At 50.8% G+C, this 44,660-nt stretch carries 37 protein-coding genes, 1 pseudogene and 1 riboswitch; of the genes and pseudogenes, 28 read left to right on the top strand and 10 right to left on the bottom strand.

Features of this window, described 5'->3' with window-relative positions:
* The 12 genes from QW71_RS40235 to QW71_RS33780 all read left to right on the top strand — a co-directional run.
* On the top strand, positions 1 to 1,173 hold a 1,173-nt coding region (locus tag QW71_RS40235; protein ID WP_152679919.1), incomplete at its 5' end, for an LPXTG cell wall anchor domain-containing protein.
* A gap of 504 nt (positions 1,174 to 1,677) precedes the next feature.
* A riboswitch (cyclic di-GMP riboswitch) is annotated at positions 1,678 to 1,767 on the top strand.
* Positions 1,768 to 1,849: 82 nt separating this feature from the next.
* On the top strand, positions 1,850 to 3,742 hold the full coding sequence (locus QW71_RS39440) for a choice-of-anchor A family protein (RefSeq protein WP_083442838.1): 1,893 nt from the start codon (positions 1,850 to 1,852) through the stop codon (positions 3,740 to 3,742).
* A 243-nt stretch (positions 3,743 to 3,985) separates the two neighbouring features.
* A complete protein-coding gene (locus QW71_RS33825) occupies positions 3,986 to 4,951 on the top strand; it encodes an alpha/beta hydrolase (protein WP_039309814.1) in 966 nt (321 codons plus the stop codon).
* Between the two features lie 542 nt (positions 4,952 to 5,493).
* The gene (locus tag QW71_RS33820; RefSeq protein WP_306766083.1) at positions 5,494 to 7,008 is read left to right on the top strand and encodes an HD domain-containing phosphohydrolase; all 1,515 of its coding nucleotides are present in this window, start codon (positions 5,494 to 5,496) and stop codon (positions 7,006 to 7,008) included.
* Between the two features lie 206 nt (positions 7,009 to 7,214).
* On the top strand, positions 7,215 to 7,604 hold the full coding sequence (locus tag QW71_RS33815; RefSeq protein ID WP_039309813.1) for a NusG domain II-containing protein: 390 nt from the start codon (positions 7,215 to 7,217) through the stop codon (positions 7,602 to 7,604).
* A complete protein-coding gene (locus tag QW71_RS33810; RefSeq protein ID WP_039309812.1) occupies positions 7,588 to 8,151 on the top strand; it encodes a Gx transporter family protein in 564 nt (187 codons plus the stop codon). Before QW71_RS33815 ends, QW71_RS33810 begins: the two co-directional genes overlap by 17 nt.
* Before the next feature lie 19 nt (positions 8,152 to 8,170).
* A complete protein-coding gene (locus QW71_RS33805; RefSeq protein WP_039309811.1) occupies positions 8,171 to 9,037 on the top strand; it encodes an ATP-binding cassette domain-containing protein in 867 nt (288 codons plus the stop codon).
* Positions 9,013 to 9,870: an energy-coupling factor transporter ATPase gene (locus QW71_RS37485; RefSeq protein ID WP_235441622.1), complete on the top strand. Its 858-nt coding sequence runs from the start codon at positions 9,013 to 9,015 to the stop codon at positions 9,868 to 9,870. The genes QW71_RS33805 and QW71_RS37485 overlap by 25 nt, the downstream gene beginning before the upstream one ends.
* Before the next feature lie 92 nt (positions 9,871 to 9,962).
* Complete coding sequence (locus QW71_RS33795) at positions 9,963 to 10,760, top strand: energy-coupling factor transporter transmembrane protein EcfT (protein WP_306766082.1); 798 nt, start codon at positions 9,963 to 9,965, stop codon at positions 10,758 to 10,760.
* Between the two features lie 21 nt (positions 10,761 to 10,781).
* On the top strand, positions 10,782 to 12,707 hold the full coding sequence (locus QW71_RS33790) for a peptidase U32 family protein (RefSeq protein ID WP_039309810.1): 1,926 nt from the start codon (positions 10,782 to 10,784) through the stop codon (positions 12,705 to 12,707).
* A 162-nt stretch (positions 12,708 to 12,869) separates the two neighbouring features.
* Positions 12,870 to 14,165 (top strand): aspartate aminotransferase family protein, encoded by a 1,296-nt coding sequence (locus tag QW71_RS33785; protein WP_039309808.1) that lies wholly within the window; start codon positions 12,870 to 12,872, stop codon positions 14,163 to 14,165.
* A gap of 18 nt (positions 14,166 to 14,183) precedes the next feature.
* Positions 14,184 to 15,068 (top strand): UbiA-like polyprenyltransferase, encoded by an 885-nt coding sequence (locus QW71_RS33780; RefSeq protein WP_042133181.1) that lies wholly within the window; start codon positions 14,184 to 14,186, stop codon positions 15,066 to 15,068.
* A gap of 965 nt (positions 15,069 to 16,033) precedes the next feature.
* On the opposite strand, the gene QW71_RS33775 is transcribed toward QW71_RS33780, so the two are convergent.
* From QW71_RS33775 to QW71_RS33760, 4 genes are all read right to left on the bottom strand, one after another.
* Positions 16,034 to 17,014 carry a polyprenyl synthetase family protein gene (locus tag QW71_RS33775; RefSeq protein ID WP_039309807.1) on the bottom strand — a complete coding sequence of 327 codons (981 nt, stop codon included), beginning with the start codon at positions 17,012 to 17,014 and terminating at the stop codon, positions 16,034 to 16,036.
* 18 nt (positions 17,015 to 17,032) lie between these two features.
* A complete protein-coding gene (locus QW71_RS33770; RefSeq protein ID WP_039309806.1) occupies positions 17,033 to 17,482 on the bottom strand; it encodes a hypothetical protein in 450 nt (149 codons plus the stop codon).
* A 233-nt stretch (positions 17,483 to 17,715) separates the two neighbouring features.
* On the bottom strand, positions 17,716 to 19,593 hold the full coding sequence (locus QW71_RS33765) for an FAD-dependent oxidoreductase (protein WP_039309805.1): 1,878 nt from the start codon (positions 19,591 to 19,593) through the stop codon (positions 17,716 to 17,718).
* A gap of 49 nt (positions 19,594 to 19,642) precedes the next feature.
* Positions 19,643 to 20,560, bottom strand: coding sequence for a hypothetical protein (locus QW71_RS33760; protein WP_039309804.1), 918 nt, complete (start codon positions 20,558 to 20,560; stop codon positions 19,643 to 19,645).
* A 482-nt stretch (positions 20,561 to 21,042) separates the two neighbouring features.
* Here QW71_RS33760 and QW71_RS33755 point away from each other — a divergent pair, with 482 nt between their 5' ends.
* The 6 genes from QW71_RS33755 (at position 21,043) to QW71_RS33730 (ending at position 25,727) form a co-directional block, all read left to right on the top strand.
* Entirely contained in the window at positions 21,043 to 21,246 is a 204-nt protein-coding gene (locus tag QW71_RS33755) for a CsbD family protein (RefSeq protein ID WP_039309803.1), read from the top strand.
* A 50-nt stretch (positions 21,247 to 21,296) separates the two neighbouring features.
* Positions 21,297 to 21,569, top strand: coding sequence for a hypothetical protein (locus QW71_RS33750; RefSeq protein ID WP_152679917.1), 273 nt, complete (start codon positions 21,297 to 21,299; stop codon positions 21,567 to 21,569).
* A 186-nt stretch (positions 21,570 to 21,755) separates the two neighbouring features.
* Positions 21,756 to 23,153, top strand: a complete 1,398-nt coding sequence (locus tag QW71_RS33745) for an ATP-binding protein (protein ID WP_039309795.1) — start codon at positions 21,756 to 21,758, stop codon at positions 23,151 to 23,153.
* 117 nt (positions 23,154 to 23,270) lie between these two features.
* Positions 23,271 to 24,545: an MFS transporter gene (locus tag QW71_RS33740; protein WP_039309793.1), complete on the top strand. Its 1,275-nt coding sequence runs from the start codon at positions 23,271 to 23,273 to the stop codon at positions 24,543 to 24,545.
* Between the two features lie 30 nt (positions 24,546 to 24,575).
* Positions 24,576 to 25,238 carry an NAD(P)H-binding protein gene (locus QW71_RS33735; RefSeq protein WP_039309791.1) on the top strand — a complete coding sequence of 221 codons (663 nt, stop codon included), beginning with the start codon at positions 24,576 to 24,578 and terminating at the stop codon, positions 25,236 to 25,238.
* Positions 25,239 to 25,346: 108 nt separating this feature from the next.
* Positions 25,347 to 25,727, top strand: a complete 381-nt coding sequence (locus QW71_RS33730; protein WP_039309789.1) for a RidA family protein — start codon at positions 25,347 to 25,349, stop codon at positions 25,725 to 25,727.
* A gap of 181 nt (positions 25,728 to 25,908) precedes the next feature.
* Here QW71_RS33730 and QW71_RS33725 read toward each other — a convergent pair whose 3' ends face one another.
* Complete coding sequence (locus QW71_RS33725; RefSeq protein ID WP_039309787.1) at positions 25,909 to 26,673, bottom strand: tryptophan-rich sensory protein; 765 nt, start codon at positions 26,671 to 26,673, stop codon at positions 25,909 to 25,911.
* A gap of 226 nt (positions 26,674 to 26,899) precedes the next feature.
* Here QW71_RS33725 and QW71_RS33720 point away from each other — a divergent pair, with 226 nt between their 5' ends.
* Positions 26,900 to 29,347, top strand: coding sequence for a TIM-barrel domain-containing protein (locus QW71_RS33720; RefSeq protein ID WP_039309784.1), 2,448 nt, complete (start codon positions 26,900 to 26,902; stop codon positions 29,345 to 29,347).
* 1,676 nt (positions 29,348 to 31,023) lie between these two features.
* Here the strand turns inward: QW71_RS33720 and QW71_RS42320 are convergent.
* Complete coding sequence (locus QW71_RS42320; RefSeq protein ID WP_373604802.1) at positions 31,024 to 31,080, bottom strand: hypothetical protein; 57 nt, start codon at positions 31,078 to 31,080, stop codon at positions 31,024 to 31,026.
* Here QW71_RS42320 and QW71_RS33715 point away from each other — a divergent pair.
* The 3 genes from QW71_RS33715 to QW71_RS33705 all read left to right on the top strand — a co-directional run bounded on the left by QW71_RS33715 (position 31,067) and on the right by QW71_RS33705 (position 34,918).
* Positions 31,067 to 33,514, top strand: a complete 2,448-nt coding sequence (locus tag QW71_RS33715) for a DEAD/DEAH box helicase (RefSeq protein WP_373604801.1) — start codon at positions 31,067 to 31,069, stop codon at positions 33,512 to 33,514. The two genes, QW71_RS42320 and QW71_RS33715, sit on opposite strands and share 14 nt — an antisense overlap.
* 34 nt (positions 33,515 to 33,548) lie before the next feature.
* Complete coding sequence (locus QW71_RS38405; protein WP_052770518.1) at positions 33,549 to 34,337, top strand: hypothetical protein; 789 nt, start codon at positions 33,549 to 33,551, stop codon at positions 34,335 to 34,337.
* A gap of 176 nt (positions 34,338 to 34,513) precedes the next feature.
* Positions 34,514 to 34,918 carry a hypothetical protein gene (locus QW71_RS33705; protein ID WP_039309781.1) on the top strand — a complete coding sequence of 135 codons (405 nt, stop codon included), beginning with the start codon at positions 34,514 to 34,516 and terminating at the stop codon, positions 34,916 to 34,918.
* 453 nt (positions 34,919 to 35,371) lie between these two features.
* Here the strand turns inward: QW71_RS33705 and QW71_RS33695 are convergent, their stop codons facing one another.
* Together QW71_RS33695 and QW71_RS33690 are read right to left on the bottom strand one after the other, a co-directional pair.
* Positions 35,372 to 35,833: a hypothetical protein gene (locus QW71_RS33695; RefSeq protein ID WP_039309779.1), complete on the bottom strand. Its 462-nt coding sequence runs from the start codon at positions 35,831 to 35,833 to the stop codon at positions 35,372 to 35,374.
* Positions 35,834 to 35,880: 47 nt separating this feature from the next.
* Positions 35,881 to 36,990: an amidase domain-containing protein gene (locus QW71_RS33690; protein WP_039309777.1), complete on the bottom strand. Its 1,110-nt coding sequence runs from the start codon at positions 36,988 to 36,990 to the stop codon at positions 35,881 to 35,883.
* Between the two features lie 498 nt (positions 36,991 to 37,488).
* On the opposite strand from QW71_RS33690, the gene QW71_RS33685 reads away from it, so the two are divergent.
* The gene (locus QW71_RS33685) at positions 37,489 to 38,256 is read left to right on the top strand and encodes a hypothetical protein (RefSeq protein WP_152679916.1); all 768 of its coding nucleotides are present in this window, start codon (positions 37,489 to 37,491) and stop codon (positions 38,254 to 38,256) included.
* Positions 38,257 to 38,459: 203 nt separating this feature from the next.
* Positions 38,460 to 39,425 carry a hypothetical protein gene (locus tag QW71_RS33680; RefSeq protein ID WP_039309773.1) on the top strand — a complete coding sequence of 322 codons (966 nt, stop codon included), beginning with the start codon at positions 38,460 to 38,462 and terminating at the stop codon, positions 39,423 to 39,425.
* Positions 39,426 to 39,548: 123 nt separating this feature from the next.
* Here QW71_RS33680 and QW71_RS42315 read toward each other — a convergent pair.
* A pseudogene (locus QW71_RS42315) lies at positions 39,549 to 40,341 on the bottom strand (GTP pyrophosphokinase family protein).
* A 304-nt stretch (positions 40,342 to 40,645) separates the two neighbouring features.
* Complete coding sequence (locus QW71_RS33665) at positions 40,646 to 41,020, bottom strand: hypothetical protein (RefSeq protein WP_039309768.1); 375 nt, start codon at positions 41,018 to 41,020, stop codon at positions 40,646 to 40,648.
* Positions 41,021 to 41,210: 190 nt separating this feature from the next.
* Between QW71_RS33665 and QW71_RS33660 the strand changes: the two genes are divergently transcribed.
* Genes QW71_RS33660 through QW71_RS33645 form a run of 4 tightly spaced genes read left to right on the top strand, consistent with a single transcriptional unit; the run spans position 41,211 to position 43,832 of the window.
* Entirely contained in the window at positions 41,211 to 42,011 is an 801-nt protein-coding gene (locus tag QW71_RS33660) for a zinc ribbon domain-containing protein (protein ID WP_039309765.1), read from the top strand.
* Between the two features lie 36 nt (positions 42,012 to 42,047).
* Entirely contained in the window at positions 42,048 to 42,866 is an 819-nt protein-coding gene (locus tag QW71_RS33655) for a TrmB family transcriptional regulator (protein ID WP_039309760.1), read from the top strand.
* Between the two features lie 42 nt (positions 42,867 to 42,908).
* Positions 42,909 to 43,214 (top strand): hypothetical protein, encoded by a 306-nt coding sequence (locus QW71_RS33650; protein ID WP_039309757.1) that lies wholly within the window; start codon positions 42,909 to 42,911, stop codon positions 43,212 to 43,214.
* Between the two features lie 42 nt (positions 43,215 to 43,256).
* On the top strand, positions 43,257 to 43,832 hold the full coding sequence (locus QW71_RS33645; protein WP_039309754.1) for a xanthine phosphoribosyltransferase: 576 nt from the start codon (positions 43,257 to 43,259) through the stop codon (positions 43,830 to 43,832).
* Positions 43,833 to 44,660: the final 828 nt, after the last annotated feature.

The raw sequence follows: 44,660 nt of genomic DNA, 5'->3' as shown, positions 1-44,660 counted from the left end.
CCAACACCAACGGCAGAACCGACACCAACGCCAACGGCAGATCCAACACCAACGCCAACGGCTGCACCGACACCAACAGCAGCACCAACACCAACGCCAACAGCAGCACCAACACCAACACCAATACCAACAGCAGCACCAACGCCAACACCAACACCTACAGCAGAACCGACAGCAACGCCAACGGCAGAGCCAACACCGACACCAACGGCAGCGCCAACGCCAACGACAGAACCGACACCAGCACCAACACCAACAGTAGAACCAACGCCAACGCCAACAGCAGCACCGACGCCAACGCCAACCGCAGAGCCAACACCAACACCAACGGCAGAACCGACACCAACGCCAACGGCAGATCCAACACCGACACCAACGGCAGCGCCAACACCAACGCCAACAGCAGAACCAACACCAACACCAACAACAGAGCCTACACCAACGCCAACAGCGGCACCGACACCAACGCCAACGGCTGCACCAACGCCAACGCCAACGGCAGCACCGACACCAACGCCAACAACTGCACCAACACCAACGCCAACGGCTGCACCGACACCAACAGCAGCACCAACACCAACAGCAACACCAACACCAACGCCAACAGCAACACCAACACCAACACCAACACCAACACCAACACCAACACCAACACCAACACCAACACCAACACCAACACCAACACCAACACCAACACCAACACCAACGCCAACACCAACACCAACACCAACATCAACACCAACACCAACACCAACACCAACGGCAACACCAGCACCGACATTACCACCGGCACCAGTGCCATCGTCTGCACCGCCCGTCTTTATTAATGTAGTGCCAACGCCGACTCCAATAATCGGCTATATTGTAAATCCAGATACCATAATTATTGATGATCCGCTGCCTTTGGGCCCTGTGGCAACAGCAACACCTCAGCCGTTAGTAGTAACACCAAGTCCAACCCTAACGCCAACACCAAGCCCAAGCGCAACACCGAGTCCAACGCCGATTGTGACAATCATTGATGAAGAGATTCCGTTAGGTAATGTACCTGCAGATGCCGCGCTCCCGAAGACTGGTGAATCCAGTCCGGCTCCTTATTACTTAGTCGGTTTAGCTCTTGCAGGACTGGGAATATTCCTCGGCAGAAGATCCAGAACAGATAAACGTAAATAAATGCAATCCGTAAGAGCCTTTCCGAAAGGCTGGCGATATCACCGCTAAATTGCGAAAAGGCTGCTTTGGGAGAAGACGTTCTCCTGAAAGCAGCCTTTTTTATATGGGATATACATTTGTTGTTATATTTCCTTGTAAAAGAAAATGTGCTAAGGAGAAAGAGGTGCGTCTTTACGATCATTGGGCCTCGTGTTTATATTAAAATTTGCGATATTAAAATTAGTTCTTTATACATGGTTTCAAAATATCCTTATAGGTGCCATCGAGAGCGATGAGAGGATCAGGATTTAGGTGGAAAAGCAAAAGTTTCTTTAAAAAACCCTTTTATAACAGTGCTTTGGAATGAATCAGCAGATATAATCTATTACCAGATGTTTCAAAGGATTTCATTGACAATCAGCCTTGATAGCGGATAAACTAAAAATAGTTCCAAAGTAACGAATGTCATAGACATTAGTATAAAAGTTTGATTTAGTACATAATTTCACAACCTAATCTTTCACTGACGTATAAACGCAAACCGTTCGAAAGGACGGGACGCAAAGTCCAGGAGTCTAAAGCGCGATGGAGCGCAACGATCGTCCGACTGCCGTAAAGAGAGCAATCCTCTTTCCGGCGGTCTTTTTTTGTTATATAAATGTGGCCTATATCTATATTAACTGTGAGGTGAGCCTGTATGTTCCAATTAAAAAAATTCAAACGTCTTACGGTGTTCGGACTTATAGCAGTTCTGATTGTGGGAAGCGGCGGAATTATTTCACTGGGGAGCATCTCAGTTAAAGCCGAGGGCAACTCTTTGCCGGGCAATGCATCCAAGTATAATGTGTTCATATTGGGAGATGTTGATGTTAAGCATAGTGATATTGAAGGCCGATTAGCTGCCGGCGGAAACGTGAATTTAAATGTTAATTACTCTGTGGGACATAGTCTTACTAGTGAGGAAACGAAGGAAGCCTACTCTCTCATCGCCGGTGGTAATCTGTATTATTCACAGGGAGAAACCGTGGGTGATGTAGTCTATGGGGGGAGTTATAGCGGCAGCGGAGGCCCGCGCGGGGGGACAGGAAGCTTACAACAAAAAATAAATGTTGTGGACTTTTCAGCCGAGTTTAGTGTGCTCCGTGAGAAATCTCAGCAGCTTGCTTCTCAGCCTGTTAACGGGGTTACCACTGCCAATTCCGGTAATTTCTTTTTGGAAGGTACAAATTCGGGTGTTAACATATTTACTGTGGACGGGAGTAAGCTGTCTAGTGCAAATGAGTTGAGAATTAAGATTCCTGATGGCTCAACAGCTATAGTTAATATCTCCGGTACTTCAATAACTATGAAGAATATGGGGACTGGAATTAATGGTAACGGAAATAAGGATAACGCTATGAACGGTAAAGTGTTATATAACTTCAGTCAAGCGACCAGTCTTCATATCGAAGGTATCGGAGTTTTGGGATCTGTGCTGGCTCCATATGCCTCTATTCAATTTAATAATGGTCAAATCAACGGGAATCTGATCGGAGCTTCGCTCTCAGGATCGGGGGAATCCCACCATATTCCTTATAAGGGGCAAGATCCGCCGACGCCAACAGCGACACCGGCAGTGACGCCAATGCCAACGGCAACACCGGCAGCGACGCCGACGCCAACGGCGACACCAGCAGTGACGCCGACACCAACGGCGACACCAGTAGCGACGCCAACGCCAACACCAACGGCAACACCGACAGCGACACCAGCAGCGACGCCAACGGCAACGCCAACAACAACGCCAACAGCGGCACCAACGGCGACGCCGACAACAGCGCCTACGGCAACACCAACAACAGCGCCAACGCCAACAACGGCAACGCCGACAACAGCGCCAACGGCAACGCCGACGCCAACAGCGACACCGACAGTGACGCCGACGCCAACAGCGGCACCAACGGCAACGCCGACGCCAACAGCGACGCCAACGGCAACACCGACAGCGGCACCAACGGAAACGCCAACAACAACACCGACAGTAACGCCGACAGCGACGCCAACAACAGCGCCAACAGCGGCACCAACGGCGACGCCGACAACAGCGCCAACTGCGACACCGGCAGTGACGCCAACAACAGCGCCTACGGCTACACCGACAGCGACGCCAACAACAGTGCCGACCGCGGCACCGACAACAGCGCCTACAGCGGCACCAACAGCAACCAGCACGAGCGTCTTTGTCCCAAGCTTCGTATTTCCGACATCAACGGCTCCGACAGTGATTGGGACTATTGTGACTGATACCGACACTACTATTAATGATGACCCGGTTCCTCTCGGGCCGGCAGCATCACCGGTTGTGACGTTGTTGACAACAGCGCCACAGCCAGTTGTGGAGGTTCCTGCACCTGCACCATCACCTGTAGCAGGACCGGCACCTGAAGAAATCATTATCGATGACGAGATTCCTCTGGGCAGTGTGACTGCAGAGCAAACCCTGCCGCAGACGGGTGAATCAAGTCCTGCACCGTACTATATTACGGGTGTTGCTCTTGCCGGTCTGGGCCTGCTTCTTAGAAGAACCGCCAGAGCGAACAAGCGCAAATAATTATTATTATGCCGCTGTGTTTGGATGAGGGCTGCTGCCGGAGAGAGATTCTCCGGGAAGCAGCCTTTTTGTATACGGGGGCGCATTCTATTCGCAGCTTACACTTGGTTGAAGCAGGCAGCGCCGGACTGACGGCAGTGTTTTTAGTTGAATGGATACCATGCTATACTAGGCTCAAATTATTCATAAGCAAGAATACACATTTCCTCAAAGGGATGGTTACTTACTGAAAGGGTGAACGTTATGTGGAGTATATACCTGCTAGTGGTGATGGTTGTTGTCGCGGGGAGTTTGGCTTATGCCGGATTTTACTTTTATGGAGTGGCTATTAAGCGGGCACCCAAGGAATTCCTGGGCAAGACGCCGGATCTGAAGGTGGACCCGCCGGTAGCCGGGGCTTCGTGGGGGGAAGGGGCGGAATGGGTAGCACGGCAGAACTTCCGGGAAGTGGAGCTGGTCTCGGAAGATGGACTGAAGCTGCGAGGCTATTATCTGGCTTCGGAACGTGCTGCGGGCCGTACCGTAATTATTGCCCACGGATATTCCGGCAAGGCTAAGGATATGGGGGCAACCGCCAAAAACTATTATGACAACCTGGGATATAATGTACTGCTGCCTGACGCCAGAGGTCACGGGAAGAGCGAAGGGGACTACATTGGCTTCGGTTGGCCGGAGCGCCGTGATTATCTGCAGTGGATCGGATTTATTCTGCAGGAGACCGGGCCGGAGGCGCAAATTGTGCTGCATGGCGTATCTATGGGCGGATCGACAGTGCTAATGACCGCCGGTGAACAGCTTCCTCCGCAGGTCAAAGCCATTGTCGCCGATTGCGGCTACACCTCAGTCAAAGCGCAGCTGACTTACCAGCTGTGGCGGATGTATCATCTGCCGGGCTTTCCCTTTGTGCAGATTGCCAGCCTGGTAACGCGGATGAAGGCCGGCTATTATTTCGGTGAAGCGTCAGCGCTGAATCAGGTGCGTAAAGCCCGGGTGCCGATTCTGTTTATCCATGGAGATGCGGATAAGTTTGTGCCTTTTGCGATGATGGATGAGCTGTATGGTGCCTGCAAGAGTCCGAAGGAGAAGCTGGTGGTGCATGGAGCGGGGCATGGTCTTGCCTATGATACGGATAAAAGGGAGTATATCCGCACAGTAGGCGATTTCGTGGAACGTTATATACACAGCCCGGCAGCGGCTGATTGGGTCTAAAAAAAGTCCCCGGAACGTAGACGCGCCCGATATCCGCAAACAGCGGGTATCGCCGATATCCGCAAACAGCGGGTATCGGGCGCTTATTATGTTCCACACATGGGGCCTTTCCCTGCGTCAGGGAAGCAGCACAGCCATGTCTTATCGGTATATGAATCCCCCGCCGTTTGTGAGCGAAACGGGTGTCGTTGTTCCTTGTTATTTCCAGCAGCCGTGTGGCGAGAGAAATCCTTCCAATACGACAAAAGCCCTACCTCTCTTTTGTCCTTGCGGCTCCGTGGCCGCGCCAGTGCGAATCGGAATGCTATGTTCGAATTTAATCTCATAAAAAGGAAAAGTACTGCAAGAAAACGTAAGATTTTGTGTCCAAACTGCCGATAATAAAGACAAGTAATTCACCGGCCTGACATCTTCTTGATGGGGATAATCATACACGAAAACAAATATTATACTATTATAACATGTGATGTATAGAAAAGCAAGCCGATATTGGGCTGAGGCCGGGACGGATGATGGGACAGATGAGATTATACAGAAGATTTTTGAAAAATCAGATCCGGAATTATATGTTCGGCTCAGCTGTAGCGGTGCTGGCAGTAGGAAGTTTGATTCTGCTCTCCTCTCTGGAGATTAGCAGCATTGAATACTTCAGGCTCTTGCTTGTGCTCGTCCTGTCATTCGTGATTATGGCGGTCATGGAGATCGGTGTTTTTATCAATCAGATCAGACCGATACGCACTGCGCTGTATGAAGAGAACCTTACTTTGTCTATGCTGGAAGAGGCGTATCTGCATACACATCAATTGCCGAAGCGCGCGGTTCAGCGGATTATGGGGCCTCACCTTCTGGGCTTGTCCCTCCCGGCTGTCCTGATGACATTCTGGATGATCTACAACGGCTGGATCACTATCCCGTATTTTTATCTGATTCTGGCTATGTGCGGCGCTGTTCTTGTGGCGTGTATGCATGCGCTGATTGAATTTTTTCTGACCTGTACGGCCATTATTCCGCTGATCAAAGAATTCAGGAACCGGGCGCTGGAGCAGTACGGTGTCGACTTTTCTCTGGAAGGTCATGTATTTGTACCTATCCGTCCCAAATTTCTGGTGAGCTGTATGTTGATCGGCACCTTTCCGCTGTTCCTGTTTATCATGGCTACCCATATTCGCCTGAATGGTCATGAGGGTCCTGTAGTTGTGGTGGGGCTTCAAAGTTACTGGGCCTGGGCGAGTATGGTGCTGTTGATCGGCACGCTCTTCTCCTCTATTGCGGCATGGCTGCTGACCAACAGTGTGCAGCACCCTATTAATGAGCTGTATCAGGCAATGAATCATGTGAAAGACGGCAATATGATTCAGGTTCAGGATGAATACTCCGATGAATTCTCTAAGCTTGTAGCGGGGTTTAATATGATGGTCCGGGGGCTGCAGGCCCGGGAGCAACAGAGCCGGCAGCTGCTCGACAGCTACTTCACTACACTGGCTGTGGCGCTGGATGCCCGTGATCCTTACACGGCAGGGCATTCCCTGCGTGTCGCGGAATACTCTGTCATTATCGGCCAGCTGGCCGGACTCACCGGGCAGCAGCTGGACGATCTGCGCAAGACGGCCCTGCTGCATGATATTGGCAAGATTGGGGTGAGGGACAGCATCCTGTTCAAGGAAGAAGCCCTGACCGATGAGGAGTTTGACCAGATCAAGAGCCATTCGGTGCTTGGAGAGAATATTCTGCGGCAGATTGAACCGGTAGAAAAGATGGCACCCTATCTGGGCGGCGTCCGTTCCCATCATGAACGTTATGACGGTAAAGGATATCCGGATGGCCTTGCCGGTACGAATATTCCTTTACATGGCCGGATTATCGCTGTGGCGGATGCCTATGATGCTATGACCTCTAACCGCCCTTACCGCAAAGGGATGGACCACGACCGGGCGCTGGATATTCTGGAGCAGGGAAGGGGCACTCAATGGGACCCGGAATTCGCCGGCTTGTTTCTGTCTTACTTTGAACGGAAGCCGGAACCTATTCAAACAGGCTATCCCGTCAAAACAGGATAAGGATGCGCGTTCTTCCGGTTATCCTTATATTTCTTGCAGAAGCGGATGCCATCCAGTTTATGGAGGGTTCCGCTTCTGCTTTGCGTGCCTATTTTGTGAACTGCCATTGAAATGCGACAATTAACGACTACATTCATTGAAGGATTGCGGGCGGACCGTTATAATTATTAAGTCTGGATTTTAATTAAAAAATAAGGGAGATTTCTATGAAACGCGCAGATGTGCTGCTGATTTCTATCGTTTTGATTGCTGCGCTCGCTTTCCTCGTGCCGAGATGGCTGTCAAATGATGCTGATAAAGGTGGGCCGGGCAAGGAACTTACGGCCAATATAACGGTAGACGGCAAGCTGTTCAAAACAGTAACGCTTACCAAAGAAGAGCAAACCATTGATATCCGTACAGATCGGGGCTATAACATTTTGAAGGTGCATGATTACGGGATTGAGATGTACGATGCGGATTGTCCCGATCAGGTATGTCTCGGCTTTGGATTTATCACGCTGCCCAAGCAGACCATAGTATGCCTTCCGCACCGGGTATTAGTTGAAATTGCAAGTGGTTCGGGGGAGGATGAAGTAGATGCCTATGTCCAGTAGTGAATCGGCTACAGCGCTGAAGCGGACGGTCATTATTGCGATTTTCGCGGCCGTTGCCGTAGTGCTGAGTATTGTCGAGGCTCAGATTCCGCTTGCGGGAATGGGGCTGATGCCCGGAGCCAAGCTGGGGTTCGCCAATATTATGATTTTGACCTGTATTTACTTTTTGCGCGGACGAGATGTATTCGTGCTGGTCATTCTGAAGACGCTGCTGACCGCGTTTCTGCTCGGCACACTGTCCAGTCTGCTCTTCAGCCTGTTCGGCTCGCTGTTCAGCTTTGTGGTCATGTTCGCACTGGTGAAGCTCGGCGGCAAGAGGTTCAGTGTCATCGGAATCAGTATTGCAGGGGGCCTGGCTCATAATACCGGCCAGTTACTTGCGGCCTCGTTTGTATTCAATTCAACGAGTATTTTCTACTACTTGCCGATTCTGCTGATTACCGGGATTGTGACGGGGATTGCTGTCGGCTTCGCCGTGCGGTATGTCGTAGACTCGCTATCCAAAATATCCTTGTTTGAAGAGTTCCTGAACGGACCGGGCCACTAGCTGCGGAAGGATGACTAACATGAATCAATCGTACAAAGATACAGAGGCCGGTGAGGAACCGGCCGTTATTACGCTTGCGGGAGTCTCGTTCGGATATGATCCGGAGCATCCGATTCTCCATGACATAAACGTGTCTATCCCGCAGGGCCAATGGGTAAGCATTGTAGGACCCAACGGCTGCGGGAAATCTACGCTCGTCAAGCTTCTGAATGCACTGCTGCCCAAGAGTGCCGGGGAGATTACTGTCTGCGGACATACGCTGCAGGAAGAGACAATTGGAGACATCCGGCAATGCATCGGGATGGTGTTCCAGAATCCGGATAACCAGTTCATCGGACAGACGGTAGAGGAAGATATCCTCTTCGGCCTGGAAGGCCTGTGTCTGCCCTACGAAGAGATGAAGCAGCGGCTTGATCTCTATACCGTGAAGCTGGGCATTGATCATCTGCTGTCCAAGCATCCCGGAGAGCTGTCGGGCGGACAGAAGCAGCGTGTCGCGCTTGCTTCGATTCTCGCCATGAAGCCAGGCATCGTCATCCTCGACGAGGCCTCTTCTATGTTGGACGAAGGCAGCCGTGATGAGCTTATGGGCATTCTGCGGGACATGCAGGCAGAAGGGGCGTACACGATACTGCTGATTACACATGATCCGGATGAAATCCTGGCTTCGGACCGTGTGCTTGCACTGCATGGCGGAAGCATAGCGGCGGATGTGCTGCCTGCGGAGCTGTTCCGTAATGAAGAGCTGCTGGAGAAATGCCATTTGCGGGAACCCTACCCTTGGCGTCTTGCCCGTGAACTGCAGAGCCGGGGGATTACGGTGGATGTACCCGCCAGCGAAAAGGAGCTTATAGACACACTATGGCCATACAACTTCAGCAAGTAAGCTATACGTATGCTGACCGCAGTATGTGGAAGCAGACGGCGCTGCATGGGATTAATCTGAATATTGCCCAGGGGTCGCTGACCGGGATTGCCGGGGCAACGGGCTCCGGTAAGTCCACGCTGCTCCAGCTGTTCAACGGGATTCTGAAACCGACGGAAGGTACGGTGCAGGTGTTTGATATAACCATCACTGCAGGAGAGAAGTCGCCGAAGCTGCTTCCGCTGCGCCGGCGGGTCGGACTGGTCTTTCAATTCCCGGAGCAGCAGATGTTCGAAGATACGGTGGAGAAGGACCTCTGCTTCGGGCCGCTTAACTTCGGCGTGAGTCTGGAGGAAGCCAAGGAGCGGGCACGCAAAGCGATGACGGACATGGGCCTGGACCTTGCCCTGCTGGAGCGCAATCCGTTCCGCCTGAGCGGCGGACAAATGCGCAAAGCCGCCATCGCTTCGGTGCTGGCGATGGACCCGGACATTGTCGTGCTGGATGAGCCGACAGCGACGCTGGACCCGGTAAGCCGCGCTGAGCTGATCGCGCTGCTGGAGCGGCTGTGCCGCGAGCAGGGCCGGACGATCATCATCGTGACGCACCGGATGGATGAGCTGCTGCCGTATGCCGACAGCTGGGCCCTGCTTAAGGACGGCGGGCTCGCCTTCCAGGGCAGCGGCCAGGAGCTGGCCGCTGATCCGGCGATTCTGGAGCGCTGCGGACTGACGGTTCCGCAGTCGCTCCGGTACTGGCAGGGGGGGGGGGGGGGGGGGGGGGGGGGGGGGGGGGGGGGGGGGGGGGGGGGGGTACTGGCAGGCCGTCGCCGAACGCTTCGGCCTGGCCGGTGAGAAGCCGCTCCTTACGGCAGAGGCCCTCGCGGAACGGATTGCCGCCCTGCTCGAAGAGCGCAAGAACGCCGCCGGGACAGAAGAAATGGGGAATGACCATGAATGAACGCCTGCTGCTGGGACGCAGCATTGATACGGGCTCATGGGTCCATAAGCTGGATGCCCGGTCCAAAATTACGGGCATGCTGCTCTACGTAGTGATTATCTTGCTGTCCAATTCGTGGATGGCGATTGGGCTCATAGCCGTGTTCTCCATCATTGTTATGGCAACCACCCGCATCCCGCTAAAATATTTCATTAAGGCTGCGAAGCCTTTGCGTTATCTGATGTTATTCATCTTCATTGTGCAGTCCCTGTCCGTGAAGGAAGGGGATGTCCTGTGGTCACTCGGCTCTTTCTCGCTGCATGAGGGAGGCCTGCGGCTGGGGGCGTTCTCAGTCATCCGCATGCTGTTCCTGCTGACCTTCACGGCACTGCTGACCTTTACGACAACGCCCGGCAAGCTGAACCAGGGCCTTGAAGGTGTGCTTGCTCCGTTTAAGAAGCTCGGCCTGTCACCGGACCGGATTACGCTGATGATCAGCATCGCGCTGCGCTTTATCCCGACGATCCTGGATGAAGCGCAGATTATTCTGAAGGCGCAGGCCTCGCGCGGCGCCGATCTGAAGGAGCTGCCCTTGAAGGAGAAGGCGAGGATGCTCGTCTCCCTGCTGGTTCCGGTCATCGCCAGTGCCTTCCGGCGTGCCCAGGACCTGGTGTATTCCATGGAAGCCCGGGGCTTCCGCATGGATGCGCCGCGCAGCCGGTATCACCGCCTCAGGTGGGGCACTGCTGATACGCTGTTTGTTGCTATGTTCGTTGTCTTAGGAATTGCAGTAGCATTATTGTAGGAAGTTTAGGAGGAAACAAGAATGGCACGTTATTTTAATGGTAAAGAGATTGAATTATTGGCACCTGCCGGAACGTTCGAGATTTTCAAGGCTGTGATTGAATCGAAGTGTGATGCCGTGTATTTCGGCGGCCCGGTGCTGAATATGAGAATGATGCGCAAGGGCTATAACTTAAGTCACGAGGAAATAATTGAAGCCGTGTCGATCGCCCACAAGCTGGATAAAAAAGTATACGTCACTGTAAACAATCTGTTTAGCGAAGAAGATGTGGAAGAAGCCAGAGAGTACCTGCGGTTTCTTGACGGCGCCCGTCCGGATGCGCTGATCGTGCAGGATATGGCTGTGCTGGAGCTGATCCGTGAGATGGAGCTTACCGTTCCGGTTCACGCTTCGGTCATGATGAATGTGCATAATCTGGAGATGATTCACGCACTGAAGGAGCTTGGCGTCAGCCGGGTCGTTACCTCGCGTGAGATGGATCTGCAGACAGCGAAGCTGCTGGGAAGCAGAAGCGGTGTAGAACTGGAATATTTCATCCATGGCGATATGTGTTCCGTGCACGGAGCGAACTGCTATTTCAGTTCCCAGGTGTTCGGGATGAGCAGCAACCGGGGCAAATGCATGAAGCCTTGCCGCTGGGATTACCGGATCAAACGTGACGGCTATGTCTTCCCTGCGGAATACCCGCTGGCCGTGAAGGATATGTTCATGTATGAGCATCTTCCGGAGCTGATTGAGTCCGGCATTACTTCCTTCAAAATTGAAGGACGCATGCGCGACCAGGAATTTATGGTGAGTCTGGCCAACAGCTATGGCGATGCGATTGACCGTTATATCGATGATCCGCTGGGCTTTGACCGTACGGTAGATTCCAAAGAGCTGTACAAGAACCGCAAACGTGATTTTTCCACCGCGTACGCTTTTGGCAAACCGGGACTAACGAATATCAACCGCCGCTATGAAGGTACAGGCAAGTTCTATAGCACTGGCAAAGTATTCAGTACACCGACTGCAGAGCGCGAGCTGTCCGAAGCACGGGTAATGCAGCTGCGCGAACGGATGGCCGAAGACAAACGCAGTAAGCAGACGAAGCCGGAGCTGGCTGTGCGGGTGAACAATATGGAACAGGCGCGCGTCGTGCTGGAGATGGGTGTAGAGAGCTTATATATTCCGGGTGATGTGTTTGAGCCGGACCGTCCGTTCACGAAGCAGGATATTAAGGAGCTTGGAGCCATCAAAGGCCGGACTAAGCTGTACCTCGGAATGCCTCGGATGATGACGGAGCTGCATTTTGATCAATATGACCACTTGCTGAACGGGGAGAAGCTGCCGATTGACGGCTTGATGATTACGAACCTTGGAGCGATCCGCCGCTACCGCGGGACCGGCTACCCGATGATTGGCGATGCCAACCTGAACGTTTACAACCACCTGTCTGCAGGACTGTATACCGGACTCGGCCTTACGAAGCTTACAGTTTCACCCGAAATGACTTTAGAGCATTTTGCCTCCTTTATCTCCCGCAGCGATTTGCCGCTGGAAGTTGTGGTTCACGGAACGCCGGCGCTGATGTATATGGAGCATGATCTGTTCGAGAATACGGAAGTGATGGAGCCGATTGGTGAGGAAGACAACCAGTTTGTCAGCAATGATGTGCTGGTGCTCAAAACCGACAAGGGTGAGAATCCGGTCTACCGCGACCAATATGGCCGCTGCCACCTGCTGTTCGCCAAAGAGCTGTGTTATCTGCCGATGCTGGATGAGATGAACGGACTTGGGATTGCGAGCTTCCGGATTGAAGGGGCTACTTACAGCACAGATGAACTGCGCACGATTATTGCTGCTTACCAGGCTGCGCTTAACGGACCGAAGCTGGGCGATGATCTGCTGGGCGGACTTAAGCCGGTATACGCGGGCTACACACTGGGCTCCCTGCAATTTAATTAATAATAATTCAATTTTAAAATAACGTTAGGGCGAGTATAATAACGGTAAGCGGCGCATTTATAAGTTATTTTTTTCACAATCTAATAAGCCTGAATCATATCTTCTTATTCACATCATGGACATCATCTTGGATTATCAGCAGCTGAAAGCGAGGGAACCTTCATGGAACAGAGCAACATCATTGGAAGAGATGCGGTAGCCGCCAAAAGAAAGCAATATTTCTACCCGTGCACCGCACATTTTTACCGGGATGCACCGCAACTGGTACGCGGAAGCATGCAGTACGTGTACGATGAGAACGGCAAAGAATATACGGATTTCTTCGCCGGGGTGTCGGTTGTCGCCTGCGGCCACTGCAATCCGGCGATTACCTCCCGCACGATAGCACAGCTGCAGCAGCTGCAGCATACCTCGACCGTCTATCTGACTCAGCCGAATGTAGATTTGGCCGAGCGTCTGGAGGGCCTGCTGCCGGGCGCGTTGCGCCGGACCTTCTTCGTTAACAGCGGCTCGGAAGCGAATGAAGGGGCACTCCTGCTGGCCCGGATGCATACCGGCCGCAAAGGCTTCATTGCCCTGGAAGCCGGCCTGCATGGCCGGACCAATCTTACAATGAGCGTGACCGGCCTGCAAATGTGGCGGACAGACGCTTACCTGGATGAAGATGTGACGTTCATTGAGCGTCCGTATCATCCGGAGATGACGCTGGAAGAAGCTGCTGCGCGGTCGATTCAGAGCCTGAAGCGTGTACTCGCCGAGAAAGGGGATACTATCGCCGCCATGATCGTTGAACCGATTCAGGGGAACGGCGGCATGATTATGCCAGCCCTGTCTTATTTCCGTGAGGTGAAGGCGCTGCTGGAGCAGTACGGCGTCCTGCTGATCGACGATGAGATTCAGACCGGCTATGGCCGTACGGGAGCTATGTTTGCCATGGAGCATTTCGGCGTAGTTCCGGACATCATCAGCATGGCTAAGGCACTGGGCAACGGAGTACCTGTCGCCGCATTTTCGACTACAGATGAGATTGCCGCATCCCTGAACAAGCCTTCGGCCTCGACGTTCGGGGGCAACCCTGTATCCGCGGCTACGGCGTTGGCTGTGCTGGATTATATCCAGAGTGAACGGCTGCCGGAACGTGCGGCTGAGCTGGGCGGACGTTTGAAGGAAGGCCTGCTCCGGCTTCAGGAGCGTTATCCTGCGCTGATCACCGATGTGCGGGGGACCGGATTCATGCTGGGGGCCGAGCTTGCCGGCTCCGACGCTGAGGGGGCGGCTGAGCGGACAGACCATGTCCTCGAAGAGATGAAGGACCGCGGCTATCTGATCGGCAAAAACGGCATAGGCCGCAATGTTCTCGCCTTCCAGCCGCCGCTGGTCGTCACCGCAGAGAATATTGATGCTATGCTTGCTGCCTTGGATGAAGTGCTGTCCCTGGTCAAGCAAGCGATTCATTGAAGAAAGAGGCACAACATTATGGTTATCATTAATGCTTTTAAGCATACGGCACTTAAATTGAAAATGTTCAGCGAGCTGGTTATGTTCTCCCATACGCTCTTCTCCCTGCCTTTTGCCATCATCTCGATGGTATGGGCGGCGGGAGGCTGGCCTTCCGGCCATATGATGCTGTGGGGGCTGATCGCTCTGATCGGCGCGCGTAACGGGGCCAATGCGTTCAACCGCCTGGTGGACCGTACCTTTGACGGCAATAATCCGCGTACCGCACACCGGCATCTGCCGCAGCGTCTGATCGCTGAGAAGGAAGTCATCCTGTTCATCATCATCAACTATGCGCTTTTTATTGTCGCATCCGGGATGCTGAATCTGCTCTGCCTGCTGCTGTCTCCGGTGGCCATCGTGCTGATCTCGAGCTATTCGTACACGAAGCGTTTTACCTTCCTGAGCCATCTGTATCTGGGCTTCGTGATTGCCTCGGCGCCGATCGGTGCCTGGTTTGCTGTAACTGGGAATATTGCCTTCACTCCATTCGTTATCGGAACGGTGGTCATGCTCTGGATAGCCGGCTTTGACATCATCTACGGGACCCAGGACATCGATTTCGACCGAAAAAATGGCTTATGGTCCATTCCGAGCTTCTTCGGACTGGAGAACGCCCTGCGGATCTCCAAGGGTCTGCATTTCATTATGATTATGCTGCTGCTGTTCCTGTACCTCTGGCGTGATCTCGGCTGGATGTATCTGGTCGGCATCGGGATTGCTACACTGCTGCTCATGACAGAGCATAAGATCATCAAGCCTTCGAACCGCAAAATGATGAAGGTGGCTTCTTATAATTTGAACCAGGTGATCAGTATGGTGATATTGCTGTGTACGTTGATTGATTATTTTTACGTTAATTAGTTTGCGGGGGGCGCGGTAGGCGCGGTAGGCGCTGGCGAGAGTGAGGTTGGGATGCTGCACTGCGCGGAATATTTGGACTTACGATCGCTGTTAACTTCGGATTCCCTGGTTTGAACCGCTGTTTGCGGTAGGAATCCGAAGTTAAAGGCGAACGCTGACGCTTCTCCAGTTCCAAAATTCCTCTCCGTTCCGTCCTAACCTCTCCCCAGGCAAGATTAACTTCAAAAAGACAACAAGCCTACCCAGCGGGGGCGGGCGGCAAAGAGCGCGACAAGCTTAGGCTTCGCGCTTTTCTTTTTGCCTCCGTGAGACAAGCCCCAAGGGACAACCTAAAAGAGACGACCCCAAGAGACAACCGCAAGAGACAACCCCCAAAGGACAACCCACAAGGATAAACCCCAAGATAAATCCCCAAGTATAACCCCCAAGGTACAACCCACAAGAGCAAACCTAAAAAGCAAACCACTAAGCTAAACACGCTCACGTTCGCGTTGCTGCGTTCGCTTGATTAGCAACATCAAACGGGTAGAATTAACGTCCGGCCTAACTATTTCTATTGCACGCCGTACAGTAGAATCCAAACACGAATGAATCCTACCTATTAGGTTCTTGTATAGTTTAGGTCTCCATAAAAAGTACCTGAGTAACTCTGTGCGGGCATAATGTTGTACGTATTACAACTCTGATTCATTAATAGTAGGGTGTTCGGACGGATTGTTGTATGAAATACAACAATTATTCCGTTAAGCGGCTCTGAAGAGGAGAAATGTTGCATTTTGTACAACAATTTTGGTTTAGGAGCGAGTTTATGAGGGAAATGTTGTATTCTGTGCAGGATTTTCAAAAAATCACTGGGATAAAGGCGGTGTTTCGCATAAAGCAAAAAAACGAGCCGCAAGGGCCCGTTTACATAGAAATTTATGTGGTGTGAGAGGTGAACGGGCTGCACGGACAGCAGCTCCGGCTCACCGGTCCCGTCCGGCGAAATATTGCAGCAGGATCTCCAGATCGGCATGCGCCGGGAAGCTGGAGAGCTGCTGCACAATCGCTGCGGCCTTGGACAGGTAGTCCTGGCTGACAGCTTCTGTGCGGGCCAGAGCGTCGCTGTTCTTAACCAGCTCCAAGACATGCGCAACCTCTTCGGAAGAAGAAGAGGGGCCAATCCGGCGGATGACAGGCGCAAGCTCAGGGTCCTGCAGGGCGAAGAGTACTGGTAAGGTAACTTGACCATGGCGTAGGTCGCTGCCTGCGGGCTTGCCGAGCACATCCGCCGACTGCGTGAAGTCAAGGATATCATCCTGAATCTGGAATGACATGCCGAGCGATTCGCCGAAATTGTATAGAAGATCGGCGACTTCTTCGGTGCTTTCTGTGGATAGTGCACCTACCCGCAGGCAGGTAGCCATCAGCAGCGCTGTTTTGTTACGGGACTTTTCCAGGTATTGCTCCAGCGTCAGATTGTAATCAAAAGCATGCTCCATTTGCTGGTATTCCCCCAGACATAACTGGGCAGTGGCCACAGAAGACAGATCGTGAACGTAACTGTTCTTATCACCCGAATACTTGCTTAGCAGCTCAATGACGCGGGCGGACATATAATTGCCGATATGCACAGCCGATAAGATGCCGGTCTTGGTATGCAGCGCAGGCTCGCCCCGCCGCAGTTCGGCGTCGTCAATAATATCATCATGAATCAATGAGGCGGCGTGGATGAATTCAGCGGCTGCGGATAATTGCAGAGTTCTGCGTCCGGCCGGCGTGCGTCCGAACCGGCTGCCGACTATGACCATCAGCGGGCGTAGCCGTTTGCCGCCGGAGCCGGTCAGTTCGAGAATACTCTGCGCCAGCAGCGACTTTTTGGGTACATCCTTATCGCGGGTCACCAAATTCTTAATTTCACGGTTAATTTCATTCAGATCAATATGCAAGGCTTCGTGCAGCTTCATCTTTTGTGTTCCCACCTGTCAAATGGCTTTGCTTGTGCGGCTTCGCTGTCTGCGCTCCTGAATGAGGAATTCATCAAACCCCTGGGCCGGATCCTGTTCCGTGAAATCTCCATTTGACCGTCCAATTTGCATTTTTTTGATTGAGGGAGCCAAATATGCAACCAGATCCAGCTCTCGGCATTTCACTGCAAACTGCAGGTAAAAGCTGTATAGGTAATCTCCATCCAAAATGCTGCGGGTCAGGTCAGGATGATGTGGGACACATTCCATATGGCGCTGTGCAGCCACGGTAAGAATGGTATAAATACCTAGCAAATGGACTTTGCGGTCATATTCCAGATCATGGCGTTCCAGTACCGAGAGCAACTGCTCGCATTCTGCCGGAGAGAGATACAACTGAATTCCGGCGATCGGGGACATTTCAGCCTGAAGCATCCGGAATGTATCTTCAATGAGTTTTTTGTTCACAAGATTCTCTCCTTCTTGTCGGTTTTGCCGGAAGAAACCACAGCCCTGATTATCCCTACAAAACCATTCTGTACATCTTTATGCAGATATGTGCTTTCACCTTGTTAAACAAGGAGAGTAATGTGTCCTAGGGACACATTACTCTTAAGAACATCATATTCATGCAGCCACATAGAATGCACATAAGTCGGTGCTATAATTAAGCGGTGCTCAGAAAAAACTTACCCAAAGCGTCAGTCGGTAAACAGATACCAGCGCCGGACGAGTGGAATCCTCTTCCACTGCTTCTTGAGCCAAGGAAGAACATAGTAATCCAGACCGAACACGCTGCCGGATCCGCCGATGCAGGCAATAGCCGCCGCAACGTACCAGAGCATTTCTGTAGCTGCCATCTTGGTGGTCCAGATCATGACCGCCATACCTATAGTAGCCAGGGAAGAAATAGCTGTGAACAAACCAACGATAAGCATAACACCGAAGACGATTTCGGCACAAACCATGCCGATTTGGAACCATTTAGCCAGGAAGGTGTAAGAACCGTCCGGGTTGTAGAACATAAGATCCATGAACCAGTTAGAAATATCGTAGATGAAACCTGGAACCGGCAAAGCCGATACTGCTTCTTTGGCAGTGGATACTGCTGAAGCTGCAGATTGGGCATCTACGGTGTCTTTAACGGCATCCACAGCTACGCTGGCTGCAGAAGTAGCATCTGCATAAGGAGCTGCAGGAATCAGGAAAATCTTATTGGGATCAACCCAGATTTTTCTGATCTTCTCTATGCCTTCGTATAGCCACATACCACCCAAAAGCATACGGAGCGGAACGAGCCAGAAGTTCGGCGAGCGCTTGGAGAAGTATCCGCCGACAAAGCTCTTGCGGTTCTCAACATGGAAGAACTCGTGCATCATGTAAGTCCAAACTTTGTTGAAACCTACAACCTGGGACAGGTAGAACATATTGATGAAATGTTTGGACAGCATAGCCATGAAGCCGGTCAGCATGAAGAATTTGCCCGGAAGACCAACGTTCGCTACACCGTAGCGGCTGCCGATCGAAACCATGGTGCCATGGAATCCTGGTTTGTAAGCTTTTTTAGGCGTGCCCTTGATATCGGCAGTAATATTGCCCGCGATAACAGGTGCAGCTTGTTCAGCATTCTCAACCATTTGTGGAACTGGACGTTCTTCGCCTTCAGGGATGAAGAAGATGTTATCCCCTACAACGTATACGTTCTTATGGTCAACACTTTCAAGGTGTTCATTCGTAACAATACGTTTGCGGCCTTGTTGCTGAACATCAAGACTGCCAACGATTTCGGAGCCTTCAACACCGGCCGTCCAGACGATAGTCTGAGCATCCACGATGTTCTTTTCGCCGAGGGCTACAGAACCTGTGCCTACCTCGGTGATTTTGGCGCCGGTAACAATTTCTACATTCATCTTACGCAGGCGGGCTTCGGCTTTCTGAATCAGCTTCTCTGGAAGGATAGGCAGAATCTTCGGAGCCATATCAGCTACAATCAATCTTACTTCGGAAGGATCAATGAAGAATTCCTTACACAGTTCTTCACGTTGCTCAGCCATTTCACCAACCAGCTCGACGCCAGTGAAGCCGGCACCGATGATTACGAAGGTCAGCATGGAACGGCGTACTGCCGCATTCTTTTCCTTCGCAGCTTTGGTGTACATGTCGCGGATTTGACGCTTCAGGGCAACTGCATCGTCATAAGACCAGAAGGAGAAGGTATTCTCTTCAGCTCCGGGAATTCCGAAGAAGGTTGGTTTGCTTCCTGTGCCGATTACCAGGTAATCATAAGCATAGGTAGCTTTGTCGGACTTCAGCTTCTTGTTCTTGAAATCAATGTTGCTGATTTCGTCGAGAACAACATCCACTTTCAGGCCGGCAAAGATTTTCTTCAAGTCAATTTTGATCGAATCCTCAGGTGCGCGATTCGCAGAAACCTCATGCAGCTCAGTCAAGAGAGTGTGGTATGGATTTCGGTCGATCAGTTTGATTTCTACATCTTTGTCGTTCTTAAATTTCTTTGCCAGTTTCTTAGCCGTGAGTACGCCGCCGTAGCCGCCGCCCAAAATGACTATTTTCTTCAAGAGAAACTCACCTCATTCGTCTGATTAGCTGCAAAAGGATAGCGAATAATTATTTCGCGCCTTCAAGTGCTTTTTGTGCCAGTGTGAAATATTCACCAACGTGGATAGATACGCCGGAAATTGCATCTGTTTTGCCTTCAGCATCCAGGGTAGGAGCTGCGCCTTTATTTTCAAGGAAGTATTTCTCAGCAAGAGCGATTTCTTCGTGCCATTCAGCAGAAGCGCCGCCAGCTTTCATTCCATACTTACCGTCTACAGAATATTGTTTCTTATCATCGCCTGCAGCATTCACGCCGCTGAAATTAACAGCTACAACGTTACCGCCGGCAACGGATACAGCTACAGTGGATTTCCAGCCGGATTCAGCATCCATTTCGCCTTCAGCTTTGTAACCGCCGTCTTTGTAAGGACCAACTTGTACTGGACCAGCAGCAAGAGCAGCTTGAGCAGCGCCTACGAAGTCACTAACATGTACGGATACGCCGGATACAGCGTCAGTATGTCCTTCAGCATCGAAAGCAAGTGCTGCAGGATCTTGTTTTTCAATCAGGAAAGCTTCAGCTTTAGCTGCTTGTTCATGCCATTCGGATTGAGCACCGCCAATTTTAACCAAACCGTAGTTGCCGTCTTCAGATACTTTTTTCTTCAGATCGCCGGCTGTTTTGGTATTGAAAGCATTCCAGTCAGCTTTGGTGATTTTGCCGCCTTCTACAGTAAGCAGAACGAAAGTCTGCCAGCCAGTTTCTGCATCAACATCAACTGTTCCGTAGTAGGTGCCGTCTTGGTACTTGCCTGTTTCTGTTCCAGCGTTAGCTGCAGGAGCAGTTGTTGCGTCAGCAGGTGCAGTAGTCGCAGCAGCAGGTGCAGTAGTTGCAGCAGCGTTGCCCGCATTGTTGTTGTTGCCACAACCTGCGAGTAAAGTGCCAAGTACCAGAGCGCTCGACAAGATTACAGAAGCTTTTTTCATTTTGATATGACCCCCAAGAAAATAGTTTAAAATATATATATTAAAATGTAAAACATTTTAATAATAATTGGAAGTGATAAAAATCACTTTATAAATGACATTTGTCACTTTGAAATCGGTCTAAGGTCCCTTTTTGTAGCAGTCATACGACATATATCGGCAGGTAATAAGAAAAAATTTAATTATCTCGTTTCTTGTTCGATGGCATTCTAGCACAAGCTGGGAAATACTCATGTGAAAATAATCACTTAAATGATAAATAAATTTACTTCTGAAGTATATCAAATTTTAAAATATATGAACAGCTTTTTAAAAGACTTTTATGTGACAAACTATGACTTTCTTTGCGGTTTGGGCTGCAGCTCCATTATGGGGGCCTGTCCCGGGGTTTTGGATTCACACAAAGGGCCAACGGGTAATAATTCACTAAGAATTATTAGCTTATGCCAACAAAAACCGACAGCTAAGGAGATGAGCTTGTAATGGACAATAATGTGCTAAAAGGTAAATGGCTGCAGATCAAAGGTGAAGCCAAGAAGCAATGGGGCCAACTGACAGATGATGACCTCGATGTAATAGACGGCGAAAAGGATAAACTGGTAGGTAAGCTGCAGGAGCGTTACGGCCATTCCAAGGATGATGCAGAGGCGGAATACCGCAACTGGGAGCAGTCGATCCGCAGATAAAAGAAGAATATGGCCTCAGATCAGATCATCACAAATGCAGGGAGAGGCGGATGTCTATGAATAATTCCCTCGTCGTTACAGGCCGGATTATTGAGATACATGCTAACCGGGTGCTGACACAGCAAGGAGATACCATCAGCACCTATCACCCCCGGTACTATATACTGCCGGAAGCAGAGACGTGGACACCGGCCGAAGTTGATCTGAATGAGGCACCTGTTATACAGCTTGGCGGCAAAGGCGGAGCTTCCGTACCCAAAAGGCGCTGGAAGGCAATGATGCCCTGGTTCACACCGCAGAAGAAGAGCGCAAATCGTATCTGATTTGCGCTCTAGCGCAAATCGTATCTGATTTGCGCTCTTCTTCTGCGGATAGGCACAAGGGAGACTGCGTAAAAAAGACTACCTCTTATACATATGCAATAGCACTGTGGCTTCATGATTTCATTCCTCTATGATAGTATAAATAATAATCGTTGTTATATCATTTTTTGCTGCAGGAGTGAGGCTATGGAATATGTGAAAATATTTTTTGTGAATACCGCTTTGCTGATTACATTGTCTTATCTGGCAAACTTAATATACAAACATACTGTGACCTATGCTTCTGAACCTGTGAAAAAAGTAAGCTGGGTCCTGCTCGCGATCTTCGCCGGGTGGGTAAGTACAATTTTCGGATACAGACTGGACGAGCATGTGATCTTTGACCTGCGGTTTGTGCCGCTTATTATTTCTACGCTGGCTTATCCCCAGCCTCTGGTCCTGATCATTATTGGGGTCGGAATTGGGCTTACGCGGTTGACCTTCGGGGTTACCGAAGCAGCTGTGGTAGGCGTGCTGAATTTATCTCTCCTGGGCTTCGTCTGCGCCGGCCTGAGCCTCTGGATACAGCGTTCTTCTGCCTCTGTGATCCAAAAGGGACTGATTGCTGTCCTGGTGGTAAATGTAGTGAATGCGTTGAATATTGCGGTATTTGGGGTCATCCCGGCGCAGGAATACATAACGGATATTCTGCCGGTCACGTTCCCGGCAGGCTTTGCTCTCAGTGTGCTGTTTGCGCTGATTATCCGCGACTTCCAGCTGGATCTGATGCGCACCGGACAGATCGTAAGAGCCAATGAGCTTTTGTCTGAGCAGACGGAGGAGCTTCATAAGAATAAAATCGTGCTGGAGGAGAAGGCCAAGCAGCTGATGCTTGCTTCGCAGTTCAAGTCGGAGTTCCTGGCCAATATGTCCCATGAGCTGAGAACACCGCTTAACAGTATCATTAACCTGTCCCAGCTAATTGAAGAAAGCGAAGATGAACTGAGTGTAGAAGAGCTGGCAGAATACGGCGGGATCATTCACCGCTCGGGTGAAGATCTTCTCTCACTTATTAATGATATTCTGGACTTGTCCAAGGTAGAAGCCGGAAAACTGGATATTATTAATGAAGATTTCAATGTCAGTGAGATCCCTGATCTGCTCCTTCAGCAGTTCAGTGTAGTAGCCAAACAGAAACAGCTGGCCTTCGATATTTCACTGGATGCAGACATGCCGGGGGTTATCTATACGGATCCCCAGCGGGTGCAGCAAATTCTCCGCAATCTGCTCTCAAATGCCTTCAAGTTCACTATGACAGGCGGTGTATCGGTGAATGTCCGCGTAGTGGAACGGCAAGAGGGGCTCTCCTCGCGGAAATGGGTCGCCTTTGAGGTGCAGGATACCGGGATAGGTATTCCGCCGGAGAAGCATGATCTGATCTTCGAGGCATTTGAGCAGGCGGATACAAACATCAGCCGCAAGTACGGCGGAACAGGGCTGGGCTTGTCGATCAGCAATGATCTGGCCAGACTGCTTGGCGGGTTCATTACTTTGCACAGCCGCGAGGGACAGGGAAGCTTATTCTCCCTGTATTTGCCGCTTTAACCCCAGAGAATGGGTAGATTCCGGGCTCCAACTTTATTTGTGATTTCGGTGTATTGACAGGAGATTGATGCGGAGTAGAATGAAGCAAAAGCCGCATCAAAGGAGTGTTATCACCCCATGAACATCATGAGAAACCGGCCGCTGCGGAACCGCTCCAAGGAAGTCCGCAAGGCCTCGATACATCGTAAGAATCTGCAGATCGCTACCTTTGAGGGGATACCAGCCACAATATTTCAGGTGCTGCTGCAAGGGCAGTTCCTGACAGGCTTTCTGTTATATTTAGGGGCGAGCTCCAGCCAGATCGGATTCGTCCTGGCGCTTACCACCCTGGTGAATGTGGTACAGATTGGTGTAGCTTTCCTGATCCAGAAGCTGCCGAGCCGGAAATGGGCTATGGTTACTTTTATCGGCCTGCACAGACTGCTCTGGGGATCTACCGGTCTTGTGCCGTTTATTTTTCCGCAAGAGTATTGGGTTACCGCTTTCATAGTTATGTATACAATCGCTTTCATTGCCAATACGGCAGGCGGCGTGCTGTGGAGCTCCGTCATTAGTGATCTGGTTCCAGCGCGGGTCAGAGGCCGGTATTTCGGCATCCGTAATACATTGCTTAATGCGCTTGGAAGCCTGGTGATGTACGGCGGCGGCATTATTCTGGACCGTTATCCGGGAGGACACGGGTTCCTTATCCTGTATATTATCGTGTGGATTTTCTCGCTTTCCAATGTTATTGTGTTCTTCTTCTACCCTGATGTCCCGTTTGAGAAATCAGAAGAGACAGAATTTCTGCCGATGTTTAAGAAGCCGCTTCACGATAAGCTGTTTATGAAGTCCACGCTGTTCCTGGCCGCATGGCTGCTGCTGCAGAATCTGACCGTGCCGCTGTATTCCTATGTGATGCTGCAGCTACTTCATATCAATTATGAGAAGCTGTCGCTGCTGAATGTATCGCAGACGATCTTCATGATGGGCAGCTTCTATGTATGGGGGAATCTGAACGCCAAGTACAGCAACAAACGGCTGCTGCTCTGGACGCTGCCGATTATCGCAGTCTCCTCGCTGATGTGGGGCCTGCTGTCCGTATTGCCGATGCTGCCGGTCCTGTTTGCCGCGCATATTGTGTTTGGCATGGGCGTTGGAGGCTTCAACCAGCTGGCCTTCAACTTCATTATCGGGGATACGCCGAAGAAGGAACGGCCGATGTATATGGCTATGTATGCGGCACTCACGGGTCTGGCAGCCTTTTTCGGTCCGCTGCTGGGCGGCCGGATCTACGAATGGATTAAGAATTGGCCCGAATGGACGCAGGTGTACGGCATGCAGCTTGTGGTAGGGACGCTGATGATCACTTTGGCGCTGCTGCTGGGCCGGCGTATTTTGCGGGATGAATAGAAGAATATTCTGAATAAAGGAGGCAGCGAGGTGACAAGAATTGCGGTAGTATTGGGAGCTACGGGCCTTGTGGGCAGGGCGCTGACGGAGGATTTGCTGAACGGGGATTGGGACGAGGTCCGCGTGCTGGTCCGCCGGCCGCTGCAATTGGAGCATAAGAAGCTCAAGCAGATTCAGACCGACTGGGAACAGCTGGAGCAATATAAGGAGCAGTTCGCCGGAGTATACGCGGTATTCTGCTGTCTGGGAACCACGATTAAGCAGGCGGGTTCACAGGAGCAATTCGAGAAGGTGGATATGGACTATCCGCTTGCTGCTGCGGCTCTGGCCAAGGCCTATGGTGTGAAGCAGTTCCTGGCAGTGTCCTCTATGGGAGCGAACGCGAAATCGCGCAACTTCTATAGCCGGACCAAAGGACGGGCAGAGGACGGGCTGATTGCTGCCGGATTCCACGGCTTACATCTGTTCCGGCCTTCGCTGCTGCTCGGTGACCGCGAAGAATTCAGGCTGGGAGAACGTGCCGCTTCCGTAATCATGAAGGCGCTGGATTTCGCTATGGTCGGCAAAGCTGCGAAGTACCGGGCAATCCCCGCTGCCAAGGTGGCGCGGGCGATGAGGAATATTGCCCTTGCCGATACAGGCGGTGTGCATATTTATACCAATGAAGTAATTCATGTGATCGGCAAGTACTAGAACTTCAGAGGGTTTGCAATAAGCAGACCTCAGGACTTACAATGAGACATAAAATGATGTGTACATAACGGCCCGCAGGCCGCGTACAGCAAGCAGGAGGAGCGAGACATGAGTAAAAAGCAGGTAGCAACAAGCAAAGCCCCGGGGGCCATCGGACCGTACAGCCAGGCAATCACCGCCGGCAACTGGGTGTACACCTCCGGCCAGCTTGGCATGGACCCGGAAACGGCCGCATTGGCGGACAATGTGCAGGAGCAGGCGCGCCAGTCGCTTAGCAATGTGAAGGCCATTCTTGAAGAGGCCGGCGCATCCATGGAGCATGTAGTCAAAACAACGGTATATCTGAAGGATATGAATGATTTCGCAGCCGTTAATGAAGTATACGCAACTTTCTTTACTGAGCCTTATCCGGCCCGCAGCGCAGTCGAAGTGGCGCGTCTGCCGAAGGATGCACTTGTTGAGATCGAAGCGGTAGCACGCAAGAAATAAGCTTTACTGAAGAAAGAACCCGAAATGCCGGGCCGAATCCCATGTACCTCTATGCAGGTGCGTGGGATTTTTGCTGCGGATTGGTGTGGAATAATGAAATCGGCCGGTAGGCCGGTAATGATAAAGGCTGTCACGTCCCTTTGCAGGAGCGGGGCAGCCTTATGTCTTTTCACAGATATCGTTAATATCTGCTGCGGGTACGCGGCGGGGTGAGCAGCAGCCAGATGCTGTAGAGCAGCAGAAGTCCTGCGGCAATCAGCCCGGTGAAGAAAATATTATCTGTATCCTTCTGTTCGATAGCAATGGCAATGAAGGCCCAGACGAAGACGAGCGGATAAATGCTGTCCCGGTGAGGGAAGCTCACAATAACAGCCAGCACTGCACCCACACAGAGCATGATCAAAGCCCAGAGCGAATCGCTTAACCCGAAGCCGTCCCAGTTGTTCTTCTCCAGTACGATGCTGACATTAACGATGGTAGCTACAGAGATCCAGCCGAGATAAATGCTGAAGGGCAGTCTAACCAGCCATTTCTCGCCGGAGGTGGGGTCCGGGATGCTGCGGGTACGGCGGTAGATTACGATCAGTGAAACCAGCATAAGCAACATGACAACCAGCGACAGCTCAATGTACAAATAATGCCAGAGGAACAGCCAGCCCATATTAAATATACAGCTGAGCATGAACCAGATGCCTATACGCTGCACGGAATCTCTGCCTCCGGTATCACTGCGGAACTGATAAATAATGAATCCGGCGAGCAGCAGGTAGATCAGAGACCAGATGGAGAATGCGTAGCCGGCCGGTGTAATGTAAGTATGATATCTGTCTGAAATTTCTCCGGTACTGTTCCCGCCAAGCGGCAGCGTCACCGACAGCGTATTGACGGCAAGCACGCCGAGGTACAGCAGCAGATTCCACCACTTATAAGGGTTGCTTCTTCTCATGTTCTTGTCACTCCCTAAGTTAGGTTATTAGTACGTGCCTATCCTTGGCCTACATAGAATATACCCGCTTTAACAGCAATTAAGACTATCTCCGGCACAAAAATGACCAACAGGTCATGAAATTAACGGATAGCATTCCGTAAGCTCGGGGTAATATGTAGAGAAGAAGAGCTAATACGGGAACGATTAAGATCAAGCAGGCAATAGCCGAAGGGGGACAAAAGGCATGGAGAGCAGCGAGGCGATACGCCCCGAGAAGATGGGACCACTCGTAATGAAGGAGACCTGGAACACTCCGGGAAGCGTGGTTTCCTGGGAGCGGTCGGAGAATGTCTATATCTGCCGCGGGGAATGCGCGGGGGTTGTCTTTATCTTTTTGAGCGATGATATGTTCCGGATGAAAGTCTTCCATGGCGAGGTTCCTGACCTGACCACATCGGAGGCGGTGATGAATGAGAGCTGTATCCCGCATCTGTTTCCTGTGGATGAGACGGAGGAGCAGCTGATCTTCACGACAAGTGCCATCCGGCTGATTATCGAGAAATCATCGTTTCTTCTCCGTGTGGAGAATACCTCGGGCAAAGTGATTATGCAGCAGAATCTGACCAGCTGGAACCCGCGCGGCGCAAGCCATGCGGAGTATGATATGCAGCCGGATTCGCATTTTTACGGACTGGGTGAGAAGTCGAGCTTCCTAGATAAACGCGGGGAGCGTTATACGAACTGGAATACCGATGTTTTTGCCCCGCATCTGCCGGAAATTGAAGCGCTCTATGAGTCTATTCCGCTGCTCATTCACATGCACGGCGATCTCTCCTACGGATTATTTCTGGACAATACGGGCCGGAGTGATTTCGACATGCGTTCGCATGGCGTTGCTTTTACCATTGGCTGCTCCACGGGGGAATACGACATTTATTTCATTAACGGGCCTGAGATGAAGGATGTTGTCAAAAGATACACCTCGCTCACCGGCCGGATTGCGCTTCCTCCCAAATGGGCGATCGGCTACCACCAGTCGCGCTACAGCTATATGAACCAGCAGGAGGTGCTGCAGCTGGCCCGTACCTTCCGTGAGAAGAATATTCCGTGCGACGTCATTTATCTGGATATCCATTATATGGACGAGTACCGCGTATTCACCTTTGACCCCGTCAACTTCCCTGATCCGCAGAAAATGATCTCGGAGCTCGGGGAGCTGGGTGTGCGGATCGTGCCCATTGTGGACCCAGGTGTCAAAAAAGACCCCAAATACGAGGTGTATAAGCAAGGTGTGCTGGAGAAGTATTTCTGCCGCCGTCTGGAGGGCGATATCTTCTTCGGCGAGGTCTGGCCGGGGATCAGCGCATTTCCCGATTTCAGCGACAGCCGGACCGCCGAGTGGTGGGGCGACCTGCACAAGTATTACACGGACCTGGGCATCCAGGGGATCTGGAATGATATGAACGAGCCGGCGGTCTTCAATGAGACCAAGACGATGGATCTCGATGTGATGCATTTCAACAACGGCCGCCCGGTTACCCATGAGGAATACCACAATCTGTACGGGATGATGATGTCCAAAGCCACGTATGAGGGACTGGCCGAGCATATGGGGGGCGAGCGGCCTTTTGTGCTGACTAGGGCCGGGTATGCGGGCATTCAGCGGTATGCAGCCGTATGGACCGGGGATAACCGCAGCTTCTGGGAGCATATGGCGATGGCGATGCCGATGGTGCTCAATATGGGACTGTCGGGACTGGCGTTCTCCGGGCCGGATATCGGCGGGTTCGCCCATCATACGTCGGCACAGCTGCTGGTGCGCTGGACGCAAATGGGCGTGTTTTTCCCATACTGCCGCAATCATTCCTCCATCGGAACGCTGCGTCAGGAGCCCTGGTCCTTCGGGGAAGAAGTGGAGGGGATTCTGCGTGAATTCATCGGCCTGAGGTACCGCTGGATGCCGCATTTGTACAATCTGTTTCATGAGGCGGAAATGTGCGGGCTGCCTGTGATCCGTCCGCTTATCCTTGAATATCCGCGTGACCCGCATGTGACAAATCTGTGCGATCAGTTCCTGCTTGGCGAGAATGTGCTGATTGCTCCCGTCTACCGCCCGGATACAGATCACCGCTCGGTCTACCTGCCCGAAGGCTGCTGGATTGACTATTGGGATGGGGAGATTCACGAAGGCGGCCGTCATATTCTTGCTGCTGCGCCGCTGCATATTATGCCGATGTATGTGAAGGCGGGCAGCTTCACGGCCGAAGGTCCGCTGAAGCAGTATGCGCTGGAGGAGACGGAAGAGACAGTCATCTTCCATCTGTACGGAGCGGAAGCTGCCAAAGGATTCTCGGCATCCTTCAAGCTGTATGAGGACGACGGGCACAGCTTCGGATACCGTAAAGGGCAATATACAGAGCTTGCTGTGCAGGCTACGGGTACTGAAGGCGGTCTGGTGCTGCAATGGGTATATGGCGTGCATGATTATAAGCCGCGCCGGGAGATGCTGCGGTTTGCGCTCTGTTATCCGTTCTTCACCGTGGCGGCGGTGGACGGACTTGAGGAGATCACCCTGGACCAGCTGGAGGAAGGCAAAGCGGGCTGGGTTTATAACGGCAGGAAGGGTGCAATTATTGTACAGGTAGCGGATGCTGCAGACGGCGGGGAGCTGCGGATTCAGGCGGACAGGTAACCCTTTTAGTTTATAAAGAGCCGGCTTCGTCTTGCATAGAGGGAAGGACGGTTCTTTGTGCTGCCTGAAAAAAATCAGTTTTGCCGGGCACGGATGATGCATAGGACAGGATTAGTTGGATTTTCTCCACCTGCTGGCAGATGAGGGGCCCTCTGATAAACAACAGTTGGAAAAAGAACACTTAAATTTCTGCATATGGGCCAAGCCAGAAGTAATGGACGAAATTAAGTAGCGTTTATCCACCTATTTGATGAAAATCACTTAAAATAGCCGAATTAAGTTACATTATTCCACTTAATATTCTATTGATGTCCTTTGTAGGGACTGAAAATGAGTTTGCACCTTGGCTGTTACCTTTGCGTGTGGGGGTTATCGGGCGAAGGATCAAATTTGAACAAGTTGCTGAAACAATGTTCAAAATTGATTGAAAATTTAAATCCTGCACAAAATACAACATTCCTATCACGAAATCTAGCGGAATCGGAAGTTGTTGTATGAAATGCAGCATTTTCTCTTATTTAAGCGGTGTGGGGAGATAATTCTTGCATTCTATACAACATTCCTTTCGGAAGCCTTCGTATTATGGGATCAAAGTTGTAATACATACAACATCCCCGAAGACATGCTTATTGCACAATAATCCTATTGGCGTTATGCCCGATGCTTGCGGCTGCCGGTTTTGCTGTGCCGATGGTGTGGGATATCTGACAATTGGGTTAATGATTATCGTAGGCGGTATCAAGGGTTTAGTCCAATGGCGAGGCGGGTCAACTGACTTCAAGCAGCCCCGATTGGGTCTGAGGGCCCCTCCGGAATGCTGACGGAACTGCGAATGGGGCAGATTTGCAAAAGAATCTGCAGATTTTCTGCAGAAAACGTGCAGAAAAGTTTTTAAATATAGACTTTTTCGTATAAGATGAAGGGATGAAGAAAAAAGTTGCAGTGATAACCACAATGGGATGGCTGTACAGTTACTGCTGCTAGTACAGCTTCATAATATATTTCTCGCAGAGAAGGAAACAGTCTTCCCGCTGGGACGGACTGGCTCTTTCTGTTTGCTTAAAAGAATGGAGATCATCAATGATTAAGCATCTGTATGCAATATGGTTAGGGGACGTATTATTTTGCTTCTCGGGTGAAACTTCTGAGCCGAAGGTGGACGCGTGGACACGTGTGATTAAACGGCTGGAATTCCGGAGCGGCTGGCGTCCTTTTGCGGGTGCTGCGCTGCGGCTGGCGGAAGTGAAGTATCCTGCCGCCGCCGTGGAAGGGAAGACGGCGCGGCGCGGAATGCCGGGGCGCACCCTCGAAGGGCTGGCCCTGTCGCCCAAGGACGCTTTTGAGCTGCTCCTTGCCTGGGATGAGCAGGCAAGCCGCGCCCAGGGCATAGAGCCGGGCGGAGAACTGCGCTACTGGTCGGCTGCTGCCCGGTTTGCGCTGGAGCTGATGGGCAAGGGCGGGATTGTCCCCGGCGCTCAGCCGCCGCGCAAGGTGGGCTCACGCCGCCGCGGAGGCGAGCAGGCGGCAGCGGTATGCTGGTCGCCGGCTTTCCGGGAAGAGGCGGATAAGGAATTCTTCCTGCAGATGGCGGCTTCCATGCCGGTGCTTGCGCTCGGCACTCACGTAGCCGAGGAGGGGGATCTGTCCTCGCGTGAGGAAGCAGGCGGGTACGTGCTCTATTCGTTCCTGCAGGCTGTGATGACAGCGGAGATTAAGAATGTGGTCGCGGCCAACGAGAGTGCGCTGAGTCCATTCAAAGCGAACTACCGCCGCGGCTACTCGCCGCTTACTGAGCTGTGGTGGAACAGTCTGCTGACCGGCAGCCGGGATATCCCTGTTCAGGGGACTCCGGCTGAAGTGACCGAGCTACTGGCTGCCGTGAGTGAGACGGCAGGCAACGAGGTGCCGCATTTCGAGACTGAGGAGGCACGCAGCGGACAGCTCAGCCTGGGCCTGCGGCTGGAGCCGCCTGCTGACGACAGTGAGCTGTGGCGGCTGACGTTCTGGGCGGAGAGCCGGGAGGAAGGTGAATTCTGGATTCCGGCCGAAGCGGTCTGGAGCAGCCGGGAACGGGAATTCACGCTGTGGGGCAAGCGCTACCGCAACATTCAGCAGCAGCTGCTTGCTGCGCTTGGGCGGGCAGCCAAGATCTCGCCGGACATTCAGCGTGCGCTGGCCGAACCGGCGCCGCGCGGAGTGGAGCTGCTTCCGGAGCGGCTGTATTTCTTCCTGAAGGAGAGTGTACAGCAGCTGCGTGAACGGGGAATTACGGTGCAGATGCCTTCACGCTGGAGCCGCGAAGGACGGCGGCGGATCGGGATGAGAATGAAGATGCAGCCGCCGCCGGGCGGAGTGGATGGCCCTGTACAAGCAGCGCTGGGCATGGAGGAGCTGATCTCCTTCCGCATCGAGGCCTCCCTGGGCGATTCGGAGATCAGCGAGGACGAACTGAATGCTCTGGTGGAAGCCGGAGTGCCTTTTGTACGTTTCCGGGGTGAATGGATCGAAGTGGACCCGAAGGAGGTCCGTCAGGTCCTGAGATATATGAAGCGCAACGAGAGCGGAGAGATGACGGCAGCAGACTGGATGCGCCTTGAAGCCGAGGATGGCGAAGAACGGCTATGGAAGGGCATGTCTGTCACGGGCATGGAGACCTCCGGTTTGCTGGCCTCCCTTATGCATGGCGATGTGCTGCGCGGGCTGCCCATGCGTCCGGTGCCGGATGACCTGAACGGTACCCTGCGGCCTTATCAGGAGCGGGGGTATCAATGGCTTACGGCGCTTAGCGGTCTTGGCTTCGGGGTCTGTCTGGCCGATGATATGGGGCTTGGCAAAACCGTGCAGGTGATCACCTGCCTGCTGGACCGTGCCCTGAATGCGCCGCCGGGAGAGAAGCAGGAGCCTGTGCTTATCCTCTGCCCGACCTCACTGCTGGGGAACTGGCAGCGGGAATTGCAGCGGTTTGCACCTTCGCTTAGTGTGCATATCCATCATGGCGGCCGTCGGGTACGCGGAGAAGGATTCACCGAGCTTGCCGCCAGCCATGAGATTGTACTGACTACGTATCATCTGGCAGGCCGGGACAGTGAGGATCTGGCCGGGGTACGCTGGTCAACCGTTGTGCTGGATGAGGCGCAGTATATTAAGAACCACCGCACCAAACAGGCGCAGAGTGTCATGAAGCTGAACGCGCCGCACCGGATTGCGATGACCGGTACCCCGGTAGAGAACCGGCTAGGCGAGCTGTGGTCGATCTTTCATTTCTTGAATCCGGGGTATCTCGGAACCTATCATTCCTTCCGCCAGCGGTATGTATCCGGCGAAGGCGGGGAACGGCTGCGTGAGCTTCACCGCCTCGTATCGCCATTCCTGCTGCGGCGCCTGAAGAGTGATCCCGATATTTCGAAGGATCTTCCCGAGAAGATCGAGCTGAAGTCGTATTGTCCGCTAACAGAAACGCAGGCAGCCCTGTATCAGGGCGTTGTGGATGAGATGCTCGGCGTAATCGGTGAGCGGTCGGGCATGGCCCGGCGGGGGCTGGTGCTGTCCTCCCTGACCAAGCTGAAGCAGATCTGTGATCATCCGCAGCTGTTCCGCAAGGATGACGGCCGGAGCCTGCGCAGTGAGCCCTCCGGCAAAATGGATGTGATGTTCGAGGTGCTGGACAGCATCTCCGAGCTTGGGGAGTCCGCGCTGATCTTCACGCAGTATGTGGCGATGGGCGAGCTGCTCGTCAGCCGGCTGGCCAGAAGGTACGGGCAGACACCACTCTTCCTGCATGGCGGTATTCCGAAGCGTGAGCGCGACGAGATGGTGCATGCTTTTCAGGAGGGGGAAGGTCCTGCATTCTTCGTCCTGTCCCTCAAAGCCGGGGGCGTAGGCCTCAATCTGACGAGGGCCAATCATGTGCTGCATTATGACCGCTGGTGGAACCCGGCAGTTGAGAACCAGGCTACGGACCGGGCATTCCGGATCGGACAGCACAAGAATGTTCAGGTGCATAAGCTGATCTGCCAGGGAACGCTGGAGGAACGGATCGATGAACTGATTGAACGTAAAAAAAGTCTGTCCGAGCAGGTTGTCGGCTCCGGCGAGAATTGGTTGACCGAAATGTCCAACCATGAGCTGAAGGAGCTTATCGAACTGCAAGGACAGGACTGGATGTAAATGATTGTTGTATTGCAGAAAGAGGGGAACATTCATGAGTGAACTGCTGGAGTTGAAGCTGGAGGTGCTGCCGGGAAAGATCAAAGCCACCGGGAGCCTGGGAACCGCTGCTGCGGAAGGTGTAGGCAGACGGAACGGCAAATCCGGCGCAGTTGCAGAGGAACAAGCGCAGCGCGCGGTATTCACTTTGCACATTCCGGAGTGGCCGGCCGCCCGGAAGAACGAAGTGCTGCTACAGCTCTCTGCGCATCCGGGTGAATTGTATGAGCTGCTCCAGGGCAGCCTGGAAGGCGGACTTGCTGCCCTTGAGGTGCTGCCTGCTGATGCCGAGCTGGAACAGGCGGCCAATGAACAGGGCACAGGCTTGCTGCCCGCTGGGGAGCTGCGGCTTCGGGTTAAGCAGCAGCTGGCGAAGGAGCCGCTGCTGGCTTTTGCCCTGCGCGGCCTGTCCAAGGAGGAGCTGCTCTCCGGGGTGTTTGCTCTCTGGGCTGAGCAGGAGAATGAGCGGGTTATCGAAGAAGGGACGCCTGCGCCTGTAACGCTTGCGTCCGAGCTGGCCCGGCTGGAACGTAAAGGTCCGGCGGTGTCCTCGGGAGAATGGCTGGCCGAGGCGGCCGCGGAGGGCTCGCTCCATCAGCCGGGGCCGCTGTTTCATGAGATCTCTGCCCGGCCATTTCCGGCTATGCCTGATGTCATTGAACCGGAAGAGGACTGGAGCGCGCTGCTGCCGCAGACGCCCAAGGCCCGGGAAGGACTTGCCCTGCTGATGCGCCGGGTATCAGAAGCCGCCGCCAAACGTGCGGCTGGCTTAAACAAACTGTAAGCTGGCGGCGTTACGCTTAAGCGTAACGGGCCGCCAAGGCAATCCTGGCAGGCTGCGCGTCTTCCCGTGAAGGCGGGCTGGGAGCAGGGATACGGCCAGGGATTCTTTGACTTCCCTTCTAAGAATAGCGGATATCTTTTGCTGAATTCCGAACCGGCTGCAGGCCAGATGGAGAAATGCTCTACCGTACGGCAGATGGCGGCAAGAGCTGGAGCCGTGTAGGAGATCTAACGGCGGCGATCAGTTCCTATCCAACAGGAATGGTTTTCCGGAATAGCCAAAGCGGCTGGATTACCTGCAGTAATCACGGACAGGAATTCATTCTCACCTTCAGAACCAGGGATGGCGGAAAGAGCTGGGCGCCGGAAAAGCTGGTCTGGCCGCCCGAGCTGACCGGGTATGCGTACAGCAACAGCTACCCGCCGGTTTTCTCCGGCAAGGACCTCCTGCTCGGAGTGCTTCCGCTGAAAATCGTCCGGGACGGACGCTCAAGCATGGTCTATTATACGATAGAAGACGGCGGAGACAACTGGAAGTACGGTCCGCAGATGACGGGAGTTCAAGAAAGAGATCAAAAGTAATTGAGAAAATGAAGGAAATCAAAAAGAAATTAAAATTGGGATTAACAAAATAAGAGGTACAAGCATTATTTAATGGAAAATTTGAGAAAGCGCTATAATAGCGATTCGGAAAATGGAAGTGACTCTTATTGGAAATATGAATATTTTCCTGTTAATGATGATCAGTCTATTGATTACGACGGTCTGATGAATAGAAAACTCGGGGCTTTTTTATATATGGAATGGAAAAATAATAAATTATATATGTATTCGATATCCTATGTGAATCGAACTGATAATAAAGTTTACTTATATCTTATGAAGAATGACGGAACGAGTTCGGATATACCCGTTAATGATTAGATAAGTGACAGAAGGCTATCTGTCTGTAATCTGAGTGCGGTTGACTGTTGTTAATACGAAGAGACTGCCGGCAATTTCCACCAGCAGTCTCTTCGTATTTATCTTGGCGCCTCAATTAACAAATATTTCTTTGATCGAAATTACTTTTTCTCCCTGTGTCTCAACCTCAAACGGACTTTTCAACGGTTCCTCATCATCTCCGTACAGAAAAGTCTTAAATTCCTGCTTGCTCTTCGTAGTATAGATTCTATCACCATTCTTATCTTGTACAAACAGAGTCCCTGTATCATAAAATGTATATTCTGTATTGTCATCAACAGCGAAGGTCTTTGTATCCCCGGATATATTGTGAATGTAGTAGCCATCAGGCATGTCTTCAATTGTTAACCCTAATTCTTTCACCCTATCTTCGTCTTCAGAGTCAATAAACTCGAAATCATCTATTGTGAGCACATTTCCATCCAAGGCAATATACCCTGTATAGTTTTGTTTTTCAGCTGACGACTCATTACTGCAAGAAACTAAAGGTACATTAAGAATAACAGCTAGAAAAATTAATAATATTTGTTTCATTCCTATCTCCTCTTCTAAGCTGATATAAACATTACATTATCTTGATCCTACAGTATGCTGCTAGAAGGTGTGTAAAAAGAAGCACTTTCTGTTCTGTATACTGTATCTTTAGTCTGCGAAGCACCATGTTGAGTATACTTAATTGTAGATCCGTCACCATAAGTCACCAAAGCGACGTGACTTGTGGTGTTCCAATACATTATACTTCCTGCCCCCACTTGACTTTCATTCGATTGTTTAACAAAGTACCCCTTATTTACCATGTAAATGACAACGCCAGTTGAGCCATTGTAACCTGTTCTAAACCAATGATCCCCGGGCCAGCCGCCCCAAGTGGATGCCTGATACCATTTTCCAGTTTTATCTTGAGGGATACCGCCATTATTTAAAGCTTTGGATACAAAGTTTGCACAATCCGTTCCGTCTACAGTAGAAGAAGGGAATTCCGGAGTTGCATTCCAGTTAGCATATGCCCATTCTCTTGCTGCAATTTTATTAAATGTGAATGACGCAAGCGATTTGTAATGACTATCAGCAGCCGGAACACTTTCAATCACATGATTGTAACCATTTTCGAATGATTCCGCAGCATTCTCAACTGCTGCAAGTTTTTCGCTCTCAGTCAGTACGACTTCATTATCAGCATCTGTTCTGTAGTAGATTTGATATTGTGGAAGTGAATCTCTGGAAGCCAAACTAGTAGTGTTGTTGAGGAGAACCGTGTAGGTAAACGTTGAACGGTTTGGAATATTATAATACAATGCCTCAACCTCACCTACGTAAGTATCAATTTCGTTTTGAATTGTTTCAGCTTCAACCTTATCGGTGCTTTCATACAAGGCTTTTTCCATGCCCTTTACATACGGACTATCAGAGGGATGTCTCGTTAGGGTCATATCTACATATATGTTAATGTCGTAATATTTATTTTCGGGCTCAACTCGTGCATCATATTCATATGTGAAATTGTCCATCTTATAAAGAGACTGATAGTCCTTTACAATTTGTCCCTTGATCTCATTATATGCTTGCTCAATACTCTTTATTTCTAATACATTTGAATTTTCAGAAGAATTCTGTTCATTTGCAAATACACTAGTGCTCATACCAAATATCATAGCAAATACAAACATTAAAGGAATTACCCGTTTAAACATGATTTTATCCCTCTTTCAATTGTATTTTTAAAGCAATGTACTTTACTAGAAATTATTTGTGAAATAAATCACTTTGTATTATACAGATATCACCTCGATTCTCGGTTTGTTTCTCCCATAATTACGTTGAGCAATTGTGAGGGACCTACGTACTGCAAATAAAAAGCTTATTGGTGAGAAGTTGCGCAACCAACAACTTGCACTAATCATATACTTATATTGAATAATTTACCATGGTATATAAATGAGAAAAAATGTCTATATTGTGTATTTTTCTTTTTTTGTAATTCGAGGATTTTCATAATGTTTTTATGTTGAGATAATATAATTTTTTTAGTTAACCCAATAATAGAAAGTAATGCCGAAGCGGATCGTAAAGTACTAGACACATATAGTACATATATATACCAAAAAATACTACAAACAATTTGATTCTTCAAGGAAAGTAATTTATCCTAAAATTAGTAAATAAAAAACATAAAAAGGAAGGTGCGAGTTATGAAGCTACGAAAAGTAATTTCATGTGGTTTACTTGCAACATCGCTATTAAGTCCAAGTTTAGCTTTAGCTTCAACAAATGTAGAACCGGGAGTCATACCCTCACAAATGCCAGCCGGTACGGTGATTACTTTTGATCAAGAGAATAATCCTGTTATTACAAAGCAAGGATTACCTACCTTGAAGATTAAAGATGCTGGTGAAGTTGATTTGAGCAAGGAGAATCCGGCCGTACCCAAGAGTTCGATTTCATTAGAGGAATATAACAAAGTTTTGGAGGGGATTAAAAAGGAAGCCTTAAGTTTGCCATTTTTCATCATTGAAAATGAAAAACCTCAACCCGGAACAGTAGTTTCCTATGGTTCTGACGGACAAATCAATACTATTGAAAATGCAGTCCCGGCAATGACTACTTATGCAACGGCCGCTAACGGAACATACGTATATGGGGCAAGTAATAATACAATTACTATTACTAGTAGTAAAGTTTCAGGTGTAGGAAGATTTACAGTATTTAACGATACAAAGGGCGATAATGATAATGATTTGGTAGTAGGGGATGTAGCTACTAAAGGGCAATATGATAACCCTAAATCAGGAACGAAGATTACAGCAACAGCCAATGGCATTTCAAAAATTGTAACAAAAAATGATAACGGAGCACTGGATAACGCAGTTTTAGATATTTGGAAATGGTCTGGTGTAATGTTTGGCTATACTTACAATGAGTTGCTATCATTTAGTGGGAGTTATTATTACAATCGGTAAATAGAGCGACTAAATACTTATGCAGATCTTAGTACAATTTATAATGGCTTTTACAAACTAGATATAACATCTAGAGTGTAAAGGCCATTTCAATCTATTTGAAATTAAAGGGTTGAAAAACAATTGAGAAATATGCCAAGCGAAGGGAATAAAAAATACTTATGAAAAATAAATGCATTCTAACAAGGAGTATACTAATTTCAATGCTTTTAATATTTTGGCTATTAGGCTGTAATAGTAATTCCGGACTGGAAGGGCAACATAAGGATATTTTATCAATAACATGTACTACATATATTCAACCGGATAAGGAAGCTATGTTAAGCACTATTTACCAGTATGTACCCGCAACAGGGGAGGTAACAGAAATATATAATTATCCCTACACGGCACAATATCCATTGGGAGTATTTAGTCCGAAGGAAAAAGTTGTTTATTATACCAAAAAAGATGAGACAAATAGAGATCAAATATTTAGTTATCACATGGAGACCAAACAAGAAGTACAATTAACAACAAATTTACGTGCGGTCAATCAGATAATCCCTGCAAAGGAAAAAATCTTTTTTATAGCTTCTATAGATAAAGTATTAAGGTTAGGCATGCTGGATAAACGAAGCGGTATGATCTCATACTGGGGCGATGAAGATACAAATGTAGAAACAATCGCTATAAATCCAAAAACGGAGCATATCTACATATCTGCATTTTCTTATAGTCAAGATAGAGAGGTTATTGAAAATCAATTCTTATCCGATGAAAATAATTATTCTATGCCGCTATTTTCTGTTTATGAAACAGATTACTCCTTTAAGGATACACAAAAATTCCTTTCGGTTCATGCCTGGATTAAAATTTTGATGGTAAACATGGCGGAGAATGTTACGATAGCCATTTATGACAAAGAATATAATTCAGAAGAAAATTCTAAAGCTGTTGCTATAGATGTTAGTTCACAAGAGATAGAAGAGTTTAAATTACCGCCGGAACGGATGCTTGTAGATGGAGCGAATTATTCAGCTAATGGAAAAGGGCTATATGTTACATCTATTGTAAATGATAAAAGGGGCATCTATTACTATGATTTTGAATCAAAAGAATATAATACAATATTTATATCTGCAGATGGATTTATAAATAATTTTCAATTTATTTCAAGTACTCAATAACTCAATTTTTTCAAGTCGAATTTCTTAACAAACTGCGCCGTAACCAGGCAGGCATAAGTAAAGGCAGTATCGCTAACAGCCCGGCTGTCAGTGTACTGCCTTTCTACTTGTATCCAAGCACGTTTAAGCTAAAGGTCCGTTATTACTGCTGCCTTCCGCTTCTGACAGTTCGAGGATCTCCCGGCGCAGGCGAAGCATCTTCTGATCCAGTTCATCAGCGGCACGCGCAGCCTCCTTCAATTCCTCAGCCACATGCGGCGGCAGCTGTTTGTCAAACTTATAGTAGAGAATATGCTCCATGCTGGCCCAGAAATCCATAGCGAGTGTACGGAGCTGAATTTCGGCTTTGACCCAGCGGGTTCCTTCCAGCAGCACAAGGGGGATGGCGACGATAAGATGCAGACTCTGGTAGCCGTTAGGCTTCGGATGGGCGATGTAATCCTTAATTTCCAGCACACGGATGTCCTCGCGCGCGCACAGGTGATCCACCAGCCGGTAAATATCCTTCACAAAAGCACAGACGATCCGCATACCTGCAATATCGTTGGGCGATGTAATCCTTAATTTCCAGCACACGGATGTCCTCGCGCGCGCACAGGTGATCCACCAGCCGGTAAATATCCTTCACAAAAGCACAGACGATCCGCATACCTGCAATATCGTGAATGTGCTGCTCCATATTTTCCAGCGTGAAATCATGGCCTTTGCGTTCCATCTTCTGTACAATGCTCTTCGGTTCCTTAATGCGTGACTTCACATGCTCAATGGGACTGAAGCCGTCGCGTACCTGCCACTCTGTACGGATGACATCAATTTTATTCTCAAGCTCATTCAGAGCATGTCGGTAAAGCGCCGGCAAGGCTTTGAAATTCTCAACCTGTTTGGCAAAATCTTCGTGTACCTGCCACTTCTGCATATCCTTCACATGGACCTGCAACTTGTGTAATGTAACCTGTGTACTATCGTATTCTTCCACTGAAACTCTCCCGGTATTCGTTATTTGTGACTGTAGACAATGAACGGATGACTACGGCGTTCGCATAAAATGCGCTGCAGTTTATGTGATTCTATTTTAACCGAAGTACAGCCCCGGAAGCAAAACAAAGCCGGATGAAGCAGAAGAGAAACATTCTTCCCGCAACAGCGTATTAGCTCACAATAGGCCAATCTGTCAGACGGGACGGGGCTTTACGTTCCAGATTAGGGCGGCAGAGCCGTTTCTACTTGTTAGTCGGAGAACCGCCGCCGTACCCTTCATCCTGGTAGCCGGTATTTCCGAGCCTCTGCAGAACATTCATTTCATCAATGAGCCGGCGCGTTTCATCTGTGCCGTGGTCATGCAAATACTGGAACAGATGAATAGTAGCATCGTCAAACTGCTCCGCAGCATCATCATGATCGGCTGATTTATAGGGGACAAAAGCACGCCGGAAGGCATAGTCGTCCTCACCGGCCAGACCTTTCAGAAGATCCTGGAGCACGGTAAGCTCTTCATCCGAGAGCAGAACCTCAAATTCGTTCGAGTCGTTACGCACATCCTGAATCAGGCCATGATTCACGGATACGAAATATCGTTTATGGTTATCGTCAGGCAATGTTATCCCTCCATTATTCGATAATGTTCGTCATGTAGTATTTAACACCTGACGACAAATAATGAATCTGTCAGGGACTTTTGGTATGATAGAGTCACGTTTCCACTGCTGTACGGAGCGATAACGATGTATGGGGTTATTTTGCGGCTGCGAATCAGCCTATTCTCACTCTGGAGAAGGAGGAACTACAATGAATTTTCTGCAACGCATTAAAGACGGTGCCAGCCGGGTGAGTGAAAAAGCGCAAAGCTCGGTGGAAGTAGGCAAGCTGAACGGGCAAATTTCTGATATCGAACATGAGATGCAACTTGAATTTTTGAAAATGGGAAAGCTTTTCTACGAAGGATATCGTTCCAGAGATATGTCGGTGGCAGAAGGGCAGATGATCGAGCTGGCGCGGGGCTGTAACAAGCTTCAGGAGCAGATTGAGGGCGTGCGCGCAAGAATTGCCGAACTGAAGAATGAACGCCTCTGCGCCTGCGGCCAGATCGTAGCACTGGATGCCAACTTCTGTCCACACTGCGGACGCAAGCTTGAGGAGCTGCCACTGCGTAAGGAACCGGCGCTGCGCAAGGAGCCGGCGCCAACCGTTACGGTACATACCGTACATGAGCACGAAGATGAGGAAGATCAATACTACGGTGAGGAAGAATTGACAGAAGCGGAGCGGGAACTCGCTAAGAGACCTGAACAGCCTGTCCAGTACGCCGAAGCCTTGCCGGTAATTGAAGTTGAACCGGAGCCTGAAGAGTATGAACGGGTTCTTCCGGATACAGAACGGGGCCGCCGCGAGGCCGATGAACTGGAGCGTGAACGTGAGCGCCAGCTGGAGCTGGACCGCCGGATCCGCGACTGGAAAGCCAGTGAGCCTGCAGAAGAGACTGCCGTCAGCGAATCGGGTACACGGGATATTGTGAAATGCCAGATTTGCCGCGCCGATCTGCCGAAAGGCTCAATGTGGTGCCCGCGCTGCGGGTCGGAGCAAATTTAGACAGGGTTAGACAGACAGCTTAGGGGGACAACATAGATGGAACAGTTGCTGCTGCATCTGCGCAATTTGGGTTTCACAGAGATGGAATCCAAAATTATGGTTGAGCTGGCCACCAAGGGCCAGGCTTCGGGCTACGAAGTGGCAAAGCAGCTAGGAGTATCAAGATCGAATGTATACGCGGCGCTTCAGCGCCTGACTCAGCAGGGCTACGTACGCTGCGGGGAAGGGGAGCCGGCCCGCTACAGCGTGCTGGACCCTGAAGAGCTGGCGACGATGATATCCGGCCGGGTACAGGCGTCGCTGGCCTACATGGAAAGTGAAATGCCGCGCGGAGGTCCGGTCAGCCCTTCATTCTATAACGTGGAAGGTGACCGCAACGTAACGGGAGCGCTGATCCGTCAGCTGAATCTCGCGGCTCAGGAGATCGTGGTCGATGTATGGCGGGAGGAAGCCTCGCTGCTGCGCAGCGAGCTGGAGCAGGCAGAGCTGCGCGGAGTGAAGCTGCTGTGGGCTTTTGACGGCGGCAACGCGGCCTCTGCGCCATACCCGGTATGGCCGCCGCTGGACGGTAAGCCACAGCGCAGCGGGGGGCGGAAATTTTCTTTTGTCATCGACCGTTCCTGGTGTATGCTCGGCATGCGTTATGAGGACGGAACCGCGCAGGCGGTGGTTACCGAGCACCCGGTGCTCGTGGAGCTGCTGCTGAATCATTTTACACAGGAAATGGTATTGTTCGAGCTTGAAGAAGATATGGGACCTGAGCTGCAGAAGCGGTACGGGGAACGCTATGGCCGGATTTACAGCAAATATGTATTGCATGACCAGGATGAAGCCGGGGAAGAACAGGCGGAGTAGCTCCTGGGATGCAGAGGGTACTAAGCTAGGGAGGTGACAAGCGTGGAGTGTATTGTTCATTTTGATGTGCAGCATTCGGAAGGCGTGAAGCCGTTACGCGGATTGCTGTTTTTGGACGAAGGGAAGACCCCGGCAGAGCAGGATCTAATCGGCATGTTTAAGGACATGAATTTTAATGTCCGGCTTGAGGACCGGGAGAAGTTAGTGTTCAAACCTGTGGCACCTGGAGAGAAGTATTCAGAGATTCGGATTACGAGCTTTGACAACGGCAAAAAGAACAGCAAGCAGGATAACGAGCTGAAGTCGATTGTCGGTAACCTGCTGCCCCAGAAACCTACGGGTCTGTAGCAGACGAAGCAGGGTCCATTTGAGGATAGAGGAGGAGCACGGATGGAGTTATTGAGACAAAAGGTCATTAACGAAGGTATTGTTCTCGGCCCTGGTGTGCTCAAGGTTGATTCTTTTCTGAATCACCAGATGGACCCTTTCCTGATGCGTGAAGTAGGGCGCGAGTTTACCCGCCGTTTCGCCGGGGAAGGAATCACCAAGGTGCTGACCATCGAATCCTCGGGGATTGCTCCCGGCATTATGACGGCGCTGGAGCTTGAGGTCCCAATGATTTTTGCCCGCAAGCAGAAGTCGCTGACGCTGACGGAAGATATTTATGTGGAGAAGGTCTACTCCTTCACGAAGAAGGAAACCAATGAAATTACCGTCTCCCGAAAGTTCATCGCACCCGGTGAGCGCGTGCTGATCGTCGATGATTTCCTGGCGAATGGTGAAGCAGCCTTCGGGCTGGCCCGGATTGTTGAACAGGCGGGCGGCACTGTTGCCGGGATTGGGATTGTGATCGAAAAAGCTTTCCAGCCCGGCAACCGGCTGCTGAAGGAAGCCGGCTACCGCGTGGAGTCGCTGGTGCGGATCGCTTCGCTGGATGACGGCGTTGTTGGCTTCGTGGAGGAGTAGGAGAACTGCCGGTTGGACTTTTGCGGCAGAAGTAAATAACAGGCAGGAGGCCCCCGGAGATTATCCGTGGGCCTGCCTGTTTGTGTTTGAAGGCGGGCATAGTTAGTGCAGCTGAGGGGGACTGCTGGGCTGCAGCCTTAGAGAGCAGGGACGAAGCTCGCGGCTAACGCCTTCAGCGTGCGGCCAGTCATACGCCGCCTATGCTTCGGTCAGGCGCTGGTTTTGCCTGCTGAGGAATGAGGGGGGCCGGATTAAGACGAATCTGCTGGGCTGAAGCTGAAGGGATGAGCGAGTTAGTTTGTGAGTAACATGGGGCTTAAGCGGGCGGAAGAGTGAGTTGATGGGAGCAAGGGATGATGGAGTTGCGGGGAGAATGGGGAGTGTGTATTTGTAGAAGCTGGTGTGAGTATGCAGATGTTGTGCGGGAGCGGTAAGGTATGCGGGCTGGTTTGTGAGTAACTGGGTCAGGCGGGTGATAAGTATGTGCAATATACTACGCGGACTGAAATGCGCCTATTTGGGGAATTCGGCGTGTTTTTGCTGCCAAACGGACTCCAGTGCGCTTATTTGTTCATTTGGGGCATCATATTGATCAATTTGTGAGGGATAGCGGAATCTCAGTCTGCAAGTCAACTAAAAACCCCCTTGCCGGAGAGAATAAGGTCCTCTCAGTCCGCAAGGGGGTACATAATGGTTAGATTGCCGGAACGTCGTTGGTTGAAGCAGCCTTAAGCTCAACCGGCTGCCCGCGCTCAGCCAGCCGGCCGTGCCTCCCGCCGGCTACGCCCCGGCTCCCATAGCCGCGGCTGTCCGCGCCCCGCCTAGCCG

This window comes from Paenibacillus sp. IHB B 3415 (genome assembly GCF_000802655.2).
GTDB lineage: Bacteria > Bacillota > Bacilli > Paenibacillales > Paenibacillaceae > Paenibacillus_AQ > Paenibacillus_AQ phytohabitans.
This window is presented reverse-complemented; position numbering and strand designations above follow the sequence as displayed.

Coding starts and splice junctions, on each gene's coding strand:
- QW71_RS39440 (WP_083442838.1), top strand. CDS start 1,850: ATGTTCCAATTAAAAAAATTCAAACGTCTTACGGTGTTCGGACTTATA.
- QW71_RS33825 (WP_039309814.1), top strand. CDS start 3,986: ATGTGGAGTATATACCTGCTAGTGGTGATGGTTGTTGTCGCGGGGAGT.
- QW71_RS33815 (WP_039309813.1), top strand. CDS start 7,215: ATGAAACGCGCAGATGTGCTGCTGATTTCTATCGTTTTGATTGCTGCG.
- QW71_RS33810 (WP_039309812.1), top strand. CDS start 7,588: ATGCCTATGTCCAGTAGTGAATCGGCTACAGCGCTGAAGCGGACGGTC.
- QW71_RS33805 (WP_039309811.1), top strand. CDS start 8,171: ATGAATCAATCGTACAAAGATACAGAGGCCGGTGAGGAACCGGCCGTT.
- QW71_RS37485 (WP_235441622.1), top strand. CDS start 9,013: ATGGCCATACAACTTCAGCAAGTAAGCTATACGTATGCTGACCGCAGT.
- QW71_RS33795 (WP_306766082.1), top strand. CDS start 9,963: ATGACCATGAATGAACGCCTGCTGCTGGGACGCAGCATTGATACGGGC.
- QW71_RS33790 (WP_039309810.1), top strand. CDS start 10,782: ATGGCACGTTATTTTAATGGTAAAGAGATTGAATTATTGGCACCTGCC.
- QW71_RS33785 (WP_039309808.1), top strand. CDS start 12,870: ATGGAACAGAGCAACATCATTGGAAGAGATGCGGTAGCCGCCAAAAGA.
- QW71_RS33780 (WP_042133181.1), top strand. CDS start 14,184: ATGGTTATCATTAATGCTTTTAAGCATACGGCACTTAAATTGAAAATG.
- QW71_RS33775 (WP_039309807.1), bottom strand. CDS start 17,014: ATGAAGCTGCACGAAGCCTTGCATATTGATCTGAATGAAATTAACCGT.
- QW71_RS33760 (WP_039309804.1), bottom strand. CDS start 20,560: ATGAAAAAAGCTTCTGTAATCTTGTCGAGCGCTCTGGTACTTGGCACT.
- QW71_RS33755 (WP_039309803.1), top strand. CDS start 21,043: ATGGACAATAATGTGCTAAAAGGTAAATGGCTGCAGATCAAAGGTGAA.
- QW71_RS33750 (WP_152679917.1), top strand. CDS start 21,297: ATGTCTATGAATAATTCCCTCGTCGTTACAGGCCGGATTATTGAGATA.
- QW71_RS33745 (WP_039309795.1), top strand. CDS start 21,756: ATGGAATATGTGAAAATATTTTTTGTGAATACCGCTTTGCTGATTACA.
- QW71_RS33740 (WP_039309793.1), top strand. CDS start 23,271: ATGAACATCATGAGAAACCGGCCGCTGCGGAACCGCTCCAAGGAAGTC.
- QW71_RS33730 (WP_039309789.1), top strand. CDS start 25,347: ATGAGTAAAAAGCAGGTAGCAACAAGCAAAGCCCCGGGGGCCATCGGA.
- QW71_RS33725 (WP_039309787.1), bottom strand. CDS start 26,673: ATGAGAAGAAGCAACCCTTATAAGTGGTGGAATCTGCTGCTGTACCTC.
- QW71_RS33720 (WP_039309784.1), top strand. CDS start 26,900: ATGGAGAGCAGCGAGGCGATACGCCCCGAGAAGATGGGACCACTCGTA.
- QW71_RS38405 (WP_052770518.1), top strand. CDS start 33,549: ATGAGTGAACTGCTGGAGTTGAAGCTGGAGGTGCTGCCGGGAAAGATC.
- QW71_RS33705 (WP_039309781.1), top strand. CDS start 34,514: ATGCTCTACCGTACGGCAGATGGCGGCAAGAGCTGGAGCCGTGTAGGA.
- QW71_RS33695 (WP_039309779.1), bottom strand. CDS start 35,833: ATGAAACAAATATTATTAATTTTTCTAGCTGTTATTCTTAATGTACCT.
- QW71_RS33690 (WP_039309777.1), bottom strand. CDS start 36,990: ATGTTTAAACGGGTAATTCCTTTAATGTTTGTATTTGCTATGATATTT.
- QW71_RS33685 (WP_152679916.1), top strand. CDS start 37,489: ATGAAGCTACGAAAAGTAATTTCATGTGGTTTACTTGCAACATCGCTA.
- QW71_RS33680 (WP_039309773.1), top strand. CDS start 38,460: ATGCTTTTAATATTTTGGCTATTAGGCTGTAATAGTAATTCCGGACTG.
- QW71_RS33660 (WP_039309765.1), top strand. CDS start 41,211: ATGAATTTTCTGCAACGCATTAAAGACGGTGCCAGCCGGGTGAGTGAA.
- QW71_RS33655 (WP_039309760.1), top strand. CDS start 42,048: ATGGAACAGTTGCTGCTGCATCTGCGCAATTTGGGTTTCACAGAGATG.
- QW71_RS33645 (WP_039309754.1), top strand. CDS start 43,257: ATGGAGTTATTGAGACAAAAGGTCATTAACGAAGGTATTGTTCTCGGC.